The sequence below is a fragment of the Flavobacterium sp. 38 genome, assembly GCF_057799715.1.
Genome location: NZ_JBYNWZ010000008.1, coordinates 115,343 through 173,013, shown reverse-complemented (window position 1 = coordinate 173,013; position 57,671 = coordinate 115,343). Strand labels below are relative to the sequence as shown.

The following is a 57,671-nucleotide window of genomic DNA, read 5'->3' as shown; positions in this document are numbered from 1 at the left end:
GACGATTTTAAATTAGCAATGCTAAAGCTCGTTGTCAGAATTAATGATACCCATTCCAATTTTTATTATACATTGTCTAAAAATAAAGGGAAAATTAGAAAATTTCTGCCAATGAAATGTATAATTTTAGATAAGAAAATGATAGTGACTGAAATATTAAGTGATTCATTGGCAAATTATTATGATATTAAAATTGGAGATGTTATTGGTAAAGTAGATAATAAAGCCATCTCGGAAATCATCCAGGATCAAAAAGAGTTTATAAGCGCTTCTAATGACTCCGCATATCTTCGAAATCTGGTCTCGGAAATTTCATCTAATTATAACGATTTTATGGATTTGGAAATTGCACGAGGCAAAATAACAACCAACAAAAGAATCGAATGTTTTGACTATAATTTGTCTCATAGTAATGAATTTAAAAAATCAAAAAAAGAGAAATACTATATATTGGATGATAATATAGGCTATGTAAATATGGGTAAACTTAAGATTTCTGATGTGGCAGATATGATAACAAAGCTTAGAAACACTCAGGCCATCATTTTAGATGCGCGAAACTATCCTAAAGGAGCTAATTTTGAAATTTCCAATTTCCTCAACTCTAATTCAAAAGCTTTTGCCAAATATACTGCACCAGATCTTAGCTATCCGGGTAAATTTTATTGGCAAAAGGAAGTTCATTTTTGCGGTATAGAGAATAAAGACAATTATAAAGGAAAAGTAATAATACTGGTCAATGAAAACTCAATAAGCCAGTCAGAATGGGCTACTATGTGCTTTCAAACAGCAGATGATGCTACTGTAATTGGCAGTCAAACAGCTGGGGCAGATGGCAATACCAGTCACATTGATTTTGTTAAAGATTATGACGCTCCTTTTTCAGGAATTGGCGTTTACTATCCTGACGGCAGAGAAACTCAAAGGATTGGGATTATTCCTGATATTAAAGTTGAACGCACAGTTTTGGGTATTCAGCAAGGAAAAGATGAAATTTTAGATCGAGCCATACTTTTTATCAAGGAAAAAAAATGATTTTGTCATTATTGATGTCTCATCACAAACCGCAATGCTTAATTAAAAATTTGCAACATAAATTGTTGTGGATTATAGAATTAAAATTCTCTTTTTCATTAACATTAAAAAAGCCTTACTAATTTGATTTCTTTTCCTTTTTACAAACAGGCCGATCAAAAAGATTGCGGACCTACTTGTTTAAAAATCATTGTTAAATATTACGGCAAAACAATAAACATTCAAGAGCTACGTGAAGTAAGCGAAACAACGCGTGAAGGAAGCAATATGCTTTTTTTGAGCGATGCTGCTGAGAAAATCGGTTTCAGGACTATAGGAGCACAGTTAAGTTTAAAAATATTAGAAGAGGTGCCTCTGCCATGCATTCTCCATTGGAATAATGACCATTATGTGGTGCTTTATAAAATTAAAAAGGGGAAATATTATATTTCAGATCCCGCTTTTGGTCTTTTAGAATACAATAAGCAAGAGTTTGTAAAGTTCTGGATTGGCAATAATGCCGATGAGGAAACAAAAGAAGGCATTGCCTTATTGATAGAAGCAACGCCTAAATTTTTTCAATCTGAATTTGATAAGGAAGAAAATACAGGATTAGGATTCCGTTTCCTTTCCCAATATCTGCTGCAGTACAAATCATTTCTTATCCAGCTTGCTATAGGACTTTTAGCCAGCAGTTTGCTCAACCTAATTTTTCCTTTTCTGACACAGAGTATTGTTGATGTCGGAATCCAGAATCAGAATATCCATTTTATCTATCTGATACTTTTTGCTATGCTTTTTGTTTTTGCAGGAAGAACAGGCTTAGAACTTATCAGAAGCTGGATTCTATTGCATTTATCCACTAGAATCAATATTTCTCTCATTTCAGATTTCTTTATCAAATTAATGAACCTGCCTATTTCTTTTTTTGATGTTCGAATGACGGGAGATATTATGCAGCGAATAAATGATCATCGCCGTATCGAGAAAATACTGACCACATCATCTCTGAATGTTCTTTTTTCTGTAATTAATATGTTTGTTATGGGCGGTGTTCTGGCCTATTTCAATCTGCAGATCTTTTTAGTCTTTTTTGCAGGAAGCGTATGTTATTTTGCATGGATTGTTTTGTTTTTGAAAAGAAGGGAAGCATTAGATTATAAACGTTTTGCTGAAGTTTCCAATGAACAGAGTAAAGTGATGGAACTCATAAACGGAATGCAGGAAATTAAGCTTCACAACGCCGAAAAGCAAAAACGATGGGGCTGGGAGTATGTTCAGGCAAGACTTTTCAGGGTTTCTATAAAAGGGCTCGTTTTGGAGCAGACACAAACCATTGGTTCTTCTATTATTAATGAATTAAAGAATATCTTTATCATCTTCCTGTCGGCCAAATTGGTAATTGACGGTTCTATAACGTTGGGTATGATGCTTGCCATAAGCGCGATTGTAGGCAGTTTAAATGGTCCGATTACACAGTTAATTGAATTTGTGAGAGAATTGCAGGATGCTAAAATTTCGCTGGCCAGATTGTCTGAAATTCATGAGAAAGAAGACGAAGTGCAACAGGAAATCAATCAGACCAACGAAGTGCCGCAAAATGTTGATATCGAAATTAAGAATCTTTCTTTTCGATATTTAGGTTCAGACGTTCCCGTTTTAGATAATTTAAACCTGATAATTCCGTGCAATAAAGTAACCGCGATAGTAGGAGTCAGCGGAAGCGGTAAAACAACCTTAATGAAACTGCTTTTGAAGTTCTACGAACCCGAAAAAGGAGAAGTTCTTATCGGAAATTCGCAGCTTAGAAATATATCGCAAAGCGCTTGGAGATCCAATATTGGCGGCGTAATGCAGGAAGGTTTTATTTTTAGCGATACCATTGCCAATAACATAGCGATTGGGGTTGATAGAGTTGATAAAGAAAAACTGCTTTATGCGGCAGATGTGGCCAATATTAAAGAATATATCAGCGAATTGCCTTTAGGTTTTAATACCAAAATTGGGGCAGAAGGTCTGGGAATGAGTACTGGACAAAAACAGCGCTTATTAATTGCAAGGGCAGTTTATAAAAATCCTGAAATTCTATTTTTTGATGAAGCCACTTCAGCTTTAGACGCCAATAATGAAAAAGAAATCATGAAAAAATTGGATATCTTTTTCAAAGACAAAACCGTAGTTGTAATCGCGCACCGATTGAGTACAGTAATGAATGCAGATCAGATTGTGGTTTTGGACAAAGGAAAAATCATCGAGATCGGAAGCCATTCTGCATTGGTGGAACAGAAAGGAAATTATTTTGAATTGGTTAGAAATCAGCTGCAATTAGGAAATTAATCATGAACGAAGATACATTTGAATTAAGAAGCGAAGAAGTGCAGGATATCCTGACCAAAGTACCGCATTGGATGATACGATGGGGAACAGTTCTAATATTTGCCATAATTATAATGCTGTTTTTTGTTTCGTGGTTTGTAAAATATCCAGACGTTGTAAGGACAGAAATTGTAATTACTACTAATATTCCGCCAGAGAAAATAGTATCAAAAACCTCTGGGCGCATTGAAGCCATTCTGGTCAGAAATAAAACCGTAGTTGCCAAAAACAGCACATTGGCAATTATCGAAAATACAGCCAACTACAAAGATGTTTTTCTGCTAAAAGAGATTGTGGACAAATACGATATAAACAATTCTAAAAAAGAGTTTCCTTTTGAGTTATTAAAAAACAAACAGTTAGGTGAAATAGAAAGTGCATTTGCAGTATTTCAAAAAGATTATCAGGCGCAGGAATTAAACCAGGATCTGCATCCTTTTGAAATAGAAAGCAGAGCGCAGCGATCAGAAAAAATTCAGATAACGGAAAGATTAGAAATTCTGCAGCAGCAGAAAGTGATCAACGAGCGCGAATTGGAGCTTCAGAAAAATGAAGTTGCCCGTTTTGAAACTTTATTTAATAAAGGAATTATTTCGGCTCAGGAAATGGAAGCCAAGAAATTGAATTTTCTTCAGGCGCAAAAGAATTACAGGAGTTTATTGTCATCAATTTCCCAACTGAGGTCTTCTCTTATTGACAATACAAAATCGAGCCAGAATTCGCAGATAAACACCACCAGAGAAGAAGTTAATCTCGGGCGCAGTGTTTCGCAATCCTTTTATCAGTTAAAGAAAGTAATACGCGATTGGGAACTGGCATACGCCTTAAAATCTTCGATTAGCGGGAAGGTCACTTTTCTGCAGGTTTGGAATGAGAATCAGACCATAAATGTTGGCGACAATGTATTTTCGATTATTCCAGATGCAAAAAACAGCTTTATTGGAAAAGTAAAAGCACCGGCTTTAAATTCAGGAAAAATAAAAGTGGGGCAGAGAGTCAATATCCGTCTATCAAATTACCCAGATCGTGAATTTGGAGTTCTAAAAGGTGAAATCAAAAACATTTCTTTAGTGCCAGATAAAGATGGAAATTTATTGTTGGACGTGGCACTTCAAAACGGTTTAAAAACATCTTATAATAAACAGATTGCTTTTCAGCAGGAAATGAAAGGAAGCGCAGAAATTGTAACCGAAGATCTGCGTTTAATCGAAAGAATTCTGTATCAGTTTAAAAATATTTTTGAACAGATATGACTACTGTATTAAACTAAAAGAAGCTTAGTTAGTTAGTTAGTTAGTTAGTTAGTTAGTTAGTTAGTTAGTTAGTTAGTTAGTTAGTTAGTTAGTTAGTTAGTTAGTTAGTTAGTTAGTTAGTTTTGTGTTTTTAGATTGTTTTTAATTATGGGAGATATTATAATTTTCATTTTGGCCGGTGATGGGGGAGTTGGTAGTGGAGTGTAATTTTTAAAAGAAGAACTTGCTTTAATAATATTTGTAGCGTGTTGGTTCGAGTCTTGTTCCCGCTACAGAGAATAACCCATCAAAATTTTGATGGGTTATTTGTTTTTTATTACCTGCATCAAGCCCTGTAAATGTTGACACTAACCTAAAAACAAGGTTAACCTTATTGGTTAGATATTGCCTGTTTTCAGCCCTAATTGATAATCCCTCAGGAAATACCAAGTTTTGAATTTTTATTTTACTCTCTATATCTCCCTCACTCCAGTACTTACTGATGTTCGAGACTTTTTCAACTACCTTATCGATATGTCTGTTGTGGTTAGATATTTTTTTGCCATTGGAGTATATCTGGCTTTCAATCATCTTTAATTCGGTCTCAAACTGAAGCGCATACCTATTGTATTTATCATCTCCAAAATTTGTATTCTCAAAATAGCGTTTATCCAAATTCTCAATTTTAATTTCAATATCTTTTTTCTTTAGAAGTAAGCTTTTCGTTTCCTCTTTAGCCTCTGCGTTCACAGCGTCAAAAAATTTATTTAACTGTATTTTAAAAGGCTCTACAAATTTTGAGTTTAATGTATACTTTGACAATAATCTTTCGAAAGAATCATTCAAACCTTCCATTTTTGATTTTTGAGTGGTCAGAGCATTAAAACTGGCATTTTTACATTTTTGACATTTGTAATAATGTGCTTTCTTTTTTCGAACCTCATAACTTGTCAGCAGGCATCCACACTCGCATCTTAAAAATCCTGTGAGGGGTCTTAACTCATTGACTTTAGTTTTACAATATTCTTTAACTGTAATCACGTTGTTTTCCGAAAGCATATTATCAACTTTCAAGAAGTCTTCCTCACTAACTAAGCCCGCCCAGTTTCCTTTTACTGGTTCTTCAATTAGTGCATTAACTAAGATTCCGCAATAAAATGGGTTGCGCCACATGGAACTAATCCCCTGCTTTGAAATAATCAAATTCAGTTTTTCAAGTTTCTGTCTGATCACATAATCTCTTTCCCCTGCAAGTTTCCATTTCCATGCCTTTTTTAAAATCTCTCCTTCCTGATTAATTGTAATAGACTGCGTGTCCTGCATTAAGGCATAGTCGCCTACTTTTCTTCCCCGCATTGTATAGCCTCTTGGAGCTTTGCCAAGCCAGTTCCCTGACCGTAGCAGTGCTTTCATGCCAGGAATTGTTTTCTCTAATCTGTCCATATTTTCCCTTCTGGCGTCCAAAAGCTTGCTGTAAATATCCAGTTTACTGTATTCATCATTGGTGCATAGTCCTGATGATGTCTCAATTAGATGAACACCCAGTTTATCCACTAGTTCATGTACTATAGTGATAGCGTTGCCTCCTGTTCTGGAGAACCTACTGATAAATTTAATGGCAATTGCGAAAGGTTTCTTCTTTGAGTTTTTAACTTCTTCCAATAGTTTTGTAAACTCTTTTCTTGTAAAATCTCCCGAGGCGCTTTCATAAGTACCTCCAAGTATGTTCTTAAGTGTATAGCCATTCCTAGATGCGAACTGAACTATTTCACTGCGCTGTTCCTCCAGACTATTATTTACTAACTGTAATTTTGAGCTTACCCGAGTGTAGCCCCAAATTTCTTTTACCTCATCTTTTTGAGTTAGTTTTTCTTTTTGGAATTTTTTGAAATTTTCAATACTCATACTCTTAGTTTTAAAAATTATAAACTATTACTGCTAATTGAAACAGGCTTTCAATTATCTCCTGACCTTCCGCTTCTGATATTGTTTCAAAACCTTTACAACTTCTTAATTCTTCTATAGTTAATTTTTGCTGATTCTTTTCGGTTTTTTCTTTCTTATTGCCAGAAGCGCTCTCTCTTTGTTCGAGCATTATATTTATGCTTTTAGCATGTGGCTCTAATAAGTCCCTGCCAATAGTGGTTTTTCTTTCATCCGTTCTTTCATTTCTCATTGTTTACCTCCTACTCCAAACTGTAAAAGACCGCTTTCACGATCTTTACTAATTACACCTAATTATATTTATTAAAATAAATATAATTAGACATGTTGGGAGCTATGACGTTTATAGTGCCACTGGTACTCTTTGTCTTTTAAAGTCATAATATCCAAAGTGAAAATTGCAGGCTTACAACATATTTCAATAATTAAAGCTTGGCAAGAACATAACCGAAGGTGTTTTTTCGATAAACAGCAATTAATGAAATCTTACCAATGTATCTTATCAATTCTTTATATATAGTACACTGAAAATCATGTTTCATACATTGGACGGGAATTAAATACGTCTGCAGACTTATAATTCTTGAAATTTCGCTGTTATGTCAAGGTTTTATATTGTGCTTTTCTTCAAATTCCTCTGTAAGCTGTATTATCTTTTTGGATAAAACAGCTAATTCTATTGTCTGCCTTTCGAGTTTGTACAGATATGCCGAAGCTTTCTTTTCGGAAAATTTTTGATATAAAATCTTTACAACCTGATTGTAATTTAACCCGACAGCACTAAACTGGCTGTAAAAGGAGGTCAGGCGCATATAATAATCCATTGTCGCTTTATCAATCTTAACTATTTTTATTCCTTTTTGAAAAACACACGCTGTGATAAAGTGTGCCATTACATGCATCCCTGAGGTTTCAAAAAGAGTCAGGAAACGGGCATTTTCTTCTGCAGTAAGACTGATGGAATAGCGGTGGACGGCGGGATCTATTTTGGAAGGTCTTCCGCCTTTATTCCGATTCTTTTTTTCGTCATTTTCCATAACTTGTTAATTCAATTTCTTAAAACAATATAAAATATACCTAGAGTTAAAATCCAATTTGGAAGTGTTTGGATGCAGTTGGAAGCATTTGGCTTATTTGTTCCTAGTCCAGTCCTAAACCTTTTAAATTGAAATTCTTTTTATTTATAATTTATCCAAAGAAATAATAAAAAGAAATCGAAGATATGACGGGCTGAACAGTCTGGCAAAAAGACTTCGGCATAATGCCTTGCTCGTGCCTCACAAGACACCCTTCGGGACTTATTCCGATTCCTTTTGGCCTGTCTGCATCCCGTCCTTTGAGATTGCTTTCTTTTTCTTTTTTCCTTTTTTCCGTTTTCTTTTGGAAAAATATTTTTTGTAGGCACTGCTGGACTGGCGTAGCACCTGCTGACCGTTGTATATACTTGCACGCTTGAGTGCATGACTGCTTGCAGGTGTGCAGGCAGGAATGCCAACCTGCATACATGCTTATCTGCGCACTTGAATACGTGATTGCTTCATTACTTGATTACTTGAATACCTTAAGACTTGCCTACCTGCATGAGTAAATAATAATATGCACAGGTAGCCACTTTAAGTTTTAAACCTAATGGATCTAATCCTTAACACGCATATAATAAAACACTTAACTGCATTATCTTTTATTTTTTATAACTCAATGCCATTATATTTCTTAAATTCACATAAGTATAGAATTTGAAATTTAAGAAATGGAAAAACGTAAAATTTACGATCGCGATTTCATACTAAAAGCAGTACAAATGGCACGCGAAACAAATCCCATTAAGGTGGCTAAAGAACTGGGCATAGCTACCACAAACATCTATAGATGGCAAGCTGAATTTCAAAAATACGGAACAGAAAGTTTCTGCGGGCGTGGATATTTTAGAAACCCCGAACAAAAAAGATCTTCTGAACTTAAAAGAAAGCTTAAAGAATTAGAACTTCAAATTGAAATTTTGAAGAATGCAAGCAAATATATCCCTGAAGGGAAACCAATGATTTTTCATTTTATTAAAAACAATTTAAATAAATATCCGCTTTGGAAAATGTGTAAAGTTTTAGGCATAAAAGAATTTACATATTATCGATGGAGAGATAAATTACTTTCTCCCAAACAACTTCAAACAACTTTAATAGATAAAGAAATAACTTCTATATTTTATGAATATAAAGGGCTGTATGGCAGTGGAAAAATTACTGCAGAATTACAAAGTCGAGGTTTTAAATTAAAAGAGTGTTCGGTATCTTTTCATATGAAAAAACTCGGTCTTGTAAGTAAGCTTAGTAGCAGACATAAAACATCTGGCTCATCATTTATTCCCCATAATCCTTGTATCTTTCCTAATGTTCTAAATCGACAGTTCAAAGCTGACGAGCCTTCTCAGATTTGGATATCGGACATAACAAGTTTAGAAACAGTGGACGGACTCTTATTCCTAACTATTATTATGGATTTATTTGACAGAAAAATTGTTGGATGGAATTTGAGTGAAGGGTTGACAATAAAGGAAACTTCTTTGCCCACTTGGGAAATGGCTATTCAAAATCGTAAAATAAAAAAGGAATTAGTATTTCATTCCGATAGATCCCCTCAATATGCTAATAAGGTATTTACCCGTAGATTAAACACATATAAAAATATTACACGAAGTATGAGTCGAAAAGGAAATCATTTAGACAATGAGATCCCTAAAAGCTTTTTTATTTCACTTAAATCTGAACTAGTTGATTTAAATATGCTTTCGACTAAAGAACAAATGGAAAAGAAAATACGAGAGTATATTGAAAATCTTGATAAAAATATATTCTGATGTAAATTATCAAACTTCTGACTATGAAAAAATACGAACGTCATTTCAAAGAGAATGCAGTTATATTAAGTTATAAGCGAGGGAACAGGCAAACTGCAATCCTTGCAAGAGAGCTAGGAATAGCTCCAGATTATTTGTATAAATGGCGACAAGACTTTGAAAAATTTGGAACAGGAAGCTTTTGTGGATCGGGTCACCCTAAATTGACTCCTGAAAAAGCCATAATCAGTGACCTTGAAAAAAAAATTCAAAATTCAAAAATTACCCTCGAGATTCTAACTAAAGGGATCAAATTTGTTTCTCAAGGAAAGATAATGACTAAAAACTTTATCGAAGAAAACAAATCTAAATTTTCAATTGCAAAAATGCTAGATGTATTACAAGTCTCGGAAACCACATACTACAGAAAGAAAAAACAAGAACTTACAGATACAGAATCTCGAATTATTTTATTAAAACAAGAAATCACATCCATATATTATGAATTCAAGCGAACATATGGATGTACAAAAATCACAAAAGAACTTCAAACCAGAGGGTATAAAATAAAAAACTCATCAGTAAAAAAATACATGAGAATGTTGGGCTTGCGTAGAAAAGTTAAAAGAAAGTTTAAGGTAACAACTGATTCACACCATAATTACTATGTAGTTCCAAATATTTTAAATAGAGAATTTACAGTTAGTGAGCCTGCTAAGGCGTGGGTTTCAGACATAACATATATACAAACAACAAAAGGCTTTTTATATCTTACCATTGTTATGGATTTATTCGATAGAAAAATAATAAGATGGATTTTAAGCACCAAAATGAGTACCAAAGCAACAATTTTACCCGCTTGGAAAATGGCAGTTAAAAACAGGAAAATCACTAAAGATTTAATCTTCCATTCTGATAGAGGTGTTCAATATGCTAATAAAATTTTCACCAATACATTAGATTCTTACAAGTGTGTAATACGTAGTATGAGTCGCAGGCAAAATCATAATGACAATGCTGTTTGTGAAAGTTTTTTCAGCTCTTTTAAAAGAGAATTAATTAATGGGAATAAACTCCTAGCCAGAAAACAGATGAGAGCTGATGTATATGAATATATTGAAAATTGGTATAATAAAAAAAGAAGGCATTCATTTTTAGACCATAAAACAATCGAAGAATTTGATAGATTACATTTCATATAGTCACACTATATATTCATAATCCGGCATTGCATTAGTTTGCATCGCAATAATAACTTAACCCATTACAATAAAAAAAGGGCATCAAGCCTTCAATTAAATCATACCTAATATTGTGTTCACCAGAACACTGCAAGTTGTGTTTTGAGATGCTTGAAATGAATTCAGCATCTCAAAACAACTTGCCCTGCGGGAGCTAGAAAACACCTCCGAAGTCGGCGTTTTTAAAATTAATAATGAAAAAAAATCAGTCCGCACTGCTTTTTTCATTCTGCTTTAAATATTTCCTGTGGAGGATGTCCAGCAGATCGCCCTCTTCCAATGGAATGAGCATTTCAATCACTTTAAGAAGGCTGTAGACATATCGTTCAGTCTGCTTGTGATTGTTCTCACTTATTTCAATTCCCTCTAAAGCCAGCATTCCTGCTTTAAGCAAATCCATAATCAGAATAAAAAGATCAGAATACCCCTTAACATTTATGTTGAGATTGTATATGTCTTTTCTTGTTTTTGAGGCAGGTTTGAGCATTACAAAATAATGCTCTGGATTCTCAACCATGTCCCTTAACTTGATTTTATTTTTTTCCATATCAATATATTTTATCAGTTAACATCGATCATGTCCGAAATGATGCAGTAATGTTATTATTCTGCATGGTCTGTAATAAGGCTCACTTTTTTATTTTTTCAATCCCTCTATCACGCATAAGCTGGCTTGCATCAAGCATCTTGACAAGATAAATATAGGGAGTGATCAGGTCATAATCAAACTCTTCAGTGAATGGAGATAATGACAGGTGCGAGATTTCAAAAAGGAAAAATTCAAATTCATCAATGGTATTCTGCTCAAATGCTTTTTGAAATACTGCGAAAGGATTCTCATACTCCTGCTCTGTCAGTGAGGCCATGTCAAGTTTTGACTTACAGGCGCATGATGCTTTAACTTTCCATTTTCTGTTTTTGTACTGCAGAAGAAAACATGCTTTAACAAAAGAGCTGAAAGCGCTGCGAAATACAAACACCTCTCCTGGATATCTTATCCTGCATACTTCTGTTTTATGTATATACAAAAATGTCTCACTGAGTACCTCCTTATATGAATCAAGATGGGCAAAGTCAAAAAAAGCATCCATAACCTCAAAAGGATTTTTAATCTCATAGCCTGCCCAAAACTTGGTTTCAAATGATTTTATATTCTTTTTCATATCACGTTACTTTTTCTTTCTTTTTTCAATGCCTCTCTCATTTATAAGCTCTCCTGCATCCAGCAGTTTTATCAAGTGGATATATGGAGTAGTTATATCAGAGTCGGGATCAGAACCGAAAGGAGATAATGAAAGCTCTGTGATTTCGCTCAGGAAGAATTCAAACTCCTGCAGTGTTTTCTCTTCAAATGCATTTTGAATCGCCAGATAAGGATTGTCGTATTCCTCTTTGGTCAGGGAAGAGAGATGAAATACCGTTTCAGTACGGGTTGATTCTTTCACTTTCCATTTTTTGCTTTTATCCAGCATCCAGTAGCAGACTCTGACAAACGAACACACAGCTGTGTAAAAAACAAAAACGTTGCAGGGAGTTTCCTGCTTATACACTTTACCCTTATAATGAGTTTAATAATTTAACGAAATCGATATAGTGGATTAGGTAAAAAAAAATACTCGATTTAAGAGAAAGAACTGCTGGCAGACAATCCTTTCTCCTTTCCATCATTTTATAACTATAATGCCGTCAGCTTTTCAAATAAGGAATAGCATAAGACAATTTGCAGAATAGCCCAAAACTGCCATTTTATATAATCAGGGTGTGGTTAAGCATACGCGGTTTTGTAATAGCAGTAATAATCTTAAACACCAGTCCAATCTTTCTGTTTACGCTGAAATTTGCAATGCGGCGAAACTCAGGAAGAAAAAACTCTAATTCTGAGGACGAAATTATGTAATCTAAAATGACTGCTGTGTGTCTTTTGTCACAATTGAAGTTAGAGGATTATAATTTTTTTTGATTTTGCAAACAGCTGGGCCTGAAGTGTGAAATTGACATTTTCGCTCGATGCTTTGCTGTACTGATCTGTGATATTACAGTCATTTTGACCATATTATATAATGGAAATAAAGATTTTTTTTAAAAAATTTAAAAAAGTTTTTCTAAAGCTTTCTTTTTATTGAATTGCTTCATTGCAAAAATAAGCCGGCTTTAATTTAAAACTGAAAAGTCTGACAAAATGTTAGATAATAATTTAGAAGATAATTGTTGGTAGATCATCTATTCAGGAAGATCACTTAAATGTCCATTTTTGAAATGATTTAAATTTTTAAGATTAAATTATTATTCTGAAAACCGCGTATTGCATGAGGTAAAAATGAAGTGTCTGTTAAATAGCATATTAAGGATATGTTTTTTCTATTATTTAATATATTTGCCTAACTACTTTTGTAAATGTTCTGTTGAAAGCATGATTGTTTTCCTGAAAAACGGCTCTTTTTGATAGTTATTTTTGTAAGATTTTTAAATCAAAAATATTGTACCTTATTTGTACCTCATTATAGCTGAAGCCTTTTAAAATAAGGATTGCTAATTTCTGCATCGGGAAATAAGATTTATAAAATTTTCAACGTTAATCTTTTCACTGTTAACCTATTTTTTGACCACTTTCATTAAGAAGGCTTTAATGATATACTTTGTCATGTCATAATACAAAAGTTTTTGCATTATGTTATTTTTGAGTTAATATCTATTTGAAGATTTTTTCATGGAAGTTAAATTGATATTTTTAAAATCTAAAAATATACTTTTTAAAAATGACCCTAAAGTTATTAAAGAAAACTGCCATAATTATTTCAACCTTATTTTTACTTTTAATAATTGTTCTGACAGTTGTACCTTATATATTCAAAGATGAAATAACAGCTAAATTGGAAAGTTTAGCGAATGAAAAACTAGACGCAGACGTGCGTTTTGATGAAATTGGACTTTCTGTTTTCAAACATTTTCCAGCTTTAACGGTCTATGCAAAAAATGTTAGTATAGTCAATAAAAAGAACCATTTTACAGCAAGAAATGTTGTAAAAGCAGATAGGGTATCAGCTGGTGTAAATTTTTACAGCTTGATAAAAGGCAGGATTGTTCTCGACGCTGTGTATTTGGATCAAGCAGATTTAAATCTTGAAATTGATCCTAAAGGGAATGCCAATTTTAATATTTTAAAACCCAGCACTTCTACCGATACCACCGAAACAGAATTTAATATTAAAAGGATTGTTATAAAGCAAACAAACATTTCGTACAATGATAAAAGTGCCCTTTTAAAATTCAAGGTTCAGGATCTTAACTATAAAGGAATAGGAGATTTGAGTGCAGCACTTTTTGATCTTGATTCTAAAGTAAAAATAAAATCATTCGATTTCAGTTTAAACGGTGTTGATTACGTTCGTAGTAAACCGATCAATGCCGAAATTACCACTTACATAGATGCTAAAGCGCTTAAATTTAAGTTTGAGCGAAATGTCATTCGTATTAGAAATTTTCCATTTTCATTTAATGGATCTTTTGCATTTATAAAAGGAGGTTATGATTTTGATTTACGCATGCAGTCTAAAAATTCTACCTTAGAAGAAATGCTTTCGCTTGTGCCTCCAGCTTATGACAAATGGCGAGAACAAATGACCATTACGGGTAATATTGATTTTAAAATATTGGCACGAGGCAAATACATGCAGGATCAGTCAGAGAAACCAGTTGTTTCTGGAGATTTGCAGATTAATAATGGTGCAATTGTTTATAAAAGAATTAAAGATCCGGTAAAAGACATTAATATATCGGCTAAAGCGCAGGTCAGAGATTTAGATATCAATAAATTAAAATTTGATTTGGATAATCTGTCTTTTAATTTGGATAAAAAGCAGACAGTAATTAATTTTCATTCAGAAGGTTTCAAAAAACTGAAAATCAAAACCGCTGTAAAAGCAGCTATAGATTTAGGAAAGTTAAAAGATGCTTTACACCTGAACGACCATGAGATTCGTGGAGAAGTTGCTCTAGATTTAAAAGCCGATGGTGTTTTTTTGAGAGACTTAGGTTTCAGTCCGCGTTTAAATAAAATAGATACCATAATTAAAAGTATTCCTAAGTTTCAATTAAACGCAAGCTTGAAAAATGGATATCTGAAAAACATAAAGAAAACAGACGCGGTAAAAAACGTAAATTTCAATTTGAGCTTAACAGCTAAAGACAGTATTTTACGCAACGTTTCGGGTAAAGTAACCAATTTGAATGCAGAGGCTCTGAATAATTTTGTCCACGGACGCTTTGAGCTTCATAAATTATATCCTTTTACTGTAGACACAGAATTGGAGTCTAAAATTAATCTGGCAGAAGTGCATAAATTTTATCCATTAGACAGTTTGGAGATTAAGGGAGATCTTAATTTAAAATTGAGTATGCATGGCATTTTAAACCGTAAGCAGAAAAAATATCCGTCATCAAAAGCAATCGTAAATATTAAAAATGGGTATTTAAAAATGCTTAAATACCCTAAAATACCTGTTGAAAATATAAACATAAATGCAACTGCCATAAGCCACAATGGAACTGGAGAAGATTTGAATGTAAAGATAATGCCTGCGGAGTTTGTTCTGGCGGGATCACCGTTTAAAGTTCAGGGAGAAGTCAGCAATCTTTATGATTTAGTGTATAATATCAAAACTCAAGGCACTTTAGATGTTGGCAAATTAACCCAGATATTTCCGGTAAAAGATATGAGCATTTCAGGCGTTATTCAGACCAATCTGATCGCGAAAGGATCTAAAAAAGATATAGAGACTAAAAACTACGGGAATATTAAAAATGGGGGAAAACTAGAAGCCAAAAATGTAGTGATCAAAAGCGCCATGTTTCCAGAACCATTTGAGGTTTCTAAAGGAACATTTAAGTTCTTTAAAGACAAAATGCGTTTTGAGGAATTTAACCTTACTTACGGTAAATCAGATGTTGTGCTAAACGGTTATATCCATAACGTATTGCGCTATCTATTTAATAGAAAGCATTTAAGGGAGTCCAACGAAAAACTTAAAGCTGATATTGAACTTTTTAGTAACCAGATTGACGCCAATGAGTTTTTTGATATGATTGCCAAATATACAGATCAGAAAGCGGAAGAAGAAGCCCTGCAGCAAACAGATTCTGCTGCTGTTAAAACAATTTCTAAAAACACCACAGCTAAAAACAAAAATTACGTTATCAGGATTCCAAGCACAGCCGATCTGAAAATTGCAGCGAAAGTAAATAACCTTCAGTTTGATACGTATAAGATTAAAGATTTTATAGGAACTCTGGCGGTTAATAACCGAAAAATTAAGATAACAGAAGCTGCTTTTAGTATGGCAGGCACCAAAATTGAAATGTCAGGAGAATATAAAGCTCTGCATAGGCGTTTGGCTAAATATAATGCGAATTTTAAAGCCAGCAATTTTGATATCCAGCGTGCTTATGCAGAGATTCCGATCTTTGCTGAATTGGTTAGTATGGCTAAAGATGCTTACGGTTTGGTTTCGGTTGATTACCAGCTTGGAGGCAATATCGATCAGAATATGGATATTGATTTTAAATCTATTGATGGTGAAGGAACGCTGACTTTGGAAGATATTAAATTTAAAAATTTTAAACTTTTAAACCATGTAGCGAAGAAAGCCGCTGCTGCCGACTTGGAAAAAGCTTCATTTAATAAAATTGCAATTCATTCTGCTATAAAGAATAATGTGGTGACAATTACTCCTACAACTATGAAAATGGCGGGATTTAGGGGCAAACTCGAGGGGCAGGTTACTATGGATGGAAAAATAAATGTCGGGTTTCGTTTAGGATTGCCGCCAATGGGACTTATAAATGTTCCGATGAAAATTACGGGTACCGCAGATGATTTTGAAATTTCGACAGGTAAATTTAAAGAAGATGAAACCTTTGCAGAAGAAAGCGAACTTAAAAATCTGAAGCCAGAATATCGCAGAAACAGAGTGAAAGATACTTTAAGTTTATCTGAAACAAAATAAAGGACTTTAAAGCACTATAAATTTTGTTTGGTCTTACTTTGATAATTGTTTATATTTAATAAAGTAGACGAAATATCAAAAGTCGAAATTACTTTAAACAACGACTAAAGCGATCATGCTTCAAGTAAAAGTTTATCTGAAATCCATTATTTTTTTATGAAAACAAAATCAGATTTTGAAAGAGAAAAGGAGCTTGCCGCCAAAGAAGCGGTAAAACTTATCGGAGATAATATGATCGTTGGTCTGGGAACAGGTTCGACCGCATATTATGCTATAATGGAAATAGGACAGAGAGTTAAAGAAGGACTAAAAATTAAAGCGGTGCCAACTTCAGAGGAAACGGAAAAATTGGCTGCTTCTCTAAATATAGAATTGATTGATATAAAAACGGTTGATGCAATAGACTTGACAATTGACGGTGCCGATGAATTTACCTCTGATTTAATGATGATTAAAGGCGGGGGCGGGGCACTTTTTCGAGAGAAAATAGTGCTTTCTCTTACCAAAAAGAAAATTATTATTTCTGATTCTTCTAAAAAAGTGGAAATGCTAGGAAAGTTTAAAGTGCCTGTTGAAGTAGTGCCATTTGCTGCAAATTATGTGCTGAAGCAGATTGCGTCTAAAGGTGGAAGTGGCGCGTTAAGGATGAAAGACGGCAGAGAATTTCTAACCGATCAAGAGAATTACATTATTGATGCGGACTTCGGACTGATAGATGATCCCAAGACTTTGTCGACATTACTAAATGGCATTGAGGGAGTACTTGCCCACGGACTTTTTATAGGATTGGCCGATCAAATAATTATGGGTGACGCTGATTCTGCAATGGTTTTTGAGAAATGAAGCTGACATTTCTAAATGGATAAATTCTTTTACTTTTATCTATGACAGCATAAGATTTTGAAATCATTTCCATTTCTGTATTACGCATTATTATGCTAATTTTATGTGCATTTAAAAATAGACAGATTATTAAAATTTCGAAAACAAATACTATGGAAAATTTGAAGAAAGCCTATATAGCTGGAGGATGTTTCTGGGGCATGGAAGACCTATTTAGGGTGCGTCCTGGAGTTGTAGATACCGAAGTGGGGTACATAGGAGGGAATAATGAAAATCCGACCTACGAAAATCACCCAGGTCATGCCGAAGGAATTGAAATTACATACGATACACGCGAAACTTCTTTTAAAGAGTTGCTAGATTACTTTTTCCGTGTGCATGATCCAACAACAGTCGACAGACAAGGAAATGACAGAGGATCAAGCTACAGATCGGCTTTATTTATTCAGAACGAAGAAGAGAAACAAACTGCAGAAGAAGTGATCAAAATAGTAGACGATTCTGGAAGATGGAATGGACCTGTTGTAACACAGCTGGAGCCTATTGCGAAGTTTTGGCCTGCCGAAGACTATCATCAAGACTATTTGGTTAAAAAACCAGACGGCTATACGTGTCATTTTGAGAGATTCGGGACGTTTTTATAAACGGAATAACATTCATTACATAATCAAAATAATCAAAGCTGTGCAGATTAAAGATCTGCACAGCTTTTTTACGTTTATGATTAAAGTTGATCTGAATTGTGATTAGTGAAAAGCAACTAATTTCTGATTGTTAGATTTAGAGTACTTGAATCTGTTGCTTGATCCAGTATGATCAGATTAATATCAGATAGGAAGAGTAATGCGTTCATTATGCGGGTGTGCTGCACTTTTTCTGCCACAGGATTTTCTGCTGAAAAAGGCTCTCCGCCTCCAGATAAGAAAAGAATGATGCATAATTCTTCAAAAGGCACTAAGCGGCCTTGGTTCAAACAAATGTATTTATAGATTTGGGCAGGCAGACGGTAGGAATTGACAGTCATAACAAGCTTTTATTTTATATACGAGAACTGCCCAAAATTGGTTTTAATCTATCTTTAGTCTTCAGATTCCGTCTAATAGTAACTCTGCTCCAAATACGGATCGTAGATGTCAGTATCCCACTCTCTGTCATTAAAGTCATCGGCAAATTCTTCATCTGGATCTGGATCAAGAATGCTCTCGTTTCCGCGAGCGTCAATGCTGTCGCCTGATAAAAATTCGCAGTCAAAGTCTGGTTCGTCGTTAGGTCTGTTATATAAGGAAGTTATATTGTGTGATAATTGTGATGGCTTCATATTGTATTTAGTTACTGGTTTATAATGATTTATTGTAATCCAAAAATAGATAGACCAAGAACGTTTTAAATTACAGAATTATGTGGGGTTTTTATATAATTTTAAATCACAAGTAATGAGCGGACATATTTCTATTCCTGATTCTGAAGTTGTTATAAATTAAGTATTTCTATCTTTTTATAGAGTGCTATACCGCAAGTATTCAGCAAATTATTTATGATTGTACTAAAACTGTACGGTCAAAAAGTGGTTTCATTTTATAATTTGCAACATCATTGAACCCGTTTCTTTAGCGCAAAATGTTTTTGTAGGATAACTTTGGGTCAGATAGATTTAGCATAATCCTTAAAATCCCATGCCGTGAAAGCAGTTTTAGATTTTTATCAAATCTGACTTTTAAAGCTTCTAGAAAAAGTGAATATAAAAATAGGATTGATTCTATCTAATTAGACTAGAAACCCAAAGTAAAACAAATCATTTATTGTAAATTAAAATTAGAAATTATGAAAAAGTATCTTTTATTAACTGTTGTTTTTTCCTTTTCATTGACGCTGTCGGCGCAAAGTGCCCAGTCGTTTTTGCTTAATCTTTACGGAGGTTATACCTTTTCTGATAAAGTAGATTTTGATGATTCATACGCACGAGTAGAAGATGGCTTTGAGTATGGTATAGGTTTGGAATATTTTATAATGGATAACGCTTCTGTAGAATTAAAATATAATAGGCTTGACACAAAAATGCCTTTATACACAAAGGTTCTTACACCAGGCGGAGTTCCTGCAGGAACTCAGCTTAATGCCGGAGATGATAAAGGGGCTATTAATTATATTTTAGCCGATTACACGTACTATTTCGGAGCCAGTTCTCAAAAGGCGCTTCCGTTTCTAGGTGCAGGTTTGGGGGTTGCAATACTTGAATCGCCAAAGAGTGGCAACGGAACTTATTTTGCATGGGAAGTTAAGGCTGGTGTAAAAGTAAAAACCAATTCGCCTCTTTCAATTAATCTTCATGCGTATCTGCAATCTATGTCTGCAGCTGTTGGATATGATTACTATTGGAGCTACTATTGGGGGCCTGTAGCAGTTAATGATTACGTATCAACCTTTCAATTTGGACTAGGAGCGGCGATTAGTTATGATTTTAGTAAGTGATAACAATACATAAAATATAAGAGCTAAGGTTATTTAATGAATTATCTTGGCTCTTTTTTATTTAGAATACATTACAATTAATAATTCTCTTTTTGAAGATCCTTAATTATTTCATGAACGCTACAGTATATAATATCCAAATGATCTGCCGTTGCAGCTGTGAACTTTCTGGCAATAGCTTCCCTCTCGATGGCTTTAAGATCCATGCTTAATCCTTCTAAAAGAAAAAGATGCAGCCAAAGCTGTAGCTGTTCTGCAGTTTGGAGTACGGCGTTATAGTCAGCGCGTTTTACAGCGTTTTGTAGTTCTTCGAGTTCTGAAGGCGCTTTTTCTATGAATTGAGAAGTAACCTCTTTTTTCCAGCCTGGTTTCTGGCGGTCGGTTTGTTCTATTTGTGATAAATCAGCTTTTGGGCGGCGCATCGGACGGCGTTCTTTTCTAATAACCGTTTTAATAGCCTCTAAAAGTTCGTACTGTTTAAAAGGTTTCGGCACATAACCATCCATTCCCGCATTAAAACAGCGATCTTGTTCACCAGCAAGAGAATGCGCCGTCATAGCGATGATCGGAATAGCGTTGTTCATTTCTCTACGAATAAACTCTGTTGTCTGATAACCGTCGCGTACAGGCATTTGTAAATCCATTAGCACCAGATCATATTTTTTGTTCGAAAGCATTTCAATACCCTGATCGCCATTTTCGGCAGTATCGATTTCAAATCCGAAACCTTCAATTACATTCTGAGCTAGTTTTTGATTCAGACGATTGTCCTCGCAGAGCAGAATACTAAGCTTTCCAAGATCGTTGACAGGTTTAATTTCTGCTTGTACGTTCTCATTTGATGCTTTTTTATAGGCTATAGTAAAAAAGAATTCGGATCCACGGCCTTCGCGGCTTTTAACCTCGATTTCCGAATCGTGAAGTTCTGTAAGCTGTTTTACAATGCTGAGTCCAAGTCCTGTACCTCCAAATTTTCGGGTCGTGCTTTCTTCAGCTTGCGTAAAACGCTCAAAAATAGTGTCCAAATATTCTTCTGGTATGCCAATGCCTGTGTCTTTCACCGAGAAGCGAATCAGATAGTTATCAGCGGTTTCTCCCGTTTTTTTTACGGAAATGGTTACTTCACCTTCAGTTGTAAATTTCAATGCGTTCCCAGCTAAATTAACGAGTATCTGATTGAGCCTTCCTTGGTCTCCGGCAATCATTATTGGCAGATCTGCATCTAAATACAGATTAAATTCGACCCCTTGGGTTACCTTTACTTTAAGCAAATCGTAGACATGTCTTAGAGCTTTAGGTAAATCAAATGGCTGTAATTCTAAAGTAAGACCTCCAGATTCAATTTTAGAAAGATCCAAAATGTCATTTACGATAAGCAACAGGTTTTCTCCAGCGGTCTGCACATCCTGCACAAAGCTGCGCTGTTCTTGATCCAGTCTAGTACCCGAAAGCAGTTCGGTAAAACCGATAACGGCATTTAACGGAGTACGTATTTCATGACTCATGTTGGCCAGAAAGTTTTCTTTGGCTGCAACTGCTTGCTCGGCTATCTTTTTCTGGCGTGCAAGCTCATTATTCTTCGTTCCGAGTTCCAAAGTATTAATTACATGTCGAGCCACGATTTTAAGTGCATTTCGCTGGCTCTCATTTAGTTTTTTTGGCATGTGGTCTGCCGCGCACAAAACTCCTATATGGTAGCCGTCAGGAGTGGTAAGAGGCACTCCAGCATAGAAGCGTATTTTAAAGCCGCCTGTTACATTGGGATCATCTTTGAAACGTTCACTCAGCAGCGTATCCGGAATTTCTACCAGTTCTGAATCCATGATCGTATAACGGCAAAAAGTAATCTCTCGTGGGACTTCAGAAACGCCCAATCCAATTTCAGATTTGAACCATTGGCGACTCTCATCAATAAAAGAAATATAAGCAATAGGAACTCCGCAAATGTACGAGACAAGCGCTGTAGCATCATCAAAGGCATTATCAGGAAGTGTGTCCAAGATGTTATAGCGCTTTAAGGCATCAAGACGCTCAGCTTCATTATGAGGAATTACTGGTAGTGGGGCAGTATTCATAATACAGAAAATTAATCATAAAGATAGAAATAGCTGACGATGAGTTCTTTATATTCTTATCTGATGCTGTTATATAATTTACAGCTTCTTATTATACTAACTATGAATTTTAAAATACATTATAAGTTATTGAAATTTAGTAACGAGGTATTTCATTCAAAAAAAATAGGAAAAGGAGGAGCATTTTTATATATTTAATTAATAAAGCTGATATAATGAAAAACAAGATTATAAATTTTAGCTTATTCCAAAAGCTGTTTTGTGACAGCCGTTACGGAGTTATTCTATTTATTCTGATTTTATTTTCTTCTTGCGCAAAAGAGATTTATCAAAAAGCAGATTATACTTTTTACGATCAAAATTTTAAGCTTGACAACTCCACTTCGTTGAGAACAGATGGTGTTTATGAGTTGAAATCCATTTGGACAGATGAAGATGGCGGCAAGCTCAAACAGCCTGAAGACCATCGTTTCTATAAATTTTATCAGACTGGACAATGCAATCTGACATTGGATTCTTCCTTTAAAATAAAAACAGAAAAGGATTATGCTGATGTAATAAGTAAGGATTTTGTTACGCAGAAAAGAACACTTTTCCAAGCGTATTACAAGCTCAGTGGAGACAGAATTGTAATAGAGAACAGAGTAGTTCAACGACGTCAGTTTGCCTATAAATATGGCTATGTTAAAAATGATAGTTTAATCATTGTTAAAGCAGGAACTCACGGAAAAGGAACTTTTGCTGACTCCAATTTTCCTTCTTATTATAAAGAATATTATGTGTTTAAGCCATTGGCTCTGCAAAATGAAAAACAGCCGCAATGGTAGCAATTATAGCTATTTAAAGTTAACTCAATTGATTTAAATATGAAAATACGATTCAATTTAAACTCCGTCATCAAAAAAGCTAGTACTTTAATGTTGCTGATTTTGTTTGCAAACTGCTTACACCAAGAACCAGATTTTATTGTTAAAGGAGATTCCGCTTTACTTAAAGATATCAAAGTGAATATCGAAATGATTAGAGACAAACAGACTAAAATAGCCACGGCTTTTTATAATGGAAGTTCTTATGCTGTTGACAATGATGATGTATTGCGTTATAAAATATATGTGTCGTATCAGGATAAATATTTCAATACCATTGAAATGGATAATCTGCATGATAAGATTAAAGGAAAACCATTAAATGAAATTACTGTTGTGAAGAGAGACAATAAAATTATGGTTTCTTATAAAGGAATAGAAGAGAGCAGTGGCAGTGCAGGCAAAGAACTTCTTGTAGATGAAGTTTTTTTTGCTTCTAATGACGTGCAAGAACAAAAACAGAAATTTATTGATTTTTATAAATAAGGACCAATCCAATTAGAAATTAAAATATGAAAAAAATATATTTTATCTGCTCTTTACTAGCAATTTTTATGGTGAGTTGTAAAGAAAAATCCAATGAAGAAACGAAAGAAACTGACGCGATAAATGAGAGTGTTTCTGATACTTTAAAACATTCACAAAGAGCTGAAGATTGCCCGAAAGAAGAATCTTTAGTTTGGCAAGGAGAAACCTTTGCGTCTTATACCGAAGATATTATGAGAGGTAAAGGTGTAATTTCTTTTACAATGGATATTAACGACAGGCTCGATTTTTTTAATGAAGATGATAGCACTTTTGGCGAAATTGTACTAAACGAAGATATGACTTTCTTTACGCTTAAAATGCCGGGAAAAGTGATAGCCAGAAAAGTTATTCCCAATTATGATTTTGCTGCTTTCGATTTTGACTGCGAAGATATAAATGCAGACCCCAATTATTTCATTATTTATATTAATAAAGAGAAAAGAAAAATAAAGAAAGACGGCATTAAATATACTTTTTCGGCATGGGAAGATTATGTTAAAAAACAGCACATCGGACTTAAAAGCTGTAACTTGATTGCAAACCCTAAAAGTAGCAGTCAGGTTTTTACAGTAGAAAAACTAAACGGAGACGAAATAGAGATCGTATCAAACAAAGACTGTTTGGGAGAAGATATGCCATTTGAATCTCTTAAAGGAAAAGTAAAATGGAAAGCTGGAGATAGATTGCTGATAAATTTTGCGCTCTGCAATTAACCACCTTCAAAAAATGATTTCTTCTTTTTGAAAATAGTTTTCTGTTTTAATCATTCGAACAAAATTTTTCTAGTTTTTTATACTGGGAATTGTATAACATCTGCCTGAAATTTAATATTTTATCCTGCATCTGCCTTTGTAACTTTAATATGAAATTTAATAATCATATAAAAATTAAGTTATGGCAGAAATTAAAATTGAGAAAAAGAAGCCAGTATGGCCTTGGATTATCGCGGTATTGCTAATTGCTGCGCTTGTATACTATGTCTTTTTAAGAGAAGATCATGTACAGGATCCGAACAGAACAGAGATCGAAAATACCACAGCAGTTGATAGTACAAGTAACTATTAAACTAGTACAGCAAACAAAATAATGTTTTGCAGTCAACGCTCAGGGAGAATATATAATTCATAAAAGAAGAAAATAACATGGAAAATAAAGACAGAAATTTATACAGACTGGACGAACTTTCAGATTATAAGATTGCCTCGAACTATCCAGATGTGAGAGGTTGGAAAATTGTAGACGCAGACAATCGAACTATAGGGACTATTGATAACCTTTGGGTGAATAAAGATATGCAGCGTGTCGTGTATCTTGATGTAAAGGCAGATAAATCACTAATGGATGACAGCCGTAAAGAGGTTCATGAGACTATAGCTAATGATAACGGTAGGGAATTTATGTATCGTGACGGAGACAGTCATTTGATTATACCAATCGGATCGGTAAATATCAATAAGGATACAAAAATCGTGATGGCAAACGGAATTGGATACGACACTTTCAGAAGAACAGGACGTTATAATACACAGCAGCGTTTTGATCGTGATTACGAAAGAGCAGTACTAAGAAGCTACTATCCTAATGAAAATTATGATAATGACGATACTTTTTACAGCCGAAGAGAGTTTGATAACCGATAATAAGGTTTAAAATTTTCAGAGTGTTATATTTAAAAAAATACCAGATGTTTGAAATGAAGCATCTGGTATTTTTTTATGTTTCTATAAAATAGTAATTGAAATTAGTTAAAACTTTTTATTTAGAAAAAGTAATGCTGTGCTGACGGCTATTCCAGCAAACAAAGTTATAGCAAGAGGAGATGTTTTATTTAAATTTGGATTTCCGTAAACGCGAAGCGGTTCTTGCGAGTTCTCTAGAACATTTCCAGGATTCTCTTCTTTATTGTGGTTCAATTTCATTTTTAGACGCAAAGCTGCAGATGCTGTATTCATTACTGTTTTAGGAAACATTTTATACGTTTTGGTAAGCGCCGTAGCTTTTAAGTCAGGAAAAAGATCTTTTTTAGGATTTTTAGCCAGATTAACTATCGCTGCAGCCGTATCACGCGGGTCAGAAGCAATAAACGGAATTTGTATGTCAAACCCAGAATACTTAGCAGAATGCAAATTGCCTGTAGAATTCTGTAGCTGCGGATACAGATTGCTGATATGAATATTTTTATGATTGGATATTTCGCCCTGAAGACATTCCATCATTCCTCTGATTCCATATTTCGTTGCTGAATAAACGGCACTGTAAGGAGCAGGCATAAATCCGCCGATCGATACATTATTAATCAGAATACCTTCATTTTGTTTTTTGAAAATTTTGATTGCATTATAAGCACCGTGCATATATCCGAAAAGATTGGTTTTAATGACTTGCTGATGGATTTCCATCGGAATTTCTTCAAATTTTCCGCTGGCCATTACTCCAGCATTATTCACCCAAATATCAATTTTTCCATTTATGGTAAGAGCTTCTAAAGCTACTTTCTCAACATCTTCAACATTTGACATATCTGCAGAAATGCTTATTACATTTACGTTAAATCTTCGGCAGTTTTCCGTTGCAGCATCTAACCCTTTCTGACCTCGAGCCACTAGCACAACATTGCATCCTTCATTTGCAAAAGCTTCTGCAGTTGCAAGACCGACACCGCTGCTTGCTCCTGTGATTACAACAGTTTTTCCTTTAAGGCCATTGTCCTTTGTTTGAAAGTCTTTCATGATTTTATTGTTTTAATATGCACTAAAGATTTAAGTTAGAAAGCTATGGATTTAGCCGTATAGCTTTAGTTGCTTCAGATGCAATTTTTTCGTTAGTTCTCGATGAGACAGTTTTTGATTGGAATTTTTTATCACATGTCCTTGTGTTTGAAACGATGTTTTTATTATTCTGTGTAATCATGTTGTCTGTTTTTAATTATAAATAAGCAGAGAACTTAATTTTGCTCACGGCTTTTATATTGTTTTTTATAAATAGCTAATTTACAGCGGTAATAATGTTAGAATTTTACAGAAGACAGTGTGAATCTTATTAAATTTTCATGCTGACCCTATTAAATTTTGAACTATTTTAAAACTGTGTTAAAAGTCTAAGAGCATTGTAATATAAATCTGAACTTTACTATACTGTTTAATTTAAAAATGATGATATGGAAACGCAGATAATGGAATTAGAAAAAAAGTATTGGCAAGGAATGGAAAATAAAGAGTATGAAACAGTGAGAAACCTCACCAGTTTTCCTTGTATTGTAGCAGGAAAAAATGGCGTGCACAGCATTGATGAAGCCAATTTTAAAAAGATGTTTGAGTCGGGAGAAGGAGATAGAATAAAGGTTTTAAATTTCTCTGATTTCCATTCGCAACAGCTGGATGAAAACAATGCAGTTACAGCTTACATAATAGAATTGGGAAAAGATGGTGGAGGAGAATCTTCGAAATGTGCCTGCACTTCGGTCTGGATTAAGAAAGAGAACAAATGGCTCTGTGTACTTCATACAGAAACGGAACTGTCGAAATAATGAAAAACAAATTCTAAAATGAAGCCTGAGAAAACTATTTCTTAGGCTTTTTTATTGGAAATTACGATGTGATTGTAAGCCAGAAAAGAAGTCTAATTGTTAAAACTGGACTACTATGAAGAGTATATATCTTTATACCTTTACATTGTAAAATAGAACGAAATAATTGATTTTACAGAATGTTTATCATATCTAAATAATTATAGCGATGTCAAAATTTCATCTTAATATTCAGGATTTAGTTCAGGGAGAATTCAAATTGCATAAAGTTAATGTAGCATTTGTTTTTCAGGTCAATTGCCCTGGTTGTTTTATATACGGAATTCCCATAATGAATGAGATCAGCAGCTTGTTTGCAGATAAAGCTGGTTTTATTGGAGTTGCTACTGCTTTTGAAGATTTTCAGTTTAATAACGAAGAAAACTTAAAATTACTGTTAGCTGATGGTACGCTGGTGGGAGAGACAAAAAAGTATTACAATTCAAATTACGGTGTTTCCAATTATTCAGAGCCTTTAAATTTTCCAGTAACTTTTGATCGAATGAGCAAATCGGAAGATTTTTTCAATTCTCCATCTTATGACGTAATGTGTAATTCGATTCCTGATTTTACCTCTTTTTCTGAAACAGAGCAGCAGATTTTAAAGCAAAAAATAAAAGCGCATTACGCTCAGATTCCTCTTATTGGTGAAACATTCACGATTAATCAGCTTAGAGGTACGCCATCATTTATTATTTTTGATGACAATTTTACTATTTTAGGACATTATTTCGGTCATCAGAGTCAAGAGGTTTTAAAAGCTAAATTAACGGAGCTATTGGAAGAAGTGCATAGTTGATGCAAAGCTTATTCCATTCTTGATTGGATAAACTCATTCAAAATATGCTGAACTGATTTTTCTACATCTCCCGCAATTAGTTCTGGAGATTTCAGAAGATAGTCATCAATGAAGGCAAAAGCAGCCTTTTCGGTCTCATTAAATCTTTCAGCACTATCTTGCGCTGCCGATAAATTATAGCGGAACTCCAAAAATGCTTTTAATTCCGACTCAAATTGTTGTATTGCTTCATTCATTGGAGTATAAATTTAAGTTGACAATCTTATGGTTTCAATTGTAATTTGTTATAGTGCAACAATTTAGTTTTAAAATAAAGCTGAAATGTTACAGTTCTTTAGTCTGATGTTATAAAATTATATTGTCAGATTAAAAACCATTAATAAAAGTAAAAGCAGCTGATAGATTAATCAGCTGCTTTTTGCATTTGTAAATTTACTGTTTTAAAATTTTATCTCGCGCTAAGGTTTAAAGATACCGTTGACATATTTCCTGATCCATCATAGCGTTCTGCCCAGATTTCAATATAATCGTTGGTTTTTAGCTGGACTGTGCCTACAACTGGAAGTGCGAGAATACCAGCAGTGGATAAGAAACCAGTAGAAGGTTTTCCGTAAACTTTGGTATCGGTTAGTACTACTCCGTTTCTGGCGATATATAGAATCAAAGTTATATCTGTACCAGAGCCTTGATAAGAAACGGAAGCTGATACTTGAAAGTATCTAGTCTTGTTTCCTTTATAAGTAATTCTGTTATTACCGTCCTTAGAGAAACGAAATAGATTATTTGAGGTGGTAGTTCCGTTTAATTTAATTCTAGTTCCTGTGCCAGTACCAGTAGGGAATGTTGTGATCACTCCAGCGCCCACCGCAGCATCCAGATTAATATCACCTGTAGCATCAGCATCGCCTTCTCTTGGAATGCCTGGAGCATCAACCGTCCACGCTGTACTAAAATTATATCCTGTGTATGTGGAAGCTGCAGGGTAACGGTTAATGTATCCTCCCGCATTGGTAGTGCTGCCTGAGAAAACAGTTCCTAAAAGTACGCCTGTTCCAACAGCTAGAGAAGCGTTGCTAACATCCATGGCGACGTCTGTACCGTTTAAAGTGCTAAAACCGCTGTTTTTCTGGATTAATCCGAAAGTGCCTGTAAAGGTTTCGAATGTTCCGTTGTTGCTAGAAGTCCAAGCTTGATTGTTGAGAAGCAAACTGCCGATATTCGAATAGGTGATACCGTTAGTATTATTGACAAACTGAATGATATTGCCAAAATAAAGCCCAATTCCTGATATTGTGCCAACACTAGTGGTCATTCCGTCGACCACAACGTTCTGTACAAGAAATGAAGACGCAGTTGCAGCTCCAGGGCCATTAATGGCAAAGGCACTTGCACCTTTCAAAGTAACGTTTCGTATACTTCCTCCAGTATTGCCCTGAAAAACAGCTCCTCCTGTATAGGATAAAATATCTTCATTAGCATCTAAACCAGCAACATAAGCATTATTTATATTAATTGGGCGTGCAAGAGTAATGGTTCCGTTGATTTCATACAAAGTGTTACTAGTAAGAAGGTAAGCAGTTCCTCCACCTGCTGCAAGTTCAGGAGCCAGATCAGCTGCTGATTTTACGAGTTTGTAATTATTTCTTTTAAGAGCACTTTCGTTAGCCATTTTTATCCAAGTTGCCGTAAGTGTATTATAAAAATAAAAAGCTTTGTCTGTGGTGTCAAAGACCAGGAGACTTTCAGCAGGAGTTGTAATCGCCGTGCGTTGCGCTGTAGTCATTCGCGGTGCCAGCATTCCTTGTGTTGTTGAGGTTATATCCAGTATCGAAGTAGCATCTGGAGTAATAGTTCCAATTCCAATCTGGGCTTGTGATGCTGCCGATAGTAAGAAAAAAAACAGCAGGATAATGGTCTGGTAGGATAAAGTAGATCTTGTATACATATGCTTTAATTTTAGTTTATTATTTTGCTTCAGCAGTTTATTTATTTCCGCTATTGGAGATTATTACTTTTTTGGTGATTCGCTGATTTTCATCTGTCAGAAATTCGGCAATATACACTCCGTCGGACAAGCCATCAGTTGGGAAATTATAAGAAGGCTCCGCATTTAAATCTTTTTTTGAAATCACCGCTTTTCCTGACATGTCGAATAAAGTGAAAGATTTCACCGTGAGTGTTTGCGGATTGGAAACTTTAATGTTTTTGCGTTTGATGTCCTGATAGATTGTAAAATTTTGCACATCTGGATTTTCTTCTATTCCAAGAGTCTGATCTGTAAAGGCAATAAAGAATCGGTCTGTATGAATGCCTGTAGGGGCTAATAACTCATAAGATGCATTTCTGATATCATGATAAGAGTCATCAGCTTTATCATAGAGATATACAGATTGCGAAGGATCAATATTAACAGCTTCAGATATGTGAAACTTTAAAGTGCTCGCTTTGGATGCTTTTACAGAAAGAGGAATCTTTTTATAAGTATCAAAATTTACACCTTGTATAAGATAAGCTTTGTCTTCAATCCAGAAATTAACGTCATCGGGCAGGTCTAAAGTCATGTTTAATGCGTCTATTCCAAGATCAGGTCCGTCTGTTGCCTCATCGAGAAAGGCAAGAGCAAGCTGTCTGGTAAACTGGTTGTTGATTATGGTATTCAGTCTAAAATAAGAAAGAGGTTCTGCTTCTTCTGTTTCTTCTACTTCTTCCGTTTCAAGTTTCTTCTGTGCTTGTTTTTCAAACTGAGATAATCCTGTTGTTTCCCTAATAAAAACGCGATGGGCATTCTTGAAAGTGACATTTCCATTAGTTGTTCCGTTAAGTAAAAAACCTTGGCCTATTTGAGCGTATCGGCGAAGCTGTACTGTTCCTGATCCAGTTACTGGACCGGGATTGACAGTTCCATCCTGATTGTAGGCATTAAAAGCTGGCGGAACATAAAGCCCTTCAGCAGTAGTGTTGACAGCAGCATAAGAACCATAACCTCCGCGGTAAGCGCTTAGGTAATGCGAATTTACGGTACGATCCTGTTGCCAGAAATAAGCTGTTCCTCCCGTAAGGGCAAGATTGTCGGGGTCCCGCAAAAAGGCATTGAGATGCAGAACCGAAGGATAAGGATTTCCCGTTAGTGTAGCGCTGCCAGCTCCAAGCGCAACCGTAATGTTGCCGTTGTTTGGTTTTCCCCTAAAATCGTAGCGCTGTGCACTGCCCGGATTATTAGGAACTCCTATACTAGCTGGATCGAGCATATCGGTTCCTGAAGTGCCTTTCATGGTAAAACCCTCGCCTGGAGCTATAGTAGAAGCTGTTCCAACCGAAATCCATTGGGAATAATTATTGGCATTTATCAGTTTATAAATCCAATGAGAAGCTATAGCAAGCGGACTAGCAGTTCCGTCATAACTTCCTGTAGGCAATAGCGTAGCAGGAGTAAAAGCGATTGGGCCGTCTGGTCGTGAGAGCAAACCGATACCAAAACTGGTATTTCCCGAAGTGCTAGAAGGTGTTCCGACTGGAGAACACCAATAGTTATAATCAAAATTGTCTGATGTTCCTTCTTGGTAAATGGACAATGATCCAAGACCAGTGTTGGCTGAAGTAGTGTTTCCGCCCTGAACCAGCTGGGCATCATTCCTTAAATAAAGATTGGAATTAGCATTTAAATTCAAGTTTTGCCCGACATATAGAACTTGATTTTTAGCATAAATACTGGAATTTGTACTCAGATGCAGTTGAGGAAATCCTTTGATACTGAGCGTTAGAATAAACAGCGTAAATAGTTTTTTCATAATATCTTCTATAAGTTATACTGTTTTTAAAGTAATGTGATGCATTAAAATTTTCTTCGCGTAATCACGACAACAAATCCGAGAATAAGACCCGCAGCGAGTAACTTAGAAGAGTGTGTGTCAATCGGAAGAACGGGATCATCATCAGGAAGACCAGGCGGCGGCGGACCTCCTCCCTGTGCATACACCGCAGTCGAAAAAAGGAAAAACAAATAGAATACGGAGGTTAGTTTTCTGATGTTCATAACGCTGCTGGATTTACGTTGACGTCGCCAGCAATAATTAGGACGTTATTTTTCTGGTTGTTACTGAATTGTGGACAGCTTTTAAAAAGGGAAAATGGAAGAACCATTAAAGTAGGATGGTAGATTGAATTTTTCAGCATAAGTCTTGGGGTTTAGTGAAAAAGACAAAGTTAAAAATCGAATCAGATTTCACTTACATAATTATTTCTTGGAGTTACATAATTCCCACTAAACAAGTGGGTTGTGAAATTTAGATTCGTATCAACAAAAAGAGTCAAACTGTTTTACCAACAATTTGACTCTTTTATTTTATTGATTTTTGAGATAAGATCGCTTTACAGATTTAGATCTCAAATTTTATTAAGATCGCGGTTTAGATAAATTCCTATCATACATAACAATAGTACCTGCCACAGCTACATTTAAACTTTTTTCTGATTTAAATTTTACTAAGTGATGGCATTTCTCCATCGCTTTTTTGGGTAAACCATGATCTTCTGCGCCTAATAGATAAACACAGCGTCTAGGATGTTCGAAGGTTTCTAAATCTACAGCTTTATCAGATAGTTCAACCCCAACTAGGCGCGCTCCTTTTGGCAAATTATCAAAAAAAGCTTCGAAAGTATCATAATGAAAATACGGAATTGCTTTTACAGCATCATGTGTATCACAGGCTTGTTTAGCATATCGATTGCCTATAGTAAAGATAAAAGTAGCGCCTAAGTTTTGAGCCGATCGCCATAGAACACCTAAGTTTTCTGGCGTTTTACCATTTTGTATTCCGATGCCGAAGTATTCGTTTATAAAATTATCATTCATACGGCAAAAGTACAAACTGTATGTAGATAAATCAATTTTTTGTGGAATGAATGGAAGTTCTTGTAGATTACTCGAGTAGCTTTACTATCTAGAATATCTATTTCAGGATGATTTGTTTTATAAAGCTCGCATGCACCCAATCCTCTTGATTCATTATTGAGACAACTCCTCTTGTGCTGTAATTAATTTTTCAATAATATCTTCAACCTCTTTATCAGACTTGTCTGGATTTAATTTTTCAATATAAATTCTAATCATTTCTTTATCTACTTCACTTGGATCTGCATCTTCGCCTAATTTTTTGGCTTGCCTTTTTGCAGCTGTATTGATAGATGTTGCTTTAGTTGTGCTCCATTTCTTTTTAATAAATTCTCTTGCCTCTGTAATTGCTGGGTGTATAGGTTTAGGCGGAATTTTCTTTGCGGGACTGCCGTGCGTTTTACGCCATTGTGATGCTAAATTGTATAGTGGATTTCCATTGACCTTTCCAGTGTTTTTTATCTCAACATCATCTATACCCATATGCATTGGAGATTCGGGGTGATAATCTGATCCTCCATGTCTTGCAATCAATGGAGAACTATTTCCAGAGACAACAGCTTTTTTCCTAAAAACTTGAAGATAACTTTTTAATACATCCCTGTGTTTGTGTAAATCCTTTAATATTTCGTCATATCGTTCATCCACAGAATGTCCATCAGAAGTTAAAGCATCGCTTGCCTTTACACCAGTGTACTTTTCTTTTATTAGACCTTCAACATTTTCTGTAATTCTCAAATGAGTAGCAATGGCTTCTACAATACCAGTTGCGGGATTGCTTCTTTTTGAAATGGCATCGTCTCTAACTTCATGTATTACAGATTGTTTTTGTGTCATCCAGTTTCTTTGATATTTTTTTTGGAACGTGCCAGTATGTCCAGAAATTTCATCAACAAGATCACCCGCCCATATAATAAACTCTGTAGAAAGTCTTATTTGTTCTTGTGCATCCATCCAATCAAACTCTTCTCCATCAAAAGAGGCTACAGCCGACATTTTTTTAGGAGGGCGGTAAGACAATTCTAAATACTTCATAGTTTCTGAAGTTTTAAAAAGCTCATCTAATCCAGTGCCCGAACTGGCTCCTTTTGCTTTTGTAGCCTTTACTCGTACAGCATTATCAATTAATTTTTTTACAGATTCGTGTTCTTTGTAGCCATTTATGAGTTCATCCAATTTTTTTATTGCTTCTTTATTGTCTTTATGCATAGGATCTCTGGCTATCTTTAACAATCCGCGTACTTTTGAATAAAAATCCTTAGTGTTTGATCCTTTCCATTCTTCTTCTAATTTTTTTTGAGACGTCGCAGCCAATGGCACACTAGATGTAAATACAGGTCTAGTTCGGGTATCGCTAATATCTATTGCAGCACGTTTAGAGATTTTTTTATCAGTTTTAGCCCCATCTTCAGTATTTTCTACAGGTGCTGTCATGGCATTGTCATGCATTATTCCATTATTTATCCTCTCAATTGCAGCTTCATAGTTATCTGTCATCTCAATAGCATCGTTTATTAAAATGTTTAATACTATTGGATCTATATTTCTTAGAGCATAATGACTTTTAATTCTATTTATCACATGACTATCAATGATTTTTCTTTGAATGATTGTCATTCTCTGACTAATAGTATTATGACTAATCTCTTTTTTTATTATTTTTTTTGCGTTAGGGTTATTCTTAAATTGCAAAGCTTTCGCTCCCATACTATCAGCTTCATTCTCCAAACCCTTATTATCATTTACATTCACTTTGCCTTTCATCTGCAAAGTAGGCTTTACGCGTCCTTGTTTTTGCTGAACCACGTGCCAAGCTTCATGAGGTAAATGCTTTTCTTGACCAGAAGCCAGATGAATATCTGATCCTTGTGCATAAGCATGAGCATTCAGTTGTCCAGGCTTATCTGAGTTATAGTGTACCTTTACATCATCCATAGAATGACCTGAAAGATTTTCGATTCCTGATTTTAGATGGTCGGGCAGACCCGTATTGTTTTCTTTTTTCTGTAAGACAGATTTTGGCCTGTTATCTTGTAATGAAACAGCAGATTGCGTGTTGTCCTTTTTCTGGATTGAATTTGCTGCCGAAAATTGTTGTTTTGTATCTTCAGTATGTATTGTTTTATTATCCATAACTGTAATTGATTAAGATGCCTAAATGTCACATTAAGGTTTTAAAATCAGCGAGTAGTTTTCATTGGAATTAAGTCGAAAACTACCCACTGATTTATTGTAAATAAGAAACATTAAAAAATTATATTAAAAATTTGAAAAACCTTTCTTGACACTTTCATACAATGGCTTTTTTGCTAGTGTATCTATGAAATAGGGTTCTCCGCCTCCAGGAGTATAACCATACGTTATAGTGCCTGCTTTTGTATATCCCTCTCCTCGTTTCATCATTCCAAACGTAGCTTCAGATCCTTTTTTAAGGGCGAATTGATCAAGAAATTGAAAGATACAGACTCCTAAAAAGTTATTTCGAGGGTGTGAATTTTCTATTTGAGAAAGAACCCATGTAGCTTGATCTTCTTCAGTTTTTACAGCCGAATCCGATTTGATGGGAACTCCCATTTCGGCAAAGAAAAAGGGAAGATTAGGAAAGTAAGATGGAAATGTCACATCAATATAATTTTTAATATAGGCACCATTATTTTGCGGATTTGTTGAAGCAATAAACCTGGTATCCCAAACATCCTCTAAGTCTAGAGCTATAAAAGCGGCTTGAAGTTTTCGAATAGCCTTAATTCCAGGTATATCTTTATTTGTTGGATCAGCAAATGAAACTGGCGAAGTAATTGGCAATAAATTCGATGCTGGAATTCCTAAACTTTTTTCAATATCGATAAGAATCTGAATCATCTTCGCAACCTCAATTACCGTAAAACCTCCCGCTAGATCAAATTCATTTCCAATTCCCCACATACCTGCGGCTTTATGCGGAGTGGTTCCAGCATTGTAAATTTCAGTTACCATTGCCGTAATAAAAGGTATGACATCGGTACCTTTATGTAATTCCGACAGAAAATAATTAGAAATTGGCACGAAAACTTTAATATTGTTAGCTGCACATTCGTCTAAAAAGGAAATATGTGACCTTTGATACGGACCTGGTTGCTTACCTGGAGCTGGTGGAGTGCTCCAATCATACAGATGTAGAAAATTTACTTTAAGATCATTAGCAAGATTAGATACATCTCCACGACCACCATCTGCTTTTCCCCATAAAAGAGGAAAGGTCGAATTGGTAAAATCAGTGTCAAAATACTTGGGTGGAGGATTTGGTGTATCATCTGCTGGGGCAGGAACATAAGCACTTCCTCGTAATGGAACCAATGCCGAAGCATTTGCAATTTTTGATAAATCATTCATTTTTATAGTTTTTAAGGGTTAATATTTATATAAATGTTATTGTGTAATGCACCTTATATTTGGGTAGAATTTGATCTGCATTTCGTATCAATATTTCATTCGAATCAAAATTATTTCGGTAATAAATTGCTCCATAAGAACCGCTTCCGGATTCATAAGTTTTTTCACCTCTTATTGAATCATATTCGCTTTCATCAACATTATTCTGCTTTTGGTATCCAACAGGCACTGGAACTCGGTGGTTTCCGACTCTCTTTACCATAGAATTATGTGTGTTATGCCTTTCACTAGATCCGTCTACAACATTTTTTTGGTTTCCCTCTATAACATCGCTAACAATTAGAACTCCTCCTGATATAGGATCGAGACCACCATAAGTAGCCGCTTTTGCTGCTTGATCACTAAAATAGGAGCCTCTTCCAAGCGCACCAAATCCCTTCTGCGAATCATGTGCACCTATGTCTGGACGATAGCCTCCACTGACTACTAAATTGGTAACATGGCTTCCATGTCCTGCGTATAATTCTCTTGAAGTTTTTCCTTTTTTATGCGATCCATTAAATTTTGCCTTTTGAAATGCATTTGTTCTAACGCTTGGATTGATAATCCTAAAAACCTGTTGAATATCTATTGTAAAAGCTCTTCCGCCTCCGCCTCCTAATACAGCACTTTTGCCTGCCCATAGTTTTCCAAAAAAGCCATTTGCTGCCATAATACCTTTCATAAGTGGCTGAGTTTCATGAAATGCATCTGTTTTATAAGGTTTAGTTCTAACATTTTGTTCTATTTTTCCTTTAACTTGATTAAATTCGTTAGTTCCATTAGGTACTAGTGCCAATTGTCCTTTACCAGTTGCATCAGCTTTTGCTTGTTTGCCTGCTATTTTTTTATTTCGAGTAGTTGGGTCATTCCAATTTCTAATTGCGTTGTCGTGTTCATTACGTTTTTTTCTTTTTAACTGAGTTATAGGTATGGCATTGCTAATGAGCCTATTTTCATATTCTTTCGATTTCATCTGCAAAGCCTTGGCTCCCATAACATCAGCTTCCTTCTCCAAACCTTTGTCATCATTTACATTAACTTTACCTTTCATTTGCATAGTAGGTTTCACACGTCCTTGTTTCTGCTGTACCACATGCCAAGCTTCGTGGGCTAAATGTTTTTCCTGTCCAGATGCAATGTGGATATCTGTTCCTTGTGCATAAGCGTGAGCATTTATTTGCTGAGGTTTATCAGAGTTGTAATGAACTTTGACATCATCCATAGAATGGCCAGAAAGATTTTCGATTCCTGATTTTAGATTATCGGGCAAGCCTGTATTATTTGCTTTTCTTTGAACTGGAATAAAAGATGCAGGCTGTGTTTTTGAATTTTCTGAAAGTTTTTGTTGCAGAACAGAATATTCCCGATTATTTTTTAACTGCATAGCATTGCGTCCGCTGTTAATGTTGAAAGCAGTAGCTATTGTTTTGTCTTCGGATATTTTTTCTTGTTGCTGTTTCATTTTTATGCCGTTATACCCGCACCACCTGTACCTGGATCGGGATCTTTGCGAAAATCTTTATAAAAACCTTTGTTTTCTGGTTCATCATCTGGAGTATGATATCCATCTTCGTCATCTTCACTATCATAATTCACTTTTTTCTTTTTCTCATATTTATGGCTTTCATTACATACTTTGCAAAAAGCCCTTAAACGATTCGGATCATTGTGATCTTCTTTCATTTCTTCATCAGTTGCGCCTCTTGACTTTAAATCGCGTTCTCGAGGTGCCCAGGTAGGGAAGTGGTCTAATGTCAAAGCACGTTGTTGATGATGTTTACCACTTTTACTTGTAAAAGCGTATTTAGTTAGTTGAAGTTTATTGTTTCCTTTTTTTGTATAAGCTAATGGTCGTCTGCATCCAGGACAAGTGTATATTTCATCAAAGTTGCTATTTACATTAGTACGTTTGTGAGCCGTATGTCTTATAACATGTTCTGTTGTATCATTTGGAATGTGGAATCTTTTCTGTTTTTTTGCTTGTGGAGGAATATAATCTCCACTGCCATCATCATCGCTTTCTGAGTCTTGCCTTTTTCTTTTCTTTTGATTCTTTTTTCCACCGTCGCCACCTTTTAATTGTGTAACGGCATTATTTGGTATTGCAGTTTCTTGAAGTTTTCGTTGTACAATAGAAAATTCACGATTGTCTTTTAGCTGAACCGTATTATTTCCATGAGCAGCATTTGCAGCAATACTATCGGTTTCATTTTGAGATATTTTTTTGTGCTGTTGTATCATTTTTCTTCTTTATTAGAATTATATAACTGCTTAACTTTTCACGATCTATTTAATCCCTCAACGGCGTAACCTCAACAGGACCAACACCGCCTAAATAATTTATTGCTGAGCAAAAAGCATGATTGTGAATCATAACTTTTAAACTCTCAAGATCTCGATCAAAATAGGGGAGCGTTACTTTTTTTCCTGTAAGGAGTTTTACCAGATGATCGTTTTCTAAAGGCAAAATTTTGAATAAAGGTTTCCTTGCGGCATAAAAAAGATTTTCATCATCGGTAATAAAAGAAACCTCTCCACGGTTTTCTTTTAGTTTTTGGCGGTTATTTTTTAATAAAATAATAATCTGAGCTTCAATTTTATTAACGGTTGTGTCTATATGCTTCTCACTTGTCTGTATGACCAGATAAAGATTCTGACTCGTAATTAAATAGCCATTTATAAAAACAGCATTATTTTTACTGCAATAATTTAGAGCCATTGCAATTATGGTATTTACATAGTTGAGGTCGAAATGTTTCTTCCAATTCCCAATTTTAAGCTTCACTTCATGACGGTGCAATTTGGGCTTGGTAATAGTAACCTGAATAATGTTTTCATCCTTTTTCATAAGCCGTCAATTCATTTGAGTAACCACAAGAGTTTTATTCTCTTTTTTAAATTCCCGTCTAATGCCTTCCAGTAAATCTTGCTGACTTACAACAGTTTCATTTTTCTGAATCGCAGCCAAAGCGCAAAATCGCAGTACATTGATAATAGCTCCACCAGCAAGTTCATAGTTCTCGGCAATGCTTTCGATATCAATATCTGGACTAAGCTGACATTTTCCAGAGAATGCTTTTTCCCATAACAAAATCCTTTCTTCAGCAGTTGGCATGGTAAAATGAATCATCGATTGAAATCTTCTCGAAAAAGCTTCATCCATATTTTCTTTTAAGTTAGAAGCCAAAATCACAACACCTGGAAAATCTTCAATTCTTTGCAATAAATAACCCGTCTGCTGATTCGCATGCCGATCGTTTGAAGATGAGGTAGTCGTTCTTTTTCCGAAGAGAGCATCGGCTTCATCAAAAAATAAAATCCAGTCTTTGTGCTGTGCAACATCGAATATCTTAGAAAGATTTTTTTCGGTTTCACCAATATATTTAGAGACAATCATAGAGAGGTCAACTCTGTAAACTTCTCTGTTTGTACTTTTTCCCAGTAAAGTTGCGGTAAGCGTTTTTCCAGTTCCAGGAGGGCCGTAAAAAAGCGTTCGATATCCAGGTTTAATTTTATTCTCGAGACCCCAATCTTTCATCAGCGTTTCGCCATGATTGAGCCAAGCATTTATTTCCATAACCTGATTCATAACGTGTTCTTCCAAAACCAAATCGTCCCAGTTTAATTTGGTCGAAATTTGCTGAGCGGGAAACGAAACGCTATGTTCGAGTTTAGGCAAAGTTCCCGTTATAAAAAATTGTAACCAGCGTTCGTTAACCGAAAGCAGCTGATTTAAAACAGGCACATTAGATTCACCACTTTCTAGCACCAAAACCTGTTCTTTGGTTAGAATATTAGTACTGTTGAGAATCTGAAGCAATTCAATCCTTAATTCAGGATTCACAGCGGTAATTAAAAAGGACAAGGTTTGGCCTGTAGGCAGAAATCCGCTGTGGGTTTTATTGATGACACCGCCAAATTCGGTAAAACCACGATCGTACATGGCATTTTTGCTAAAGAAAATATCGAGAACTTCAGGTTTAATTTGAGGCGCGAGAATCAAAGCAAGACAAAGCCTTTCGTAAAGATTCAAATCCCATTCTTCAATTTTTTTGTAATAAACGCTATCTTTAGAGTCATCATCAGCTTCGGGCAACGGAATATCCTGCCATCGATTTTCATGACCTTCCTGAAGAAGATAACTGCAAATAACCTGATCGATTACCTTTTGCAGCCAATCCATTTCATCATACAAAACAAGAATATTGGAATTAGTTTCCATACGCTCCAAATAGTTTCTCTACATCGTCAAGATTGGCATCGGCCCATTTAAAATACAATAAAGCCGTGTTTGGATTTAACTCATTACATTGCAGCATATCTAAGTAAAAACCTTGCGCGTTTTGCATCATCATTTGAGGATTATAATCGATATCATTATGAAAATTAGATTCAAAAAAGGTATCTGTCCATTCGTTCGCATCATTTTCTTTGGTAATAAAATCACTGATGAAATAAGAGAGCTTTTCATCTTGAACGGCTAATTTTTTAGCTTTAAAATAAGCGGGTTTTCTTTTGGTTTCTCTATGGTAATATTCAATATCTTTTGATTGGATTGTTTTGGTATTGGGGTTTCCAAAAATATCTGATAAACCAAAATTTTCTGCTTCGCAAGCCAATTCCAATTCTGCATTTGTTTCCCCTGCAATAGCGAGAGTGGTGTTTTTGGCAGTAGCGCTTTCAGTTACTACATACAATTCTCTGAAAGAATATAGGGTTTGCGTGAGTTTTATAATTAACTGCTGCTGAATGTCATTCCAATTATTAATTTTTACAGATTCAGGTTCTTCGGCTTTAAAGATGAAATTTCCTCTATGGGAAAATGCTAAAATCTGTTTGCTGAATTCAAAATTTCCATCTATAGAACCATGCGCCTGTGAACGCCCCGAATAAGGTTTCGAAATTCCGTCGCTAAAATTCCAATTGGCTTCATTTAAAGCAATCACACTGCTAATATCTGCGTCGTGATGCGAGATAATGCCATTGCGATAAATATTTCCCAATAGAATGATTTCTCCATTTTTAATCTGGAAATAATCGCCTGGAAAAAGACTATTATTCAACGGTTTCGTAGGCAGAAATCCTCCAGTTTTGAGATAAAACTGTCTATAAAAATTCTTGTTAGTATGATTCATGACCTTAAGAATTATGGATTAAAGTCCACTGAATCCAATATTGGAACAGTGGACATTTTAATGTGTTTTAAGAGGCATAAGCAGCCGCAGTTGCCGCAGCTAAGCTAGATTGAAGCGACTGAAGTTTAACCTGAGCTTTATTTAAATTGGCCATCGCAATACTCAATTGTCTTGCTGTTTCGTCATTTGCATTATTAGCTTTTTCATAAGTAATCTGAGCATCTTTGTAGGCATTATACAATAACCCTCTGATCGAAGTGTCTGAAGCTGGTTGTGATGTCAATGAGGCATCTATAGATTTTTCGTCTGTTAAAGTCAGATACAATTTAGCAGCCTGTCTGTTTTCAAGCGTAATCGCCGCTTCAGACTCCAGAACTGCAGCTTCTGCTGCCAATGTAGATTTTAAGGCAACCAGCGTTAGGGCAACTGCATTATTAGCATCTGTACCAGCAGTACCGATTCTTGCAATCAAATCGTCTGAAATTAGCGGATTAAGCGCTTTTTTGCGGATAACAAGATTAGACAGCTTATTAATTATTTCTACAGAATAAATTAATTTAGTGATTAAATCGCTAATGTTTTGGCTTACAATTCCTGCGTCTTTAGTTGCAATTGTGGTTTTAGAAAAAGCATTATTTGAATTAAAAGCCAAATCGGAGGCATTTTGAATGACCTGATCGATTAAGTTTTTATTGCTTAATGCATGCGAACGATTGCTTTCTGCAACCAATAAATAACCTTGATATCTAGTTGATTTTTCATTCAGTGAGGTTACAATCGTTTGCTGTTGCTGTACAATCGCCGCTGCATCTGTCACTTGATTTTTTAGTAAATCTAGTTCTGCTTTCTTTTTCTCTGTAATCCCGTATTTCTGCAATTTCGGGCCTGGTGCTATTTGAGTTTCCATAGAATTGTAGTTTTATTTAGTTGATGGATTTTGATTTTCTTTTGTAGAATAAGGTATTGGATCCGTATTTTGCCAATCTGAAAGACTGTTGGTATATTGGCTTTTGTTGTTTTCGCTGCCTTTGTAATAAGACAATACAACCGGAATGTAATTTTTATCTTCAATCAGCGGATTTCCGAAATTATCCGTCGTGGTGCCGTCAATATGCACCGCATAAGTATTATCCGCTTTATGATGTCTGGCACTCGTAAAATTTCCTGCTGGAATGTTTTCTGCTAAGTTTAAATTGAAGTAAAAAGCTTTTGAATTTTTAGCCGGTTTCGGAGCTTTGTCTGTAAGCTCTTTCAGTTTAGCATTCAATTCAGTTGATAGCGCTCTTGCAATACGCAATTTCTCTTTTGCATCTGCCAAAGCTGTTTTCAGGCTAGCATTTTTTTGTTTTTCCTGATCCGAATCTTTGGCATTTTTATCCGTATTTGTTGCACTCGCAGAAGCATTTAAAGCTTCTATTTCGCTATTATATAAGTCAATATCTGCTTGAACAATTTTAATTTCTTCAGTTAATTCACTAGTTTCAATTTTAAAATCAAGCGTATTCAAATCTTCATTTGTAGCAATATCATCAGGATAAGGCAGGAAGAAACATCTGTAATCGACTTCATTTGATTTTAAAATTTCTTTTTCAACATTAAAAGTAACTTTAGACAAATCTTCTGAAGATGATTTTCTTGAAAATCCGAAACCTTGAGCACTTTTTAAAGTATAAGTCAATGCAAATGTTTCAGAAGGAGCAGACAGGTAATCGTCAAACGTATTGATTTCTTTTTTGTAGTTTTCAGAAAAAGTGATCAAAAGAAAAGCAACATAATTTTGGCCCAAAACTAACGGATCATTGTCTGCATCTCTAAATTGCTTATACGCTATAGAAGCTTTGTATTTGCCTTTTGCATCTGGAGTTTGAGAAGCAGGAATATTTTTGCATTGATCTGCATTGCCAACTAAATCTTCTGCATTAGAAACACTAAAGAATGATTTTTTACTGTCTTTTACCAAAATCAAATTATAGCTTAAAACAGGCGCTTTTAACCCAGTATTTGGATTTTCAGGATCTCTATCTTCTGGAGTAAAAGGAGTTTTATAAGCATCAAAAGAAATATTGAAATTCCCCGCAGCAGGATCAAAAGGTTTCGGAATTTCGACAATTAAACTCTGATTAAATTGCTCGTTATTATAAGAATATGCTTTTTTAGAAGCTTCATATTCCACTTCATTGCATTTTATTGCACCTTCTGCCGCTCTTGTCGCAATGCTAGCTTTGGCTTTAGTGTCATTGTCGACCGTTAATACTGCCGTAATTGCCGTTAAGTCAGCTGTAGTAACCTGCAATAAATTGTTTACAGAAGCATTCGTTAGCTTAGCTCCGTCGGCCACTACAGAAGTCGAAACTTCAGAAATAGAAGCTGTCGCTTCCATAGCAAATTGCGAAGTCTGCTCTGCCTTATAAGCTGTTTTATTGATGAGGTTGTATGCCACGCGAGCTTGCTGGTAAATTTGAGTTCCATAGTCGGCTGCATTTATAATACTGTAAATACTTCCGATATCGCTAGCCAGACGCACAACTGAATTAGCAGCAATTTGTATGTTTGAAGCGCAAACCGCCATATTGGTAACCGATTGTGTAACATACGTTTTTTGCTGATTTGCAGATAATAACAGATTGTCTGCCATGTTTTTATTCTTTACCACAACAGTATTGATAAGCTGTTTTTCTTGGTATAATTTTGTTGTTGCATCAAGTTTTTCTTGTGCAATAATTTCGGCTCCTTCGGCATAATAAAGCGTAAACATTGAGTTGTTCAATTCGTTGTTCAATTGCTTTTTGGTCATCTCTTGGCTTTCTAATGAAGACAATACACTAGAATGCAGATTTTCATTGTAAGTGTTCATAATAGTTTTTTTAGTTAATTAATTTATATTTCAATATTGTATTCAAGGTTTTATTAGCTTTTTTTGGGAATGTTAATAAGGCCAGATCACATGCAAAGGCTTATCCATCCAATGATATTTCATAATCGAAAAAACAAAAGGAGAGCGGTTTATCAAAATATCGTATGCCCTTTTGTCAACAGTCAGTTCCCATTTATCTTCGTGTTCTACTAGAATTCCTTCGCGAACGAGCCAGTTTCCTCGAAAACCATCTACAGAGCAATCTCCAATTTCTGGCCAATGCGAAATCGCAGCTTGTATCAAACCATTTATCAATTGTTTTTCAGAATCAGTTATTTCGACAAAATCTGGAACAGTATTGATCAATGGCAAACCGCATAAAACTTTATTCAAAGGCAAATAAACCTCTTCTGTTTCCTGCATTCCCGTAATTACGTATTGCAGATACTGAACAGCTCGAACCTGATGCTCATTGCTTATAAATTTATTTTCAGAGGTTAGCTGCAGTCGTTCAAACAGCATCGCGATATAATCGTTTAAGAGCACAATTCCGGCGTTTCTTACTGGAATTCCTAGCTTAGGACTGTTCTTTGGTCTTTCTTTAATTTTAATTAATTCCATTTTCGAAAATATTTCAGGTTGTTTTAAAAGAGGAGCAGTTTGTTTTTCAGTTCTTAGAATTTCTTTAAACCCAAGCTGTAAAGCGGGCGGAAACTGATAGATATATTTTTCCATATCTGCCAAAAAGCTTTTTTTAGAAATCCCTTTTTTCGTTACCACTTCCCAGATCAATTCATTCCAGATTTTATCGGCAGTAATAAGTCTCCAGTTGTCGTTGGTAACGGCTTTTAAAAGTTTTCGCAGTAAGAGATGTTGCATTTCTTTAGAAGCCAAACCTTTGATTTTAACCGAACCTAAAACATGGTTGAATTTTTCTAGAATTCGTAAATACAATTCTTTGTTTTTATCTACTTGACTAACCGCATTGCACAGATTATGAAAATTGATGTTGCGGCAAAGCCAATCCATTTGAGCTTCGGGAATAAATTCTTTCTTCATTATGTTAAAGAAAATCTTAGACTCTTTTATAATAATGATATTCAGAATGTCTTTGATTTCGATAGTTTTAGAAATGCTGAAAACAGTTGGAACCTTACGTTCTATAACAATTGACGAAATCCAGCTGTATTTTTCTTTTTCTGATAAATTTTGAATTTCAGACAAAATCTCAGAATTAATGGACTCTGAAATTTTATCAAAAGTTGTATAATCTGATAGTGTATTATTCTCAAAAAGAGGCATTAGTTCTGTAATTGAATTTGCAGATTCAAAAGATTTTGTTTCGTTTTGAAGCGCTATTTTTTCTTTAGTAATGTTCTTTTTCAGATATAATTTCAGTTCTTTCTGAAGCAGTTTTTCAAAAAGCATTTCATTGCCTTTATAAGCCGAATATTTTAAAATTGAATTCCAAAAAAGCTCGTTTAATTCTCCAATTATTTTAGTTTTCGAAACTGATTTTGCACTTCGAATTAGCATTGCTGAAGTTTTCTGAACCCAATTCTTTTTCAGCACAGCTCCATTTGTTAGAAAATAATTCAAAATATTTTCGCTTTCCTTTTTATCTTGTTTTCGAAGCAAAACAAATCCAGCATCGTTAAAATTTGCGGTCAACAATTGCGCTAATTCCTGCTGATCTTGCTGTGACGTATTTTGAATAAGCAATGCAAGCGCAACAGTATCAATAGATTTTGTGTTTTTTAATTGATTGATGAAAGTTTTTTTAATGGCAACTCCAAAAGATTTAATTCGTTTGGACTGAATCAGTTTTGTAATGAACTGAAAATAATCGCTTCGTCGCGTCTCAGTTACTTTTTTAGACAACTGAACGATAATCTTTTCCAAGAATAAAGAAGTGTTATGTTCTGGATGAAACAATATTTCCTGCATGCCGAGTAGCAATAAATTATCGGTTATTAATTCTTCCGGAAAATCATAGTTATCTTTTTCGTTCAGAATTTCATAGACAACTTGTATCGTCTGTACGAGTTTTGTTTTTTTATAATTGGCTGTTTTGACTAATAATTGAAGCATTTCGCGATTCAAAATCAGCGGCAAAATTTTCTTCAAAACTTCTTTATTTCCATAAGAAAGCATGACCTCAAAAGCCATTTTTGGATGCAGTAAAATAGTTCTCATCAGCGATCGTTGCAGATCGATAAAAAAGACACTTTTGGCACTGTTTTTCTGCAATTCTAATTCTAGTTTGGCAACCAGATTCTTAAAATAAACAGCAGGATAATTAGAATTGTTTTTACTGATTTCCTTGCAATAAATAGCATTTAAGTTGGTATAAATGAGTGCCGAATTATTGTTTTTTACTGCCGCAGGAATTTTTGCATTGGTAAATAAAACCAATAAATGCTCATGGCTCAGATTATTTTTTTTGCTCAATTCTTTAATGCAAAACAATAAAAATGCAGTATTGTCAGCATTTTTATTTTTGATGAGAAAAAGAATTCCAATTTGCCATAAATCCTTACTGTTTGTTTTTAGTTTAAAAGTCTGGCTCAGCTTATTCAGATACATTACAGATTCTGTGTGAAGTTGCGATGGAGTAGTATCCAGTTTAGAATACAGTATTTTTATAGAAGTTTCATTTAAATCCTGAAGCAACGAAATCAGCAGATTTTCATCTTTGAAAATAGGTTGGATAAGAGCACTGAATTTTGTTTTATTCTCATTGCTCAAAGCCAAAATCAATTCATTGAGATTGTCTCTTTCAGTTTTAAATTTTCTAGTGCTTTTGTTTTTTAGCAATTGCTCCAAAACCATCCAATAGTTTGTGGCTGTTTCAGGTTTGTAATTTTCGCTTTTTTGCGTTTCATATTCCTGAGTCAATATTTTTAGACAAGCAATAAAATTGTTATTCTGAGACGTTTTATCAGAGAGTTTGACAACCGTATTTTCAATCAGAATAATCAATTCTGCATAAGCAATATTGTAATGATTGGCCATTTGCAGAATACTGCTTTTCATGAAAGCCAGTTTATTGAAAAGCGTTCCGCGTTCCAACAGTAAAAAGTTCAGAATAAAGAACCACAAATTCTTTTTGAAACTCGCCGTGCTTGTCTGGATAATAGTTTCTTTAACCTGAATATTAACCATAATCGAGCTGAACTCAATAATCGAACTACTATTGTTGGGCTCCAGCGCCGCAATTATTTTGGTGATGTTTTTCTCGTCAAATTGCCATGCAATTCGTTTTCTAACCTCTTCATGCGATAATCCTGTTTCTTTAATAATCGCTATAACTTCTACCAAATTATTCTGAAGCAATTCTGCCATAATCTGGTTGACAGAACCTTCTTTATTCTGATAATTCCATGGCAGAGAACCTTCAAGCAAAAAGACCATCAAATTCTCGAGAATCGATTTTTCTTTGTTGTAAACCGCAATTCCGTTTTGCTTCTGATTGTTTTGATACAGAATTAATTCGGCTATTTTTTCTCTTAGTAAACTGCGTATTTTTCGGCTCAAATCAAACTCGAGATCGCTATAATCGCAAGAACCCAAATCAAGTTCCAACGATTCAATTCTCCAGCTTTGTTCCTGCGGACATAATTCGTTAAAAATAGCGGCGACTTCTCTCGGAAGCGTAATTTTGCTCCAGGCGCTCAAACGCTCCTGAAGTTTATAACCTTCATTTTTCTGGTCAAAAGTTGTGTCCCATTTTAGACTCGATACAATATGGCTATTTATTTCTTCCATTTTTTGTCGCTAAAATTGAGGTTAGACTATTGATTAAATTAACTGCAGCTTGTTCAGGATCTGAAATTGCTGTTTCTGGAGTAGTTTGTTTATCGAGTAAATCTTGCGCATTTTTAAACCTCAAGCTCTCATGCCAACTGCTATAATTCGGCATAAAGGTTTCCAATTCGGGAAGACTTACAAACAAACATTCGCAAATTATACTCGTCGGAAGGCTGACCGCAAGAAACTGTTTAAGGCGCTTTTTGAACTCAGGAGTTTGCAGCTCTGGAATAAAGTCGGGAAATAATAAGACGGCATTTTTCTTAAAGAGTTCATTATTGATTGTAATTGTCCCATTTCCAGATGAAATCGAAATCCTAAATAAATAATCAGATAATTTACTTTTTGTATAATCGCTAACCGTCACAGCTTCAGAATCGTCAGAAATAAAAGAATATTTCTGGTTGGCAAATTCCAAATAACCCTCAACAAGCTGGGCATCTAGCACTGCTTGACTAGTAGTATTTAAAATATAGTTGATATTTGCTGTTGATTGAAAATCAACATTTTGAATTTTATGACTTAAATTGTTACTTTTATTTAAAATTTCGATATTGTGTTTTAACTGACTTAATAAAAGTGATGTTTCTATTAAAAAACAGCCTTTTCTTTTCTCTTTCAACCAATATACTTTTTGTATTGTTTTATTGCTGTTCAGCTGATCTTCAATAGAACTTTGTTCTGTTTCAAATTGCGTCGTAATAAAATTGTTGTAGATGTTTTTTAATCCGAAAAGCAAACTCAGTTTTAATTCTAAACCCGAAAAATTACTGAAATCGGTTTTGCTTAGTTTTTCTTTTTTGTTGAGTTTATCCGACTGAAAAACAAAATCGGAAGTATTTTCGCTGATATAGTTATAATGCTCATTTTTAATATTCGACAAACCAAAATCGGCATTCTGACTGATTTTAGAAGCAGTTAGAAAATTGAATCCTTTTATTCGATTATAGGTTAATAAATCAAGGTTTTGCAAATACAGACTTTTCAAAATGATTTGATCTTTTTTCTTATTTCCGGTATAAATCGTATCCTCGATAATCGCATCAATAACCTTTGGAGATTCGCCATGTCTGGCCAATAAATGATCTAATATTTTGTTTCTTCTATCGAAATTTACATCTTCCTCTTCCATGATTTTCATCATTCCGAAGATGTACGAATTGTAAGGATCTTGCTGATATTCGAACCAGCTTTTTTCTTTCAGTTCTTTTTTAGTTTCCTCGCTAGAGCTGTATTCAAAAACAGTATTATTTTTTAATAAAGGCTTGATATGAGGAACATTGTACAAAGATTGATAGAAATAACTCGGAGCAAACATTTTGTACGGAACAGGATATTCTAAATGTTTTTTCTCGAATTTGTCTTTCAAAGCATAAAAAGTTTCATTGTCTGAAGGCGCTCCGCATACCGAATTGGTAAAAGAAAATAGCTTTGAAACATTTGCCAATTGCGAAAACTGATTGGCCAAAACCTGATCAAATAAAGTCAGATATCCTTTTAACTGGCGAGACTGCGCCACTTGAATTGGTGCCGAATCATCTTCGATTTTGTCGTCGCCAATGCCATATTGCTGCGGAAATGTATTTTGAATGGAGTAGTAGCTATTGATATCTCTAAAACTGCTTTTGGGCAATTTTATAGCGGGTTTGTTGTTTAAACTTGTGGCCGTGTCTTGATATTTGCTTAAATTAATTTGCAACGGACCAAAAGCGTCCGCCTGAATTTCTTTTCCGTTAGAATTTAATAATAGCTTTTTCTCTTTATAAGAAGCCAAGACATCTATCGACAAGATTTGGCTTTCAGTAGATTGCAATGCTTGCACACTGATTTTGTTCTGATAAAGCTGTAATCCTGAAACCGAAATAATTCCTGCTACAGATTCAATTACAGGAATCAGATCAATGGCTTTTACAGTGTCTTTTTTATCGGATAATGATTCGTCTAAAATCCACCCATTTTTAAGATAAGGGCCATCATATATTTCGGCAGCATTATATCCTTCTTCTTTTAAAGCATCGTAATTTACTTGATCTATTTTCGGAAATATATACGTGCGGAGTTTATTTTGAAGTTCTAATAAAACCGCATGTTCGTCTGCATCTTTTTCCAGTTCTATTTTCCCGCCAATCCAGCAATTTTGAGTTTGCAGTGCGACTGGCATATTAAAAAGTTCGCCAATATTACGGCTCTGATTGAGATAGTAAAAAACAGATTTGCAAATGTTTTGGCATTTTTCAGCATCGGTAATGTCAGGATTGATATACAGATAAACTTGATAAATTCTGCTAAAAGGCAAAATATTATCCTTGTACGTGGTAATAACAGCATTATAAACATCGTCTATGCCATCGATAATATATTTTCTATAGTCATCAATAGTATAAGGAGCTGTAGTCAGGATTTTATAAGGCAAATAAAACTGATTTTCGATTTCCATCTTTCCAGTAGAATCCGTTAAAATATCGGGAATCGAAAAATCGGTGCAATAGCCCAATTCGGTCATTGCGTAACAAACTTGATCCAGAATGGTCATTCCGGGATCGCTCGGATTAAAGTTAGTCCACTGATTGCCAATATGGTTTTGGATATAATCAATAGCTTCGTCTTTCAGGAAATTAAAATCCTGATGCGGTGGAAGCTGTATTTTTGTTATTTGATTATTGGTATCCATTTATGCTAAATATGAAATGTTATGATTGGGTGCAGAAACCAAAAGTGTCGCTGGCCCATAAGGCATTAAAGCTTTTTTTTCGCTTTTTAAAGTGGTCTGCAATCCTGTAATTGGATTGATATAATAACTCGTAAAAGTTACTTTTTCGACAGAAAGAACTCCTTCAATATTTTGAACAAAACTGCTGACTTTGCCATCGATGAGCGGTTTGCCAATTTCTATTTCAGAAGGGCAATTCGCAATCCATGGCGACAGATATTTTTTTAGAGCAAGATTTACATTCTTGCTGATTAATGCTGTCTGATAGTTCTGTTCGACTTGAATCATGATGTTTATGCAAACATATTCCAGATTAAAATTGGATATGTTCAGGTTTATAAAAGGAGACGAATTGGCTTTTAAAAATTGTCCAACTTCAATTTCAAGAGCATTGGTAACCAATGGAATAAAGGCATTTGAATCATTGTCTGACGCTACTTTTTTTACCAGATAAACATTTGTGCTGTTGTCGCTTTTTTTAGTCACTACTTTTGAGTAATAAACAGTATCAAATTTTTCGGCAATCAGGGTATAGTAATCTGCCGCTGTGCTGGCTCTATTTTTGGTTTTAATGCTGTTGCTTACTCTTTTATTTCGGTCGGTTTTGTTCTCGGCAGCTTTTCCTCCAAAAGAAGCAAAAGGTTGAATTACAGTGCCTATTTCGGGAATTTTGATTTCTGGTTTTGTAATAACATTGGCTTCAATTTTCGGACTTTCTGTATCGGTCAAAAATGTAGTTCCAGCTCTTTTTACACTAAAACCGTTGGTTTGTATAAAAGTGGTTTTCGAAAAAGATTTAAGATTGCCAATTGCCGCAATAGAAATCCAATTTTTGGTTCCATGCATTATGGTGCTATCATTGTTGCAATCTGCCGGAATCGGGATTTCGATTATTCCAGAACATCTAAATTTACTGGTTTCATCAGATAATGGATGAATGTTTTTCCAACCAGAATTACTCAAATAGTAATACATAATATCATTTTGATCGGTAAGTGCCGTTGAATTTCTTGCCAATTCAAAATAAAGATTGAGAGTGCTATTGCAAATCAAATTATCGAGTTCTATAAATAATGCTCCGTTATAATTAAACGAAGGATAAAGCGGAAAACCTTTTATAAAATTATTTTCAGCGCTTCCGATAATTTCTGTATTGAATGTTTCGGTATCGGTTTTATCGGCTCTAGCGCTGTCAAATACGGTATAATTTGAAAAGGGCGCATATATAAAATACTGCAACGGATAATCTCCCGCTGTACCATCAAGTTTGTACGTTACGCTGGCATTATAAATGGCAGAAAAGGTTTTTATTTTTGGTGCAAAAGGCACATTCGCAGCAGCGATAAAATCTTTTACTTCCTTGTCTCCAGCCATCGCCAGTTTATTGCCGTTTTGCAAAGCAATGCTAGCGACAACATTGGCATATAATTCTGAACCAAAACCATATTCTGGAGTCGCTAAAGTCATTTTTATAAATCCTGACGAACTTTCTTCAGTAAAATTCAAAGGCTCTTTTTGAATATTCGGATCGGGCTCCCAAATTTTAACGGCTGTTTGCGTTAAACTTAAATTTGAAGGTGATTTAGCATACACATAACAGCTGCTAGATGTACTGAGAATTGGATTGGCATTGTTTACAGGTTCTGGATCGAATAAATAAACAGAATCGGGAGTTTCATCAACTGCAATAAAAACTTTATCGACATCACTGCACTCTATTTTTGTCATTTTAAGACCCTGCCATGATTTGTCCTGCATGATGGTAAAATCAGCTGTAAAACTGGCGTTTGTAAATTCTTTTTTAACAACAATATTTTTTTCTCGTGGATGCAAAAATCTAATTGTTTTTGCAAGCCTTCTATTTTCTTCTTTTATTTGCGGATTCAGATAGTTATTGTATTGTTGGTAATACAATGAAAAATCATTAGGTCTTTTGTCCCAATCTATTTTTATTTTAAAACTGTCGAGCGGTTTGCTTAAGATTTCGTTATTTCCGATAATAAAATTGGCATTCACCAGCGGAACTGGCCCAAAAGGAGTGAAGGGGCTTTTGGTACTTAACTCTCCATAATCATTATACAATTGAAAGGTTTTAACTCCTTCTACATCTAATGCAATAGTTAGCGAAGTTATTTTCGGCGGTTCTTGCGGATTCGGAACATTTTGAAACAAAATTTTCATCATTGGCCAATCGCTTTTTAATCCATCGGGATTAATTAAGAACGGTTCAATTGCTACTACAGTGGGATCAAGATCTATCTTAATTGTAATTGTATTCTGTTTGGTAGAATCGGCTGTGAAATTTGCAGGAAGTAAATCCAATTTGAGCCATTCTTTTTGCGTGCTCAGAAAATAATTTGCTTCCTCCAGGATTTTCAAATCTATTTGCGAATCAAATTCCAATGTTAGCGTTATAGTTCTCTGTCCTTCGCGTAATAATAGCATCGGCGAAGCAAATGCAATTCCGATTAATGATGGATTTAGCGAAGCATCATCAGATCCAAAAGTTTCCCAGCTTATCGCTTTATTTTCTGGATCTAATTGAATTTCGGTAGGTTTTACAATGGTCTGCAAATTATACGACGCATTGTTTTGATCCTGATAAGAAAGTTTGTGAACGCTTGAAATCGTTGCAGGATTTAGATTGACATTTTTTTGAGAAGCAAATAGTATCGGATTCTTTTGCGCATCGACTCCTGCGTTAAATAAAGTTCCTGCTGGCAAAGTATAAACCGATGTTGGTTTTGTGAGCGTTGCACACAAAAAAGTCTGATCTGCAACGGCAGGCAATTTGGTTTGCTTTAAAATATCTTTATAATAAAAATCAAGATGTTTTTCAGAAAGTCCGTTCAATTGATCTTGCTGAATTTTTAAAATATTTACAAAAGAACGCAACAAAACAGTATCTGGAAATTGCCCTTTTTTTAGGTTTAATTTCTTAAATTCTTTTCCTGAATGATGAATTATCGTTTCTAAAAACTGAAATAATTTATCGCCAATTTTAGTTAGAATATCTAAACTAAAAGACGTTATCGATGCCGTTTCCTGCAATATTGGATGTTCGGTTTCAAACCCAAAAACTTGCCAGAAAGGCGTTTTATCTTTATTTACGTACCAGATGTTTTTATCGAAAGAATTGAAGTCTTCTAATGGTGCAGAATTTATAAACAAACCATCGATAGCCAGTTTGTATAAATATTGCCTAAAAGACTGGATTGCCCAAAAATCTACACTTAATTTGTTTTTTACTTCTTGTAAAATATAGGTTTTGAGATCGTATATTTCATTATTGCTCTGCATATAATGCGTCCAGCGTTCTATAATTTTATAAATCGCAGTAATTCGGTCAAACAAGCTGTTTAAAGCTTTTGAGTATGGAATTTTGACGTTTCCGTTTGTGATTAATCGCTGAATTTCTGTACAGCTGTTTTTGTAGTCAGTATACAGTTTTTTATAATTGGTTTTCGAAATGGAAGCCATCAAAAAAACGGGATCTTTTAATAAAAATGGACTCCAGTTTCCTTCAATGGTATTGCTGTCATTATAAAAATTGATCAATTTGCTAAATTCTGCCAAAAAGTACAGCCAGTCTTGCTCGGTTCTTCCGTCTATCAAATGCGGATTTGGAACGAGTGCTTCGTTAAGAGAATTTATAGCGCTATTTTGATCAATTAAAATCATTTTTTTCGATCTAAGTTTGTTCCTTCTTTTAAATAAAAAGGAAATACATAATTGTGTCTGGTATTGGTTTTAGAATAGATATAGCTAATCAGGATCTCTATTGTTCCGTTAACAATATCAGTTGAGGCAACTTTAACGTCTTGCACCAATATTCTAGGCTCATATCGTAATAGAGCAAACTTGATGGCTTCTATAATTTCGCCTTTAAGTGTGCTGTCAATTTTTCTAAACATAAATTGCTGTATTCCAGAACCAAATTCAGCTTCAAGAGTACGTTCGCCTTTTCGGGTATTTAGAATGACATTGATAGATTCGTTAATATTGGTTTCATTAGCAGACAAATTCAGCTGATGATTATCTGCAGAAAAAGACACAGGAAATGCCCATCCTGAACCTAAAAAAGCAGTGTCTGTATGTGCTGAATTATCCACCGATCATAACATTAAATGCTCCCAACATAATTGATCCTCCATGAGCTGTTGAATCTCCCATTCTTGCTGCAGGCATACCGTTTATCATAACCGTTGCAGATCCTTTTATAATAGAATCTGGCGGGCCAACACAAACCAGCATATCGCCAACTTTGGCGGCTGGTAATCCTGCTATTAAAACAGTTGGCGCACATGGCCCAACTATAGGTCCGCCTACATGCGGAATCGGTGGCACTCCTGGAGTAACCATCGGACATTGGTGAAAATCGGTAAGTCTTGCTGCTGGTGGCATAAGTTTATTGTTTATAGTTTGTTGTTTGTTGTTGATGGTCTATAGTTTATTGTTGATCGCTTTGTCAAAGTTTTAAACTTTGACAAAGCTTAATCGTAATTATTTTCTTGGTCGTTAGTAATTAAGCGGTTAACAATAAACCACAAACTAAAAACCATCAACCTTTAATTAATCATGACCATGGCACCTTTCAAGGTTAATTGCATTCCTCCGGTTACTTGCGCCATTTGTCCGCCTTGAGCATTGTATTGCATAGATGCATTTTCTTTGATGTTCAAGCCTTGCGTGGCTACATCGCCGCCGCTTGACTCTATTTTTACGCCTTGATCTCCTTTGATCGTAACATTCTGATTGGCTGAAATATTGATGTTTTTTTGGCTTGTTAAATCGATACCGCTGCTAGACATTACGACGCTGTTGTTATTTTCGTCCTGAATCGTAATTTTCTTGTCTTTATCGCTAATGATGATGGTGTTTTTATTGGGCGTTGTGACAGTCCATACTTTGTTTTCATCGTCAAATTGCACGGAAATTCCCGATTTGGAAACAATAGCTTTTACCGAATTTTTCTGATTTGGATCTAAACCAGTAAAAGGCTTTATACTTGTACTGCTATAAACGCTTCCTAAAATTATCGGGTAGCGAGGATCTTCGTTTATAAAACCTAAAACGACTTCATCTCCAACTTCGGGCATAAAAAAAGCTCCAGCCCCGCTTGTCGAATAAAAGTTCGTCAATCTTGCCCAGATTCCTTCACCTTTCGGATCCAATAGCGGAACATCGACTAAAACTCTGTATTCTGAATCAGGATCTTCGTACATCTTTTTTACAGTTCCGTTAAAGAGACCTTTTGCTCCAGGCAGAAGCCCAGAAGCGGGCGGTGCCATTACATCTGGCTCTTCGGTAAACCAGAACGGTGAAAGTCCTAGCGTAACTTCTGTAACCCAGTTTCCTTGTGATAAATCATGAACAACGCCACCAATAAGATAATCGCCATTAAAACGATCTCCAAGACCAGCAAAAGTCATATACTTTCCAGGATCGACTAAACTGGTACCTTGAAATTTGGCTTCGCCCATTATTTTAGCATATTCACTTTTAATGATTTGCGCTTTAGACCAATTGGTTAAATCTGCCGTTTCCAAAGGTGCCGAAGTCTGCAATTGATAAGTCGAAAGTCCGATAGCCTCGGATAGTTTTTTAGTGGTTAAATTTCCAGCTCCAGTGACATTTGGTGTAGCATTACCACTTACAACGGCTTGTGTTTTAAAATCCCAGCTGTTGGCGGTTGCACTTCCTAATTGTGTCACTGCATTCAATTTGGCATTAAATTCAAGCAGATTATCGCCATACGTTACCGTTAGCACCGACGTTGTTGTTTTATCAGGAGGATTTACAGCTACTTTTCCGTTTAAAGTCGTTACGATCAGTCCGTTAGCTTCGGATAGAGCCAAAATATAATCCCAGTCGGTAGCATAAAATTGGACTTGTTCTGGCCAAACTGTACTGGTTGCAGTAACATCTGAGCTTAATCCGGAATAGGTTCCTATAATAGAAGAAATAATATCACTGTCTTTTTGTTTAGAAAAAGTAAGGCTTTTGCGCCCCACAATCATTTTTATGGCTTTGTCACGGCATTCTATTTCTAAAGCTGATCCGACCAGATTGTCAATACGAAGCGTCTGACTCATAATAACACCAGAAAAAATAACGGTATTGCTGGCGTCATAACCAGCTTCGATACTAATTTCTGCGCCAGGCACAAAAATAGAAGAGGAGCTGGCGTCAAATTTACCTGTATTGGCTTCTCCGTCGAGAATAGTCACTTTAGCAGAAGCAATTCGATTTACTTTTTTTTCGATATGAATAGAAAGTACGCTGAGTTCATCGGCGATTGCGGTTCCGTTAACTTTAACTGCGAATGTTGCGATTCCGCCACTTTTTATTTCAGTTGAGGCACTCATTAATTGGAAGGGATTATAGGTGGAAATATTAATTTGTCGATACCATTAAGGTTTCTGAATTTGTTGAGTTTATTATACTGGGCAACTTGTATATAAAACGAATCATCGTTCCAGACTTTTTGGCACAATTGCGGTAACGACATTCCTTCAGAAACGGTTACAATGTGCGTAAGATCTGGAGATTCGGGAGCGTCTGTTCTAGTTACTGTTTTTGGTGAAATGTAACGGCTAAAAGACAATGATAGCTTGGCTCTCAGCGGACTTCCATCTGGTTTAAACAACGTATAAGATATATCGATAGAATCGAGAACTCCGTTGAATGTAATATTCTGACCCCATTGCACTTTTACAAAATTAGGACGGTGTATTTTACCGTTGTAAGTATAAATGATCGTTTCTAATGCGGTTATTTCTTTGGCCATATCGGTACGTTTCGCGTCTACGATTCCCGTACAGTCAATTACCATTTCAAAACTTAATTTATCACTTGGCGTACTTTTATATTTTTGCGAAGCCGAGCTTGTGGCAGGCGCTTGCTGTTCGTTGTACTCGATGCTTTTTTGTATTTTGATATTATCAGGATTAATCATGAAAGCATACGGATTTCCAGAGAATTTGTTTTGAAATTCTTCGTCTGTGTACCCCGTTATTTTCATTAATTCCAAGCTGGCCATTTGTTTACTATTTTAAGTCTATTTTTTT

General features: G+C 35.1%; 48 protein-coding genes (1 of these 48 cut by a window edge). 16 read left to right on the top strand and 32 right to left on the bottom strand.

Annotated elements, in window-relative coordinates; all coding sequences use genetic code 11:
- The 3 genes from AC3E9W_RS18395 to AC3E9W_RS18385 all read left to right on the top strand — a co-directional run.
- On the top strand, positions 1-1,035 hold the 3' portion of the coding sequence (locus AC3E9W_RS18395) for a S41 family peptidase (RefSeq protein ID WP_488769505.1). Its footprint begins 618 nt before the window's first position; 1,035 of the gene's 1,653 nt are visible here — the last part of the coding sequence; its start codon lies beyond the left edge, outside the window; it ends in the stop codon at positions 1,033-1,035.
- Between the two features lie 123 nt (positions 1,036-1,158).
- Positions 1,159-3,351, top strand: a complete 2,193-nt coding sequence (locus AC3E9W_RS18390) for a peptidase domain-containing ABC transporter (protein ID WP_488769504.1) — start codon at positions 1,159-1,161, stop codon at positions 3,349-3,351.
- Positions 3,352-3,353: 2 nt separating this feature from the next.
- On the top strand, positions 3,354-4,643 hold the full coding sequence (locus AC3E9W_RS18385; RefSeq protein WP_488769503.1) for an HlyD family secretion protein: 1,290 nt from the start codon (positions 3,354-3,356) through the stop codon (positions 4,641-4,643).
- Between the two features lie 228 nt (positions 4,644-4,871).
- On the opposite strand, the gene AC3E9W_RS18380 is transcribed toward AC3E9W_RS18385, so the two are convergent.
- The 3 genes from AC3E9W_RS18380 to mobA all read right to left on the bottom strand — a co-directional run bounded on the left by AC3E9W_RS18380 (position 4,872) and on the right by mobA (position 7,603).
- Positions 4,872-6,527 (bottom strand): recombinase family protein, encoded by a 1,656-nt coding sequence (locus AC3E9W_RS18380; protein ID WP_488769502.1) that lies wholly within the window; start codon positions 6,525-6,527, stop codon positions 4,872-4,874.
- 10 nt (positions 6,528-6,537) lie between these two features.
- Entirely contained in the window at positions 6,538-6,798 is a 261-nt protein-coding gene (locus AC3E9W_RS18375; protein ID WP_488769501.1) for a hypothetical protein, read from the bottom strand.
- 370 nt (positions 6,799-7,168) lie between these two features.
- Positions 7,169-7,603: a conjugal transfer protein MobA gene (gene mobA / locus AC3E9W_RS18370; RefSeq protein ID WP_488769500.1), complete on the bottom strand. Its 435-nt coding sequence runs from the start codon at positions 7,601-7,603 to the stop codon at positions 7,169-7,171.
- 713 nt (positions 7,604-8,316) lie between these two features.
- Between mobA and AC3E9W_RS18365 the strand changes: the two genes are divergently transcribed.
- Together AC3E9W_RS18365 and AC3E9W_RS18360 are read left to right on the top strand one after the other, a co-directional pair.
- Positions 8,317-9,420 (top strand): IS3 family transposase, encoded by a 1,104-nt coding sequence (locus tag AC3E9W_RS18365; RefSeq protein WP_488769499.1) that lies wholly within the window; start codon positions 8,317-8,319, stop codon positions 9,418-9,420.
- A 23-nt stretch (positions 9,421-9,443) separates the two neighbouring features.
- Positions 9,444-10,601 (top strand): IS3 family transposase, encoded by a 1,158-nt coding sequence (locus AC3E9W_RS18360; RefSeq protein ID WP_488769498.1) that lies wholly within the window; start codon positions 9,444-9,446, stop codon positions 10,599-10,601.
- A gap of 244 nt (positions 10,602-10,845) precedes the next feature.
- Here the strand turns inward: AC3E9W_RS18360 and AC3E9W_RS18355 are convergent, their stop codons facing one another.
- From AC3E9W_RS18355 to AC3E9W_RS18345, 3 genes are all read right to left on the bottom strand, one after another.
- Positions 10,846-11,187 (bottom strand): hypothetical protein, encoded by a 342-nt coding sequence (locus AC3E9W_RS18355; RefSeq protein WP_488769497.1) that lies wholly within the window; start codon positions 11,185-11,187, stop codon positions 10,846-10,848.
- Between the two features lie 82 nt (positions 11,188-11,269).
- Positions 11,270-11,803: a hypothetical protein gene (locus tag AC3E9W_RS18350; protein WP_488769496.1), complete on the bottom strand. Its 534-nt coding sequence runs from the start codon at positions 11,801-11,803 to the stop codon at positions 11,270-11,272.
- Positions 11,804-11,809: 6 nt separating this feature from the next.
- Complete coding sequence (locus tag AC3E9W_RS18345) at positions 11,810-12,085, bottom strand: hypothetical protein (RefSeq protein WP_488769495.1); 276 nt, start codon at positions 12,083-12,085, stop codon at positions 11,810-11,812.
- A gap of 1,311 nt (positions 12,086-13,396) precedes the next feature.
- Here AC3E9W_RS18345 and AC3E9W_RS18340 point away from each other — a divergent pair.
- The 3 genes from AC3E9W_RS18340 (at position 13,397) to msrA (ending at position 18,129) form a co-directional block, all read left to right on the top strand.
- A complete protein-coding gene (locus tag AC3E9W_RS18340; RefSeq protein WP_488769494.1) occupies positions 13,397-16,642 on the top strand; it encodes an AsmA family protein in 3,246 nt (1,081 codons plus the stop codon).
- Positions 16,643-16,798: 156 nt separating this feature from the next.
- Positions 16,799-17,485, top strand: coding sequence for a ribose-5-phosphate isomerase RpiA (gene rpiA, locus AC3E9W_RS18335; protein ID WP_488769493.1), 687 nt, complete (start codon positions 16,799-16,801; stop codon positions 17,483-17,485).
- A 152-nt stretch (positions 17,486-17,637) separates the two neighbouring features.
- On the top strand, positions 17,638-18,129 hold the full coding sequence (gene msrA, locus AC3E9W_RS18330) for a peptide-methionine (S)-S-oxide reductase MsrA (protein ID WP_306156324.1): 492 nt from the start codon (positions 17,638-17,640) through the stop codon (positions 18,127-18,129).
- A 116-nt stretch (positions 18,130-18,245) separates the two neighbouring features.
- Here the strand turns inward: msrA and AC3E9W_RS18325 are convergent, their stop codons facing one another.
- Complete coding sequence (locus AC3E9W_RS18325; RefSeq protein WP_456896629.1) at positions 18,246-18,509, bottom strand: hypothetical protein; 264 nt, start codon at positions 18,507-18,509, stop codon at positions 18,246-18,248.
- Between the two features lie 72 nt (positions 18,510-18,581).
- Positions 18,582-18,803 (bottom strand): hypothetical protein, encoded by a 222-nt coding sequence (locus AC3E9W_RS18320; protein WP_306156326.1) that lies wholly within the window; start codon positions 18,801-18,803, stop codon positions 18,582-18,584.
- A 503-nt stretch (positions 18,804-19,306) separates the two neighbouring features.
- Between AC3E9W_RS18320 and AC3E9W_RS18315 the strand changes: the two genes are divergently transcribed.
- Complete coding sequence (locus AC3E9W_RS18315; RefSeq protein ID WP_488769492.1) at positions 19,307-19,954, top strand: outer membrane beta-barrel protein; 648 nt, start codon at positions 19,307-19,309, stop codon at positions 19,952-19,954.
- A 77-nt stretch (positions 19,955-20,031) separates the two neighbouring features.
- On the opposite strand, the gene AC3E9W_RS18310 is transcribed toward AC3E9W_RS18315, so the two are convergent.
- The gene (locus tag AC3E9W_RS18310) at positions 20,032-21,954 is read right to left on the bottom strand and encodes a GAF domain-containing hybrid sensor histidine kinase/response regulator (RefSeq protein WP_488769491.1); all 1,923 of its coding nucleotides are present in this window, start codon (positions 21,952-21,954) and stop codon (positions 20,032-20,034) included.
- A 290-nt stretch (positions 21,955-22,244) separates the two neighbouring features.
- Between AC3E9W_RS18310 and AC3E9W_RS18305 the strand changes: the two genes are divergently transcribed.
- From AC3E9W_RS18305 to AC3E9W_RS18285, 5 genes are all read left to right on the top strand, one after another.
- Positions 22,245-22,856 (top strand): hypothetical protein, encoded by a 612-nt coding sequence (locus AC3E9W_RS18305; RefSeq protein ID WP_488769490.1) that lies wholly within the window; start codon positions 22,245-22,247, stop codon positions 22,854-22,856.
- Positions 22,857-22,895: 39 nt separating this feature from the next.
- A complete protein-coding gene (locus AC3E9W_RS18300) occupies positions 22,896-23,381 on the top strand; it encodes a hypothetical protein (RefSeq protein WP_488769489.1) in 486 nt (161 codons plus the stop codon).
- Between the two features lie 26 nt (positions 23,382-23,407).
- On the top strand, positions 23,408-24,136 hold the full coding sequence (locus AC3E9W_RS18295; RefSeq protein WP_488769488.1) for a hypothetical protein: 729 nt from the start codon (positions 23,408-23,410) through the stop codon (positions 24,134-24,136).
- A gap of 181 nt (positions 24,137-24,317) precedes the next feature.
- Positions 24,318-24,488, top strand: coding sequence for a hypothetical protein (locus AC3E9W_RS18290; RefSeq protein WP_456896665.1), 171 nt, complete (start codon positions 24,318-24,320; stop codon positions 24,486-24,488).
- Positions 24,489-24,565: 77 nt separating this feature from the next.
- Positions 24,566-25,063: a PRC-barrel domain-containing protein gene (locus tag AC3E9W_RS18285; RefSeq protein ID WP_306156333.1), complete on the top strand. Its 498-nt coding sequence runs from the start codon at positions 24,566-24,568 to the stop codon at positions 25,061-25,063.
- A 105-nt stretch (positions 25,064-25,168) separates the two neighbouring features.
- Here AC3E9W_RS18285 and AC3E9W_RS18280 read toward each other — a convergent pair whose 3' ends face one another.
- Positions 25,169-26,152, bottom strand: coding sequence for an SDR family NAD(P)-dependent oxidoreductase (locus AC3E9W_RS18280; protein WP_488769487.1), 984 nt, complete (start codon positions 26,150-26,152; stop codon positions 25,169-25,171).
- A gap of 428 nt (positions 26,153-26,580) precedes the next feature.
- Between AC3E9W_RS18280 and AC3E9W_RS18275 the strand changes: the two genes are divergently transcribed.
- Complete coding sequence (locus AC3E9W_RS18275; protein ID WP_488769486.1) at positions 26,581-26,949, top strand: nuclear transport factor 2 family protein; 369 nt, start codon at positions 26,581-26,583, stop codon at positions 26,947-26,949.
- 208 nt (positions 26,950-27,157) lie between these two features.
- A complete protein-coding gene (locus AC3E9W_RS18270; protein WP_488769485.1) occupies positions 27,158-27,787 on the top strand; it encodes a hypothetical protein in 630 nt (209 codons plus the stop codon).
- 8 nt (positions 27,788-27,795) lie between these two features.
- Here AC3E9W_RS18270 and AC3E9W_RS18265 read toward each other — a convergent pair whose 3' ends face one another.
- The 22 genes from AC3E9W_RS18265 to AC3E9W_RS18160 all read right to left on the bottom strand — a co-directional run bounded on the left by AC3E9W_RS18265 (position 27,796) and on the right by AC3E9W_RS18160 (position 57,643).
- Positions 27,796-28,023, bottom strand: a complete 228-nt coding sequence (locus AC3E9W_RS18265) for a hypothetical protein (RefSeq protein ID WP_488769484.1) — start codon at positions 28,021-28,023, stop codon at positions 27,796-27,798.
- Positions 28,024-28,235: 212 nt separating this feature from the next.
- On the bottom strand, positions 28,236-29,732 hold the full coding sequence (locus AC3E9W_RS18260; protein WP_488769483.1) for an autotransporter outer membrane beta-barrel domain-containing protein: 1,497 nt from the start codon (positions 29,730-29,732) through the stop codon (positions 28,236-28,238).
- A 37-nt stretch (positions 29,733-29,769) separates the two neighbouring features.
- Positions 29,770-31,575: a DUF8693 domain-containing protein gene (locus AC3E9W_RS18255; RefSeq protein WP_488769482.1), complete on the bottom strand. Its 1,806-nt coding sequence runs from the start codon at positions 31,573-31,575 to the stop codon at positions 29,770-29,772.
- A gap of 44 nt (positions 31,576-31,619) precedes the next feature.
- Complete coding sequence (locus tag AC3E9W_RS18250; RefSeq protein ID WP_306156340.1) at positions 31,620-31,787, bottom strand: hypothetical protein; 168 nt, start codon at positions 31,785-31,787, stop codon at positions 31,620-31,622.
- A gap of 29 nt (positions 31,788-31,816) precedes the next feature.
- Positions 31,817-31,960 carry a hypothetical protein gene (locus AC3E9W_RS18245; RefSeq protein WP_306156341.1) on the bottom strand — a complete coding sequence of 48 codons (144 nt, stop codon included), beginning with the start codon at positions 31,958-31,960 and terminating at the stop codon, positions 31,817-31,819.
- A gap of 220 nt (positions 31,961-32,180) precedes the next feature.
- Positions 32,181-32,639, bottom strand: coding sequence for an RNA methyltransferase (locus AC3E9W_RS18240; RefSeq protein ID WP_456896680.1), 459 nt, complete (start codon positions 32,637-32,639; stop codon positions 32,181-32,183).
- A 153-nt stretch (positions 32,640-32,792) separates the two neighbouring features.
- Entirely contained in the window at positions 32,793-34,811 is a 2,019-nt protein-coding gene (locus tag AC3E9W_RS18235; RefSeq protein WP_488769481.1) for an eCIS core domain-containing protein, read from the bottom strand.
- Positions 34,812-34,937: 126 nt separating this feature from the next.
- Entirely contained in the window at positions 34,938-36,050 is a 1,113-nt protein-coding gene (locus AC3E9W_RS18230) for a hypothetical protein (protein WP_488769480.1), read from the bottom strand.
- Positions 36,051-36,075: 25 nt separating this feature from the next.
- On the bottom strand, positions 36,076-37,554 hold the full coding sequence (locus tag AC3E9W_RS18225) for an eCIS core domain-containing protein (protein ID WP_488769479.1): 1,479 nt from the start codon (positions 37,552-37,554) through the stop codon (positions 36,076-36,078).
- Between the two features lie 2 nt (positions 37,555-37,556).
- A complete protein-coding gene (locus AC3E9W_RS18220; RefSeq protein ID WP_488769478.1) occupies positions 37,557-38,333 on the bottom strand; it encodes a GH-E family nuclease in 777 nt (258 codons plus the stop codon).
- A gap of 49 nt (positions 38,334-38,382) precedes the next feature.
- Positions 38,383-38,940 (bottom strand): hypothetical protein, encoded by a 558-nt coding sequence (locus AC3E9W_RS18215; protein WP_488769477.1) that lies wholly within the window; start codon positions 38,938-38,940, stop codon positions 38,383-38,385.
- Positions 38,941-38,946: 6 nt separating this feature from the next.
- Complete coding sequence (locus AC3E9W_RS18210) at positions 38,947-40,314, bottom strand: ATP-binding protein (protein WP_488769476.1); 1,368 nt, start codon at positions 40,312-40,314, stop codon at positions 38,947-38,949.
- On the bottom strand, positions 40,304-41,227 hold the full coding sequence (locus tag AC3E9W_RS18205) for a hypothetical protein (protein ID WP_488769475.1): 924 nt from the start codon (positions 41,225-41,227) through the stop codon (positions 40,304-40,306). The genes AC3E9W_RS18210 and AC3E9W_RS18205 overlap by 11 nt, the downstream gene beginning before the upstream one ends.
- A 67-nt stretch (positions 41,228-41,294) precedes the next feature.
- Positions 41,295-42,134 carry a hypothetical protein gene (locus AC3E9W_RS18200; RefSeq protein WP_488769474.1) on the bottom strand — a complete coding sequence of 280 codons (840 nt, stop codon included), beginning with the start codon at positions 42,132-42,134 and terminating at the stop codon, positions 41,295-41,297.
- 12 nt (positions 42,135-42,146) lie between these two features.
- Entirely contained in the window at positions 42,147-44,081 is a 1,935-nt protein-coding gene (locus AC3E9W_RS18195) for a hypothetical protein (RefSeq protein WP_488769473.1), read from the bottom strand.
- Between the two features lie 72 nt (positions 44,082-44,153).
- On the bottom strand, positions 44,154-47,849 hold the full coding sequence (locus AC3E9W_RS18190) for a contractile injection system tape measure protein (RefSeq protein WP_488769472.1): 3,696 nt from the start codon (positions 47,847-47,849) through the stop codon (positions 44,154-44,156).
- Positions 47,833-50,562 carry a hypothetical protein gene (locus tag AC3E9W_RS18185; protein ID WP_488769471.1) on the bottom strand — a complete coding sequence of 910 codons (2,730 nt, stop codon included), beginning with the start codon at positions 50,560-50,562 and terminating at the stop codon, positions 47,833-47,835. Before AC3E9W_RS18185 ends, AC3E9W_RS18190 begins: the two co-directional genes overlap by 17 nt.
- A complete protein-coding gene (locus AC3E9W_RS18180; protein WP_488769470.1) occupies positions 50,563-54,282 on the bottom strand; it encodes a hypothetical protein in 3,720 nt (1,239 codons plus the stop codon). It abuts the gene before it with no gap.
- Positions 54,279-54,713: a GPW/gp25 family protein gene (locus AC3E9W_RS18175; RefSeq protein WP_488769469.1), complete on the bottom strand. Its 435-nt coding sequence runs from the start codon at positions 54,711-54,713 to the stop codon at positions 54,279-54,281. The genes AC3E9W_RS18180 and AC3E9W_RS18175 overlap by 4 nt, the downstream gene beginning before the upstream one ends.
- Positions 54,706-55,005, bottom strand: a complete 300-nt coding sequence (locus AC3E9W_RS18170; RefSeq protein WP_456896707.1) for a PAAR domain-containing protein — start codon at positions 55,003-55,005, stop codon at positions 54,706-54,708. Before AC3E9W_RS18170 ends, AC3E9W_RS18175 begins: the two co-directional genes overlap by 8 nt.
- Before the next feature lie 164 nt (positions 55,006-55,169).
- Positions 55,170-56,969 carry a type VI secretion system tip protein VgrG gene (gene vgrG, locus AC3E9W_RS18165; RefSeq protein WP_488769468.1) on the bottom strand — a complete coding sequence of 600 codons (1,800 nt, stop codon included), beginning with the start codon at positions 56,967-56,969 and terminating at the stop codon, positions 55,170-55,172.
- On the bottom strand, positions 56,969-57,643 hold the full coding sequence (locus AC3E9W_RS18160) for a CIS tube protein (RefSeq protein ID WP_488769467.1): 675 nt from the start codon (positions 57,641-57,643) through the stop codon (positions 56,969-56,971). Before AC3E9W_RS18160 ends, vgrG begins: the two co-directional genes overlap by 1 nt.
- Between the last annotated feature and the right edge of the window lie 28 nt (positions 57,644-57,671).

Excerpts from the sequence above, each read along its gene's own strand:
- AC3E9W_RS18385 (WP_488769503.1), top strand. The coding sequence starts at position 3,354 with ATGAACGAAGATACATTTGAATTAAGAAGCGAAGAAGTGCAGGATATC.
- AC3E9W_RS18380 (WP_488769502.1), bottom strand. The coding sequence starts at position 6,527 with ATGAGTATTGAAAATTTCAAAAAATTCCAAAAAGAAAAACTAACTCAA.
- AC3E9W_RS18375 (WP_488769501.1), bottom strand. The coding sequence starts at position 6,798 with ATGAGAAATGAAAGAACGGATGAAAGAAAAACCACTATTGGCAGGGAC.
- mobA (WP_488769500.1), bottom strand. The coding sequence starts at position 7,603 with ATGGAAAATGACGAAAAAAAGAATCGGAATAAAGGCGGAAGACCTTCC.
- AC3E9W_RS18365 (WP_488769499.1), top strand. The coding sequence starts at position 8,317 with ATGGAAAAACGTAAAATTTACGATCGCGATTTCATACTAAAAGCAGTA.
- AC3E9W_RS18360 (WP_488769498.1), top strand. The coding sequence starts at position 9,444 with ATGAAAAAATACGAACGTCATTTCAAAGAGAATGCAGTTATATTAAGT.
- AC3E9W_RS18355 (WP_488769497.1), bottom strand. The coding sequence starts at position 11,187 with ATGGAAAAAAATAAAATCAAGTTAAGGGACATGGTTGAGAATCCAGAG.
- AC3E9W_RS18350 (WP_488769496.1), bottom strand. The coding sequence starts at position 11,803 with ATGAAAAAGAATATAAAATCATTTGAAACCAAGTTTTGGGCAGGCTAT.
- AC3E9W_RS18340 (WP_488769494.1), top strand. The coding sequence starts at position 13,397 with ATGACCCTAAAGTTATTAAAGAAAACTGCCATAATTATTTCAACCTTA.
- rpiA (WP_488769493.1), top strand. The coding sequence starts at position 16,799 with ATGAAAACAAAATCAGATTTTGAAAGAGAAAAGGAGCTTGCCGCCAAA.
- msrA (WP_306156324.1), top strand. The coding sequence starts at position 17,638 with ATGGAAAATTTGAAGAAAGCCTATATAGCTGGAGGATGTTTCTGGGGC.
- AC3E9W_RS18325 (WP_456896629.1), bottom strand. The coding sequence starts at position 18,509 with ATGACTGTCAATTCCTACCGTCTGCCTGCCCAAATCTATAAATACATT.
- AC3E9W_RS18320 (WP_306156326.1), bottom strand. The coding sequence starts at position 18,803 with ATGAAGCCATCACAATTATCACACAATATAACTTCCTTATATAACAGA.
- AC3E9W_RS18315 (WP_488769492.1), top strand. The coding sequence starts at position 19,307 with ATGAAAAAGTATCTTTTATTAACTGTTGTTTTTTCCTTTTCATTGACG.
- AC3E9W_RS18305 (WP_488769490.1), top strand. The coding sequence starts at position 22,245 with ATGAAAAACAAGATTATAAATTTTAGCTTATTCCAAAAGCTGTTTTGT.
- AC3E9W_RS18300 (WP_488769489.1), top strand. The coding sequence starts at position 22,896 with ATGAAAATACGATTCAATTTAAACTCCGTCATCAAAAAAGCTAGTACT.
- AC3E9W_RS18295 (WP_488769488.1), top strand. The coding sequence starts at position 23,408 with ATGAAAAAAATATATTTTATCTGCTCTTTACTAGCAATTTTTATGGTG.
- AC3E9W_RS18290 (WP_456896665.1), top strand. The coding sequence starts at position 24,318 with ATGGCAGAAATTAAAATTGAGAAAAAGAAGCCAGTATGGCCTTGGATT.
- AC3E9W_RS18285 (WP_306156333.1), top strand. The coding sequence starts at position 24,566 with ATGGAAAATAAAGACAGAAATTTATACAGACTGGACGAACTTTCAGAT.
- AC3E9W_RS18280 (WP_488769487.1), bottom strand. The coding sequence starts at position 26,152 with ATGAAAGACTTTCAAACAAAGGACAATGGCCTTAAAGGAAAAACTGTT.
- AC3E9W_RS18275 (WP_488769486.1), top strand. The coding sequence starts at position 26,581 with ATGGAAACGCAGATAATGGAATTAGAAAAAAAGTATTGGCAAGGAATG.
- AC3E9W_RS18270 (WP_488769485.1), top strand. The coding sequence starts at position 27,158 with ATGTCAAAATTTCATCTTAATATTCAGGATTTAGTTCAGGGAGAATTC.
- AC3E9W_RS18265 (WP_488769484.1), bottom strand. The coding sequence starts at position 28,023 with ATGAATGAAGCAATACAACAATTTGAGTCGGAATTAAAAGCATTTTTG.
- AC3E9W_RS18260 (WP_488769483.1), bottom strand. The coding sequence starts at position 29,732 with ATGTATACAAGATCTACTTTATCCTACCAGACCATTATCCTGCTGTTT.
- AC3E9W_RS18255 (WP_488769482.1), bottom strand. The coding sequence starts at position 31,575 with ATGAAAAAACTATTTACGCTGTTTATTCTAACGCTCAGTATCAAAGGA.
- AC3E9W_RS18245 (WP_306156341.1), bottom strand. The coding sequence starts at position 31,960 with ATGCTGAAAAATTCAATCTACCATCCTACTTTAATGGTTCTTCCATTT.
- AC3E9W_RS18240 (WP_456896680.1), bottom strand. The coding sequence starts at position 32,639 with ATGAATGATAATTTTATAAACGAATACTTCGGCATCGGAATACAAAAT.
- AC3E9W_RS18235 (WP_488769481.1), bottom strand. The coding sequence starts at position 34,811 with ATGGATAATAAAACAATACATACTGAAGATACAAAACAACAATTTTCG.
- AC3E9W_RS18230 (WP_488769480.1), bottom strand. The coding sequence starts at position 36,050 with ATGAATGATTTATCAAAAATTGCAAATGCTTCGGCATTGGTTCCATTA.
- AC3E9W_RS18225 (WP_488769479.1), bottom strand. The coding sequence starts at position 37,554 with ATGAAACAGCAACAAGAAAAAATATCCGAAGACAAAACAATAGCTACT.
- AC3E9W_RS18220 (WP_488769478.1), bottom strand. The coding sequence starts at position 38,333 with ATGATACAACAGCACAAAAAAATATCTCAAAATGAAACCGATAGTATT.
- AC3E9W_RS18215 (WP_488769477.1), bottom strand. The coding sequence starts at position 38,940 with ATGAAAAAGGATGAAAACATTATTCAGGTTACTATTACCAAGCCCAAA.
- AC3E9W_RS18210 (WP_488769476.1), bottom strand. The coding sequence starts at position 40,314 with ATGGAAACTAATTCCAATATTCTTGTTTTGTATGATGAAATGGATTGG.
- AC3E9W_RS18205 (WP_488769475.1), bottom strand. The coding sequence starts at position 41,227 with ATGAATCATACTAACAAGAATTTTTATAGACAGTTTTATCTCAAAACT.
- AC3E9W_RS18200 (WP_488769474.1), bottom strand. The coding sequence starts at position 42,134 with ATGGAAACTCAAATAGCACCAGGCCCGAAATTGCAGAAATACGGGATT.
- AC3E9W_RS18195 (WP_488769473.1), bottom strand. The coding sequence starts at position 44,081 with ATGAACACTTACAATGAAAATCTGCATTCTAGTGTATTGTCTTCATTA.
- AC3E9W_RS18190 (WP_488769472.1), bottom strand. The coding sequence starts at position 47,849 with ATGGAAGAAATAAATAGCCATATTGTATCGAGTCTAAAATGGGACACA.
- AC3E9W_RS18185 (WP_488769471.1), bottom strand. The coding sequence starts at position 50,562 with ATGGATACCAATAATCAAATAACAAAAATACAGCTTCCACCGCATCAG.
- AC3E9W_RS18180 (WP_488769470.1), bottom strand. The coding sequence starts at position 54,282 with ATGATTTTAATTGATCAAAATAGCGCTATAAATTCTCTTAACGAAGCA.
- AC3E9W_RS18170 (WP_456896707.1), bottom strand. The coding sequence starts at position 55,005 with ATGCCACCAGCAGCAAGACTTACCGATTTTCACCAATGTCCGATGGTT.
- vgrG (WP_488769468.1), bottom strand. The coding sequence starts at position 56,969 with ATGAGTGCCTCAACTGAAATAAAAAGTGGCGGAATCGCAACATTCGCA.
- AC3E9W_RS18160 (WP_488769467.1), bottom strand. The coding sequence starts at position 57,643 with ATGGCCAGCTTGGAATTAATGAAAATAACGGGGTACACAGACGAAGAA.